Below are 56,121 nucleotides of genomic sequence, written 5' to 3' on the forward strand. Positions count from 1 at the left end.
AAAATAAGTATTTTAGAATAAACTTGTTTTTTCGTGTCTTGTTCATTGCCAATCCATTTTAGTGCAGTTTGAATCATGGCATCTGGAAGTCCTGTTTTGGAAAGGGAAATAGCGAAACCGCCAAGCATTGCATAACTTAAAGCGATTGGAGCACTGTTTCCAAGGCCGATTGTAAAAGTGTTAATAGTTTCTGAAATACCGAGTCCACCGATAATTCCGCCTGTTAAAGCTCCAACAATGATGGCGACAATGACCTGGACACGTAACAAACTAAGCAATAGCATAACTGCTACTGCGACGAGTACAGCATTCATAATAAATGTAATCTCCCTAAAATTTTATTGTGCTAAGGCAAGTAAATATGAAGCACTTTGCTATATTTATACATAGTTGCGACATATTATTATAAATTGTTTTCTATGAAATGTAAAAGAGCCTTTTGTCACTAATGCTGAAAAGCTAGCTCTTGTTTAATTGATTGTAAAGAATTGGCGAATAATTCTGGTTCTTCTAAATCAGGAGAATGTGCTGAATTTGGGAACCAAATCATTTTTTTTATGGGGGCTTCTATCACATCACAATATTCCTGAACGAGAGCATAAGGAGTTTGATAATCATAGCGACCAGAACAAAAATAAACCGGAATAGATAAGCTTGAAATAGAAGAAAAGAAATCGATTGTCAACATTTCTTCCCATAAAACGCCAGATTTTAAATTTCCTGCGAGAAACTTGAACCAATCTAATAGCTTATATTCAGGAGAAAAGAAGCCTTTTCGTATGAAAGAAAAGGAAGATCCGTTTTGGATTGCTCCGCCGAATGTGCCAAGCCACTTTCTTTGAATAATAAGGCGTCTCGTATCTAAAAATGGTGGTTTGCCTAATTTTAAAAGGGACGCTAATGCTTTTTTATGATCATGTTTTTTTGCAGAACGAATTAAATGCTGATATAGCAATTCTTCGTTTTGTTTCATATGTACAATCTGCCCAATACCGATGTAAGCCTCGATATACTGTGGATATTGATGTGCTATGTTAAGCCCAATAATGCTTCCCCAAGAATGACCTGCGAGAAATAGTTTCTGTTTATTGAACTTTTTAAGTACATATTGAATCACTTCTTTTGCATCGGAAACGAATTGTTCGATTGTAAAATTTGCTCCGAAATCTTTCATTGAAAAGGATTTACCTGCCCCGCGCTGATCCCAATTAATAACGATGAAGTGTTTCTCCAATTCTTTTTGAAAATGACGAATAAATCCAATTTGTGCCATGCCAGGTCCGCCATGACAGCATAATAAAATTGGCTGCTCTATGTTTTGCCCGCGCATAAGGAGAGTTTGTTTTCGATTATGAATCATAACGCTTTCCATCGTAGCAATACTATTAGGAATGAGTTGTTTATTTTCATTATAAAACTGTGGGGTATAGCTACGAAAAAGCATATGGAAAACCTCCTTTTCTGAAATCGTATGAATCGCACAGGCTATTCGTTTTGCATATACTGTTAGAAAATCATTGTAACATACCATACTAGTGTCATTTCAACACGGGAGGAGGGAAATTGTGACGATTGGAGAAATTATAGATTGCTTAAATAGACGTGAATCCATCGCTATTATAGCAAAACGTCTTGAAATAAGCCCATATACATTATCAAAGAAATTACGATTGATTGGATACGAATATGATGGAGAACAGAAGAAACGTATTTTTGTAGGAGATGGAGAAGAACCGCGTCACTTACAACTCCAAGAAGCGACAGCCCTTCAATATGCGACAACGGATTATCAATTATTAATTTATGAGCAATTACAAAGTATTTATGAGTTATTAAGAAAGAGAGAAGAAGTAATTGTGCCTATTATGAGTATAAGTACAGAGAAAAAGAAACGTACCTTTTCTATTAATAAAGAAATATTAGCAAAACTAGACGTTATATCAGAAGCGAAAGGAATTCAAAAATCTAAACTTGTAGAAGAGGCGTTACAACAATTTTTACAACAATATGATTTTAACAAAACATCACATTTTGATAACTAAAGAAAAGGATACTATGTTCATTGTAAGAACGAGTATCCTTTTTAGGTTTTACTAATATTGTGGATTAAGTAAGTAATAAGTGCGTATCCTTTACAATAAAAATCTGGATCGCATATTAGGGAAATACTTAATTTACCTTTTGAATTCTTCCATCAATAACTGGCTGAATTGGTTCTTTTAATTGTTTTACGTAATCGACTAGCGCTTCAAAGTCGTTTGGACCAGTTTCTGAATTCTTCCCATTTTTAAATGACACGAATCCGTCACCGCCAGAAGCTAAGAAAGCATTCGCAACTACGTTATACGTTTTAGATGGAGATAACTCTTCCCCATTTGTTAAGCGTATATTCGTAACCTTTTCACCGTTTGGTTTATTTGCATCCCACGTATATTGAATACCTGAAATTTGAAGCATTCTTGTTGTTCCTTTTTGCCATTGCTGATTTAAAATGTCGCGAATATCTTGACCTGTTAAATCTACTTTAATCAATTGATTTCCAAAAGGCTGAATGCCATATAATTCGCCCCAAGTAATATCGCCAGCATCTAAGTCATTACGAATGCCACCAGGATTCATAAGTGCGATTTGAGCTTGCATCGTTTGACGCTGTGCGTCGGCAATTACATTCCCAAGAGTAGATTCACCAGCATCATTTTGTTTACGGTCGATAGGTGCTGTAGATTTTCCTACAACTTCATTTACAAGTGGTGCAATTTTTTCTTTATATTGATCTATTTTTTGTTTTACTTGTTTATCAGGTTCCACACCTTCATGATATGTTGTGATGACTTCAGCTTTTTTCTTTACAATATCTTTTGTTTTACGATCAATTGTTACATCTACGTCTGAGAAAGCTGTTCCATAAGAGTTCGCTTGGACGATTAGTTTATTATTTACAGTACCATTTACATACGTGTGACTATGCCCACCGAAAATAACATCAACTTCTGGATCCGTTTCATTTGCAATTCGAGTAAGGTCTCCATTTGTCACGCCAGACTCATCAGTTGTTCCGCCGACATGGGCAAGGACGACGATGGATTTAACACCGAGACGCTTTAATTGTTGCGTTGATTTATTAATTGCTTCTACTTCGTCAGTGATTTGTACATTTTTAAGCATAGTAGGCATCACGACATTTGGTGTATCAGTTGTAACAACGCCAATGAATCCTACAGGAACACCATCTACCATTTTTACAGTAAATGGTGGTAAAAATAAGCGACCAGTTGACTTGTTATAGAAGTTAGCAGCGACATAAGGGAAGTTAGCACCTTTGAAATTCCCTGTTTTCTCGTGATATCCACCGTAAATGAGGCGTTTCATTTCATCGATACCTTCATCAAATTCATGGTTTCCGATTGTACCAACATCAAACTTTAAGTCATTTAAAAATTCAATCGTCGGTTCGTCTTGTAACAATGCTGAAACTGGTGGACTAGCTCCGACAATATCGCCCGCATGTACGAGAAGTGTATTCGGGTTTTGCTTTTTCCGTTCTTTTAAATAAGTAGCTAAGTAATCAGCGCCACCGGCTTCTTTGTTATTAATTTTTTTAACCGTATCTAGTTGTCCATGGAAATCATTAATACCAAGCATTTGTACGTCTACGTAGCGATTTTGTTCAGCTGGAGTCTGGGATGGGGGAGCGGCAAATACGCTTGAAAAAGTTATGGTGCTTAAAACGGCAACAGCAGGAATGATTTTTTTCCACATAATTCATTTCTCCTTTTTTTATAATCTGACATCATACGACATAATTTTAATAGATTCATAGGATTATATCCATATAAAAATTTAGTTTTTTCGAAAAATTAACATATTTACAAAAAGTGAATAATAGAGTAATGAACCTTTTTTATTGTCGAGTTCATTGTGTATCTACTATAATGGAGAAAAAAGTAAAAGGTGAGTAGCATGAAGAAAAAGAAACAAAGACAAGTGCAAAGACAATCGCAAGTGAATAATCCAGAGAAAGAGTTGCTTACATTAGGCGATCAATTAAATGATTCACTCATGCAGCAATTAAAGAATAAGAAGAAAGAATTGCAAGTGAGAGAAGAAGAAAAAGAGGCAGCTGAACTGGAAAGAAAGCGCCGAGAACAAAAAGAACGTGAAAAGAATAAATCATTTGAAGAACTTTTAAGTGAAAGTAGCCTTACTTGGAAAGACTTTAAATAATATAAAAAATGATCAGTGCATACCGCTGATCATTTTTTTGACGAGCTTGTAAGAAAAGGGGAGTTTTAATGAGAAAAATTGTAGTCGTTCCGCATGAAAATCATTGGAATGAAAAATTTCAAATAGAGGCCGAACGATTAAAATCGGCGATGCCAGAAATGGTGAAAGTCCATCATATTGGAAGTACATCAGTACCAGGACTGGCAGCTAAACCAATTATAGATATGATTATGGAAGTAGAGAGTATCGACAGAGTAGATCATTGGAATGAACGTTTTGAAGAGCTTGGTTATATCGTAAAAGGGGAAAATGGTATTTCAAGACGTCGTTATTTTATTCATGGAACGGAGGAAAAACGCTCGTATCACTTACACGTTTTTGAAAAAGGAAATCCTGAGATAGTAAGGCATTTAGCGTTTCGTGATTATATGATGGCTCATTGTGAAGAAGCAGAGGCATATGCAACCTTAAAAAAAGAATTAGCCGAAAAATATACATATGATGGCACGTTATATACGGAAGGAAAAAATGAGTTCGTGCGTAGTGTTGATGAAAAAGCAAAAGAATGGAGAGAAGGAAATATGGATAATTGAGTTTGCGTTTTCGTGTATAAAATTATTATGTAAACTGTACATATGTTTTGACTTTTTGGTTGAATCTTGTTGAAATAAAGTGGTGGCTTATAAAAAATGTAAGAATGAAAGGGAGACGACTGTGCACATTCCAACAACTACACTTCATAATGGCGTAAAAATGCCGATGATTGGTCTAGGCGTTTATAAAGCGAAAGAAGGCGACGAAGTAAAACAAGCAGTAAAAACAGCGTTAGAAGTTGGATACCGTTCGATTGATACAGCAACTGTATATGAAAATGAAAGCGGTGTCGGAGAAGCGGTTCGTGAATCAGGGATTCCGAGAGAAGACATATTTATTACAACAAAAGTTTGGAACGACGATCAAGGATACGAGGAAACACTTGAGGCGTTTGAAAAAAGCTTAAAGAAATTACAAATGGACTATGTAGATTTATATTTAATACATTGGCCAATAAGAGGAAAGTATGTCGACACGTACCGAGCGCTAGAAAAACTGTATGAAGAAGGTAAAGTGCGCGCGATTGGTGTTTCAAATTTTCATAAACATCATTTAGAACTGTTATTACCAAATTGTAAAGTGAAGCCGATGGTCAACCAAGTGGAACTTCATCCGATGTTAGCGCAATTTGAATTGCGTAATTTCTGTCAAGGTGAGCAAATTCAAATGGAAGCATGGAGCCCATTAATGAGAGGCGGGGAAGTATTCGAGAACCCAATTATTCAGGCCATTGCTACGAAATATGAAAAAACACCTGCACAAGTTATATTAAGATGGGATATTCAGAGCGGGGTAGTGACGATTCCTAAATCTGTTACACCATCACGTATTAAAAAGAATTTTTCTATCTTCGATTTTTCACTAACAGAAGAAGAGATGACTCAAATTAATACGTTAAATCGTAATTTACATGTAGGAACGAATCCGGATAAATATGATACGCTATAAAAAGACGCTACCATACTGGTAGCGTCTTTTTAACGATGTAAAGCGTAAGTATCACATTTAGCAATTTGCTGAAGTTGTATATATTGAGCTGTTGTTAACTGTGTTTGTTTACTAGCCTGGGCATTCTCTTTCAATTGTTGGATAGAGCTTGCACCAGGTATAACAGCTGCAACAGTTTCGTTATGTAAGCAATATTGAATAGCTGTTCCTGTTAAAGAGCTTTCTCCGATTATTTCTTTTACATTCGCGAGTGTCGCATATAATTCATCGTAAGAATAAGAAAGGTAATTCTTTTCTTTTACTCTTTCTATCTTTCTTGCATTATTGTCAGTTAAAATTCCTTTTGCAAGTGGCCCGCGAGCAATAATGCTAATTTGATGTTCATTTAGAAGCGGGAACCATTCTTCAGGGCGACGATTTAAAAGGCTATATTCCATTAGTACACTAACGATATTGGAACGTTTTACATACTCACGGATGACATTTGGACGTATAGAAGAAATACCGTAATGGCGAATGATACCTTCTTTTTTTAATTCTTCAAAGGCTTCAATTGTTTCATCTATTGGATCTTCAATTGTCCCGCCGTGAAGTTGATAAAGATCAATATAATCAGTTTGAAGTCTACGTAAACTTTCTTTCACTTCAGCCTTTATGTAATTTTTAGAAGGATCCCAAGACCACCCGTTTTTTTCTTCTGTCCATCGATTTCCAACTTTTGTTGTAAGAATAATTTGGTCTCGTTTCCCTTTTAATGTTTTTCCAACAAATTCTTCATTTAATCCATAATCATATAAATCCGCTGTATCAAAAAAATTGATTCCTAAATCGATTGCTTCATCGATAATACGCATAGCTTCTGTTTCAGATGTACCGAGAGACATACAGCCAAGTCCCATTTCTGTCACAAACAAATCTGAGTTTCCTAATTGACGTTTTTTCATAGGTCAACCTCCTTACCTTTATTGTACGCAAGGGAAAAGAGGTTGACAAACGTTTACTTTTTATTTGCTGTAATCCACTCTTGTACAGTTGTATACTCTTTGCCATATTGTTTTAGTTTATGGCGGATTTGCCATGCTTTTCCGACTAAAGTGACGCGATTTGGTAAAATATAAACTTTCATTTCTATCACGCTCCTTTCAATGTGGTAAAATGTATGAGGAAAGAATAGGAAATAGAACAGGGAGATGAAGTAGTATGAGTAATCTTGCAGAGAGAACAGTAAAAACTGAGCCGATTTTTGATGGTAGAGTTATAAAAGTTCGTGTTGATGATGTAGTATTACCAAATGGAGCAATGAGTAAACGTGAAATTGTAAATCACCCTGGTGCAGTTGCTATTATTGCTATTACTGATGAGGGGAAAATCGTGCTTGTTGAGCAGTATCGTAAAGCGCTTGAAAAGGCGATTATAGAAATTCCGGCTGGCAAGTTAGAACCTGGTGAAAAACCTGAGGTGACAGCAGTTCGTGAATTAGAAGAGGAAACAGGATATGTGTGTGAAAATATGGAGCTTATTACTTCTTTCTATACATCTCCAGGATTTGCAGATGAAATTTTATATGTATATAAAGCGACAGGTTTGACGAAAAAAGAAAATAAAGCCGAGTTAGATGAAGATGAATTTGTGGAATTGATGGAAGTATCGTTAGAAGAAGCGATTATTCTTATGAAAGATCTTCGTATTCATGATGCGAAGACGATGTTTGCAGTACAATATTTACAACTACAAAAATAAACACTCGCCAAAGGCGAGTGTTTTTTAATTGATTTTTGCGTATACGCGTGCATCACGTAAGCTACCATCTGGTGCTATGAAATCATTTTCCATTGTACCTTCTAGAATAAATTCTAAACGTTCTGCTAGGTTACATGCATTTGCATTTGTTGCATCAGTACGAATTTCAATTCTTCTAGCACTTAGCTTATCAAAGGCAAATTGAATGGCACCTTTAATGGCTTCAGTCATATAGCCTTGTTTTGTATAAGCGCTATGCAGCCAGAAGTGAAGTGAAAACTTTGGAATATCCCAGTTTTCAGGCTTGAGCGTTATAGCTCCGATGAATGTACCAGATACTTTATCGTATAAGTGAAAATCAAGTGTTTCACGAAGTAAAAACTGCCCGTGAGCGTTACGAACGATTTCTTCAGCACTTTCTTCTGTTTCAGCGTTAATTGGCATCCACGGTACTAAGTCTTCTAGAGAAGCTTGGATTGCTTCATACACTTCTGTACCATCACCTGGAAATGGCTTACGAACTTGTAAGCGTTCAGTTTGAAATAATGTTGGAAAATCTAATAATAATGGTTTCAAGAGAAATCCCTCCTATTCTCTACTTTTTAGTTTAGCAAAGTAGAGCGGAATTTCAATGTTAATTCGTCATACTTTTTTCTTTCTTTCATACATTTTTAGTAAGAGTGTGAACGGAGGGAAGAAAAATGTGGAGAAAAACTTGGCAAGACCGTGTAATGTCTCACATACAGGAAAACTCTTCATTATATATATTTAACGCTGTTTTATTATTGATGGGAGTAATATTTGGGGCTATTCTTGTAAATAGTTTACAATTAAATCAAAAACAAGATTTATCATTTTATTTACAACGTTTTTTTGGACAAGTTTCTAAAGGAGAATTTGCTATTGCGAGCGAAATGTTTCGAGAAAGTTACTTTTCGCAATTAAAATACATTGGATTTATTTGGATTTTGGGGATTTCGATTATTGGATTGCCACTTATTTTTATTTTATTATTTGTAAAAGGAGTAGTTGTCGGATTTACAGTAGGTTTTTTAGTCAGTCAGCATGGATGGAATGGATTATTATTAGCATTCGTTTCTGTATTGCCACAAAACCTCATTATTATTCCAGTATTTCTCGTTATGACAACAATTGCCGCAAGCTTTTCCTTACGCATGATTAGGCATCAATTTATCCGGAAAATAACCGAGCCATTATTACCATTATTAATTCGTTATACATGCTTCTTTCTTGTAATTGGAGCGGTGTTAGCTCTTGCTTCTAGTGTAGAAGCTTATGCATCACCAGTTTTAATGAAAGAAGTCGTTGAGGCTATTAATAAACAATAAATACTTTTTGAGAATAATTATCAATTTGTTTTTATTGTTTTTCTTTTGACAGAAGCCCTTCTTCTGATATAATGGTGTAAGAGTGGCGAGGAGGGAGTAGTACCGAATGGAAGAAAGAATTGAACGAATTAAGAAGCAATTACATGCAGCGAGCTACAAATTAACACCGCAACGTGAAGCAACAGTTCGTGTGCTGCTAGAAAATGAAGAAGATCATTTAAGCGCAGAAGATGTTTACCTCCTTGTAAAAGAAAAGTCGCCAGAGATCGGATTAGCAACCGTCTATCGAACTTTAGAACTATTATCTGAGTTAAAAGTTGTCGATAAGATTAACTTCGGAGACGGTGTTTCACGCTATGACTTACGCCAAGAAGGTGCGCAGCGTTTTCACCATCATTTGATTTGTACACAATGTGGTGCTGTACAAGAAATACAAGAAGATTTACTTGGTGAAGTGGAAAGGAAAGTAGAACGTGACTGGAGCTTTAAGGTGAAAGATCATCGTTTAACATTCCATGGGATTTGTAAAAATTGTCAAGAAAATGAAACGGATGAAAAATAACCTTTTCCTATTTATCTAGGAAGAGGTTTTTTATTTGAATAAGGTATAAATTGGTGAAAGCTTGGCATATGTTGTAATAACTTATATTTTGGAGGAGTTTACAATGCGCCGAGCTTTAAAATTAACTTTTGATGGGATAAAAGTATTTTTATTATTTACAAGTTGTACGATTTTGTTTTATTTCGCTATACTATGGATAAATGAAGAATATGAAAGCTATCATCGTTATGAAAAGCCAAAAGAAGAGACTGTAGAAAAAGTATCAGGGAATGAAGAGCCGGCAAAGGATGCTTTCGTAAATAGAATGATGTTTTTCTATGAAAATGGGGAGTAGTGTAGATTGGAAGATCAATTAAAAGATTTTATTCATTATATGGTTGTCGAAAAAGGGCTTGCGAAAAATACAGTAGTATCTTATGAACGTGATTTAAAAAGTTATGTAAAGTATTTGCAAAATGTAGAACAGGCGAAAAGCTTTCATGAAGTGACACGCTTGCACATTGTTAATTTTCTGCAGCACTTAAAAGAAAACGGAAAATCTTCGAAAACATTAGCACGTCATATTGCATCGATTCGTTCGTTTCATCAATTCTTACTTCGTGAACGAGCGGTAGAGCACGACCCATCCGTACATATTGAAACGCCGCAAGGAGAACGGAAATTACCGAAAGTACTATCAATCGATGAAGTAGAGGCGTTACTTCAGACGCCAAAAATGACGAGTGCTTTTGGGGTTCGTGACAAAGCGATGCTAGAGTTACTTTATGCAACAGGACTTCGTGTTTCGGAATTAATAGCCTTAAATTTAGAAGATGTACATTTAACGATGGGATTTGTTCGTTGCATAGGGAAAGGGAATAAAGAAAGAATTATTCCACTAGGAAGTTTAGCGACGGAAGCGATTCAAAAGTATATTGAAAAGGGAAGAAGAGAATTGATGGGTAAAAAAGTAGTAGATGCACTCTTTTTAAACCATCATGGAAATCGATTATCAAGACAAGGATTTTGGAAAATTTTAAAACGATTGGCGAAAGAAGCAAATATTGAAAAAGAGCTTACACCGCATACGTTGCGCCATTCTTTTGCTACGCATTTATTAGAAAATGGAGCAGACTTGCGTGCTGTGCAAGAAATGCTAGGACATGCAGATATTTCAACGACGCAAATTTATACGCATGTTTCAAAAGCTAGATTAAAAGATGTATATAAACAGTTTCATCCGAGAGCATAGTTACTATGCTCTTTTTTCATAGAATCAGAAGGGAAGACCGTTTCACAGAAACTTCACAAACATTTCGTATATTGTTTTCAGCAGAAGACTAGAATATTACAATGTATTTCCTCTATACTAAATAAGGAATGAAGGAGGAAATGATGATGAAAAAACTTATTATGATTTTATTTATCGCGATGCTAGCGTTGGCTGGCTGTAATACAAACAAAGAAGAACCGAAAAAAGAAAAGAAACTTGAAAGTATAAACGTAGCGATTCAAACGAATCCGAAAGAAATTAAACCTGGTGAAAAAACAGAAGTACAAGCACTTGTTACACAAGGTAAAGAAAGAGTAACGGATGCTGATGACGTAAAGTTTGAAATTTGGAAAGATGGCGACGAGAAACATGAGATGCTAGATGGTAAGCATAAAGGGAAAGGTGTTTATGCAGTAGAGAAAACATTTGAAACTGATGGAGTATATCATATTATTCCTCATACAAATGCACGCGATATGCACGTTATGCCAGCACACAAAGTTGCTGTAGGAAATGCGAAAGTAGAAGATGCGAAAAAAGAAAATAGTGATCACGGTGCAGGACATGGTGATCATAAAAGCGATACAATGATCCACCTTATGGCTGGTGATATAAAAGCAAATGCAGAATCAACAATGAAAGTTCATTTAAAACAAAAAGAAGAAGCGTTAACTGGTGCTGAAGTACAACTTGAGATTTGGAAAGATGGTGTTGAAAAACACGAATTTATTCCAGCGAAAGAAGGAAATAAAGGAGAGTATGAAACGAAACATACTTTCAAAGAAAACGGTGCTTACAAAGTGAAAGTTCATGTTAAAAAAGGCGAACTACATGAACATAAAGAAGAAACAGTAGAAGTAAAATAAAAAGTAGCTCTTTAGAGCTGCTTTTTATTTTTATCCCGCAAATGCCCGATTGATGAGGGCTAATAATCATTGGAGAAGAACGAAACTCCTACTAATCAAAGTTTCACTTTATATGAAGAAATAAATCATAAAATAATTAGCACTTATTTGTATAATGGATTACAATAGAAGTGTGAAGAAAATAAGAAATTCTACGAAAATGTATTAAAAAGAAAGCGTAAACATGTTATGATATCAGTATCAGATGTCTGACATCTGACTTAGAAAAAACTAGAAATGTTTTTGAGTCGTTTCAAAGTAAACGAAATAGGTTAGAGAATCAATTAAAGAAGTACTGTTTGACAATGAGAACGAAAGAGAATTCTTATGGAGAACAGTTTCACTTTATAGCGTTTTGAACATACTACAAGAAGTAGAACTGAACTTATAGGAGGTCGCAGTTATGAATAAATATAAACGTATATTCCTAGTCGTAATGGACTCTGTAGGAATCGGCGAAGCACCGGATGCTGAGCAATTTGGTGATTTAGGTTCTGACACAATTGGTCACATTGCTGAACATATGAATGGATTACAAATGCCAAATATGGTGAAGTTAGGTCTTGGTAACATTCGTGAAATGAAAGGTATCTCTAAAGTAGAAAAACCGCTTGGATATTATACAAAAATGCAAGAGAAATCTACTGGTAAAGATACAATGACAGGACACTGGGAAATCATGGGTCTTTACATTGATACACCATTCCAAGTGTTCCCTGAAGGATTCCCGAAAGAATTACTTGATGAATTAGAAGAAAAAACAGGTCGTAAAATTATCGGTAATAAACCAGCTTCTGGAACTGAGATTCTTGATGAACTTGGTCAAGAACAAATGGAAACAGGTTCTTTAATCGTTTACACTTCTGCTGATAGCGTATTACAAATCGCAGCACACGAAGAAGTAGTGCCACTTGAAGAGTTATATAAAATTTGTAAAATTGCACGTGAATTAACGTTAGATGAAAAGTACATGGTAGGTCGTGTTATCGCTCGTCCATTCGTTGGAGAACCAGGGAAATTCACACGTACACCAAACCGTCATGATTATGCGTTAAAACCATTTGGCCGCACGGTAATGAATGAATTAAAAGATAGTGACTACGATGTGATTGCTATCGGTAAAATCTCTGACATATATGATGGTGAAGGGGTAACTGAATCACTTCGTACGAAGTCTAACATGGATGGAATGGATAAGCTTGTAGATACATTAAACATGGACTTTACAGGTCTTAGCTTCTTAAACTTAGTTGACTTTGATGCATTATTCGGTCACCGCCGTGATCCACAAGGATACGGAGAAGCACTGCAAGACTATGATGCACGTCTTCCAGAAGTATTCGAAAAACTAAAAGAAGATGATTTATTATTAATTACAGCAGATCATGGTAATGATCCAGTACATCCTGGTACTGATCATACACGTGAATATGTACCGTTATTAGCATATAGCCCAAGCATGAAAGAAGGCGGACAAGAATTAGCACTTCGTCAAACATTTGCTGATATTGGTGCAACGGTAGCAGAAAACTTCGGCGTGAAAATGCCAGAACACGGAACAAGCTTCTTAAACGAGCTAAAGAAATAGGGGGATAAACAAATGAATCGTGAACTTATTACAAAATCAGCTTCATACTTAAAAGAGAAATTTCAAGAAACGCCACAAGTAGGACTAATCCTTGGATCTGGACTAGGTGTATTAGCAGATGAAATCGAGAACGCAGTAACAGTACCTTACAGTGAAATCCCTGAATTCCCAGTATCAACTGTAGAAGGTCATGCAGGTCAACTAGTATTCGGTACACTTCAAGGTGTAACAGTAGTAGCAATGCAAGGACGTTTCCACTTCTATGAAGGATACGATATGCAAAAAGTAACATTCCCAGTTCGTGTTATGAAAGAACTAGGTGTAGAAACAGTTGTTGTAACAAATGCAGCTGGTGGTGTAAATACATCATTTGAGCCAGGCGATCTTATGTTAATTTCAGACCACATTAACTTCATGGGTACAAATCCATTAATCGGACCGAATGATTCTGAAATGGGTGTACGTTTCCCTGATATGTCTACATCATATACACCAGAACTTCGTGAAATGGCGAAACAAGTTGCAGCGGACTTAAATATTAAAGTACAAGAAGGTGTATACGTTGGAATGACAGGTCCTGTATATGAAACACCTGCTGAAATTCGTATGCTTCGTACACTTGGCGGAGATGCAGTTGGTATGTCAACAGTACCAGAAGTAATTGTAGCGCGTCATGCTGGTATGAAAGTACTTGGTATTTCTTGTATTTCAAATATGGCAGCTGGTATTTTAGATCAGCCACTTCACCACGATGAAGTAATTGAAACGACAGAACGTGTTAAAGCTAACTTCTTAGCATTAGTAAAAGCAATCGTAAAACAAATGAAGGGGTGACCTCACAATGAGAATGGTGGACCTAATTGCAAAAAAACGTGACGGACATGCATTAACGACAGAAGAAATTAACTTTATTGTTGAAGGATATACGAATGGTGATATTCCTGATTATCAAGTAAGTTCACTTGCAATGGCAATTTTCTTCCAAGATATGAACGATCAAGAACGTGCTGATTTAACGATGGCAATGGTAAATAGCGGTGATACAATCGACTTATCAGCTATTGAAGGGGTAAAAGTAGATAAGCACTCAACAGGTGGTGTTGGTGATACAACAACACTTGTGTTAGGTCCATTAGTAGCCGCTTTAGGTGTACCGGTTGCAAAAATGTCTGGACGTGGTCTAGGACATACTGGTGGTACAATTGATAAATTAGAAGCAGTTCCAGGATTCCATGTTGAAATCGAAAATGATGAATTCATGCGACTTGTAAATGAAAACAAAATCGCAGTTATTGGTCAAAGTGGAAACTTAACACCTGCGGATAAAAAGTTATATGCACTTCGTGATGTAACGGCAACAGTAAACTCAATTCCGCTTATTGCAAGCTCAATTATGAGTAAAAAAATTGCTGCTGGTGCAGATGCAATTGTTCTTGATGTAAAAACTGGAGCAGGTGCATTTATGAAAACAGATGAAGATGCAAAACGTTTAGCAGAAGCAATGGTGCGCATTGGTAATAACGTTGGTCGTAATACGATGGCTGTTATTTCTGATATGAGTCAACCACTTGGTGAGGCGATTGGTAACGCACTTGAAGTACAAGAAGCAATTGATACATTACAAGGTAAAGGACCGAAAGATTTAGAAGAGTTATGTTTAACACTTGGAAGTCAAATGGTATACCTTGCTGGACAAGCTTCATCTTTAGAAGATGCACGTGAGAAATTAATTGAAGTAATGAACAACGGTAAAGCGCTAGAATCATTTAAAACGTTCTTATCAGCGCAAGGCGGCGATGCTTCTGTTGTTGATGATCCTTCTAAATTACCACAAGCACAGTTTAAAATTGAAGTAGAAGCGAAGGAAGACGGTTATGTATCAGAAATCGTTGCAGATGAAATCGGAACAGCAGCAATGCTTTTAGGAGCAGGCCGTGCGACGAAGGAATCTGAAATTGATTTAGCAGTTGGCTTAATGCTTCGCAAAAAAGTAGGGGACAGCGTGAAAAAAGGTGAATCCCTTGTTACAATTTACGCAAACCGTGAAAATGTGGAAGATGTAAAAGCAAAAATTTATGAGAACATGAAGATTGCTAACGAACATGTAGATGCACCAACATTAGTGCACGGCATCGTTACCGAATAATAAAAAAGGGCCAAGGAGTATTTCTCCTTGGCTTTTTTTGCTATTTTTTGTTTATAATAATAATGGGTGAAATTATGATTAGAATTTGTGCAATAACAAAAACAGATGAAGTATTATATGATGTTTCGCTAGAAGAAACAACGAAAGACCATATTGTATGGTATTGGCTAGATTTATATAAGCCAACAAAAGAAGAGTATACATACATTTTGCAAGATCATTTTAAGTTCCATCCCCTTGCAATTGAAGACTGTATAGAATATGTACAGAGGCCAAAAGTTGATTTTTATGATGGATATAACTTTTTAGTTCTTCATGCATTTGGTGAGGATGGATTAGAACCGCACGAGATCGATTTATTTATTAGTGATCGTTTTATTGTTTCTTTCCACTTTTCTCATAACAATGCAATCGAAAGAGTATGGAAAACACTTGGAGAAAAGAAGCGTATTAAAAATAGTCCTTTACACGTAGCTCATACAATTATCGACCAAATTGTAGATGACTATTTTGCGCCTGTATATTACATTGAGGATCATTTAAATGCAATTGATGATAATTTAACGGGTGAGACAGCAGGAAGTGTATTAGAAGAAGTATTTGATATACGTGCAGATTTATCGAAGCTAAGGCGCACAATCATTCCGATGCGTGATTTATTGTATCGTATTTTAAATTCGACTCGTTTTTACGGTATAAGTGATCATGAGATCTACTTTAAAGATATACATGACCATTTGCTGAAACTGACAGAAATGATTGAGGCAAGCCGGGAGTTAACGGCAGATATTCGAGATAGCTATTTTTCATTAAACTCACATCATATGAATAACATTATGAAAACATTAACTGTATTCTCGACTATTTTCATGCCATTAACATTTATTGCGGGAGTATACGGAATGAACTTTACGCATATGCCGGAGCTTGGTGGACAATATAGTTATTTTGTTTGTCTACTTCTAATGGCACTAATTGGCGGTGGCATGATGGCTTGGTTTTATAAAAAAGGATGGTTTAAGTAAAAAAACACCGAGGAAACTTCCTCGGTGTTTTTACTTAACCAATAGCATGTAATACAAACATGGCTAAGAATAAGCATGTAACGATATACATAGATGGTGCGACTTCTTTACGCTTTCCAAGAGCAACTTTTAAGATAGGATAAGCAATAAATCCGAACGCAATGCCATCAGCGATACTATATGTGAGCGGAATCATGACGATAATTAAGAACGCTGGAAATCCTTCAGAAAAATCGTTCAGAGGAATTTGCTGGATGCTTGTAATCATCAGGCCGCCAATAATAATTAAGATTGGTGCAATGGCACTATCAGGAATTAGTTTCACAAACGGAAGTGCAAACAGTGATGCAAAGAATAGCAACCCTGTAACGATAGACGTCAGACCTGTCTTCCCGCCCGCAGTAATACCTGCGGCACTCTCTACTGTTGATACGGTAGGGCTTGTGCCAAATAGACCACATGTCATTGCTGAAATCGCATTGGCTTGGTAAGCACGTGGGAATTTACGGTCATCTTCTAATAAACCGTGTAGAAGTCCCATGTTCTCAAAAATAAGCACCATGCTTAAGGAGAATGTTGCAATCCAAAATGGTAAGGAAGAAAGTTTGCCAAATGACATAGCTCCAAACACATCGCCGTAATTAGCGAATGAGAATGAACTATTTCCGATTTGACTTGTATCAACAAGACCAAATAGCCATGCAATACCAGTTCCTATTGCAATCGTCCATAAAAAGCTTCCACGTACGTTACGAATAAATAGTACAAGTGCAACGATAAGAGTAAGTAGTGTCGCAAGAACGACAGGGTTACTTAATTTACCCATTGCAACAGCAGTATTTGGATTCGAAACGACTAAACCACCTTTTTGCAATCCGATAAATGCTAAAAATAATCCGATGCCGACAGTAATAGCTTCCTTTAATGACTTTGGAATCGATACTGAAAGCACGCGAGCGATTGGTGTAAACGCAGCAATTGCAAAAATAATACCAGAGATGAAGACAGCTGCTAATGCTTCCTGCCAAGTTAATCCGAGCGTATGCACAGCAGTGTACGTGAAGAATGCATTTACGCCCATACCAGGGACAAGAATAGCAGGTGCATTTGCCCAAAATGCCATGAGCAGACATCCGACAAATGAACTGAAAACAGTTGCTAAAATTCCAGCTTCAAGAGGAATGCCAGCATCGGATAAAATTGATGCATTTACAATCATAATATATACGATTGTGAAAAATGACGTAACTCCAGCTAAAACTTCTTGTTTTGGTGATGTTTCGTGTAAACCTAATTTAAATGTTCTTTCAAGTATTCCTTTCATGTTAAACCTTCTTTTTCATATCCCTCTCCCACCCGTGATATCTCTTTCGTAAGAGCTCACCGTCCTTTATTATATCAGAACATCATGTTTTTACAACAAGGAAAATGATAACGTTTACTTATAAAAGAAATTATTTATAAATACGTAAAAATGGCTCGTATTGTTGAAATGATTTCTAATTCTCCTGATTGAATGGGCGGAGCTGCTTGCGCATGTAAAGTAGCATAGGACGTCACTTCCCGTGGTAATTGGGCAGATTCTTCAACGAATGAGAGTGGAACTGGATTAATGTTTAAATTGTATGTACTCGCAATAGCACGAGCTTTTTCTACCGCTTGTTGCAGAGCTTGAATGAGAGCTTGCTCATAATATTTATTTGGATGAGATATTCGAAAACGTAATCCTTTTGCTAAGTTTGCTCCATTTGAAACGGCTATATCATATACTTCCCCTGCTTTTTGTACATTTAAAACGGTAATTTCATACAAATGTTCCACACGATATCCTTGTAGTAATGCTTTATCATTTACATATTCGTACTGGGGCGTAATCGTATATGAAATGGTTTCTATATTTTTGTCGGCAATACCTAGTTGTTTAAGGGAATCTAGTAATTGTTTTGATTGCACTGCATTCTCTTCTTGTGCCTGTTTTACATTTTTATGATCTGTACGAATACCAATCGTTAATATAACAACATTTGGTTTTGCTTTTACAACGCCTTCACCTTGCACTGTAATGGTAGCTTCTTTACTAGTATTAGCTGTACGTACGTTGTGTAAATAGGGATTCATTCCACCTTGCATTTTCCATCACCATCCTTTTTATATGTATATGTGTGAACAAAAAAGAAATTTATATGAAAAAAGTTACATAAATGAGAATGTTGAGGGAAGAAAGCATATACAACATAGGTATTTATAGATTATAATATGTGTAAATATGATAAAAAAGGGACGAGGCTAGTGAACGAAAAAAGAGAAACACTGATTTTAGAGTTATCCGGATCATTTCGAAAGATGATACGTTTATTACAAAATGATATTAATACACGTTTTGCAGAACATATGCCATACAATGAATTTTCTGTATTACGCGCGTTATTTTTAAACAGTCCACAGATGGCTTCGCAAATTGCGAGTGAAGTAAACGTAACCTCTAGTCATATTACAGCTGTTACTGATCGTCTCGTACGAAAAGGGTTTGTAGAAAGAAAGCGTTCAAATTCAGACCGTCGTATCGTGTACCTAGAAATTACAGAACACGGAAGAGAAGTAACTGAAAAACTTGAAGCTGTGCGTAAAGAATATTATAAAGAGAGATTTAAAGGTTGGAGCGACCAAGAAATAGAAATGGTTTTAGATCTATTTGGCCGCGTATTATAATAAATGAGGATAGGGAGCGAAAGCTTTCCTATCCTTTTTCTTTTGAATAAAAACATTTTGAAACTCCAATACTTTAATTAAAAAGAATCGGAGTGAAAAATTATGAAACGTATTTGTACGCTTTTCATTATGATTGGAAGTTTTTTCTGTTTTAATCAATTCGCGGATGCCGCTACGCCTCTTCAAGTCGTTCAAAAAGAATTACAACATATTTCAAATAAGCAACCTGTTTTATATTCAAAACTATGGATTCGTTCAATGCAGAATGCTATTTTATTTCATCATAGTGATAACATTCGGCATGAAGATACGATCAGTAATGTAACAAAGTCTTCTCTTGTAAAAGTAAAACAACTTCCACTTCAGAAAGCATCACAGTATATCCCGAGATTATCGCAATATATTTCTAAGTTTGAGGCTGAGAATGTGCAAGTGTATTATGTTGCAGCTCGTTATGAAGTGAAAAAAGAAAATTCGTATCAGTTAAATGGCATGAATTATTTTATGCAAGTGTTTATTCAACAAGGGGGAGAATGGAGAATTGCTGAAAGCATAGTTGCTCCAACAGATCAAATCGTGGCAAATGGTGACGGGTTTGGAACGAAGCAAGAAAAAGAGTATGGGAAAAGAAGAGAGAATGTGAAATAACCTCCTCATCGAGAGGAGGTTATTTTATTTGAAATTCCAAGAGACTTTCCATTTTAATATTTTAGGTAGGAAGAAATACGTAATGAAACTAGTCACTAAAAATCCGATGTAAAAGCTGGACAATGACTGCGCACGACTTAGTATTAAACCTCCAACGATCCCACCAAAGAAAATCGCACAAGCTAAAACTACTTTTTGTAGTTTTGGATATAATAAGTAGTTACCATTTCGCTCATTGACTGAACGGGCATATAAATACATCCCGAGTGGTAACAAAATAATGATATGTGTAATAGGTGCAATCAATAATTTTGCCGAAGGGATTGTTGTAAAGTTTGGTTCATTATGACGTATTCCATCCTTATCAGTATAAGCGTTTTGAGGATCGTAATTAAAGCTAATAGTAAAATCTTCTGCTGGAATAGAAATACGTATGTTTTCCATCACATTATGTATAAGGCCATTGTCCTTATGAAATTCAGTGTTTGAGTGAACAGCAATGACTCCTGATATTAGAGATGGAAGTAACGCTGGGAAGATTAATATAGCTGCAGTAAGAAATCCTTGCGATATCACATTTCCAGCGATTGTTCCTATACATAAGGCAAGTGTATAAATAGCAATTAATACAATTAACATGTATATAAAGTAACTATGAAAGGGGGAGAATACTTGATATTTATTATGAAAAGTCAACTTTTTCATAATAGCAAATAGTCCCCAGTTTAAAACGACAACAGCGGCGATATTACAGATTCCAAACAACCACTTTGTTATATAAAGGTGCGAACGTTTAAATGGCATAGACCATAACAAGTCGCTAGCGTTATTTTGTCTTTCCCATCCAATTAACGTACAAGCTAGAACGATCAGTACGCTACCTAACAGCATGATAGAATCTAGAAGTGTTAAATCAAAACTGTAATGATATATAGCTTTCCATTTTTTATTCATATTTAGAAAATATTGCTGTTGAATAGAAGTCATATAGTATTTATATGACAAAGTATAGAAGCTGGTGAGCCAAAATAACCATACAACATATTTACTTTGTTGATACGTTCTTAGCCATAGTGCTTTTTGAAACATAGGATCTCTCCTTTAAAAAACTTTATAATTTGTTAGGCGTGATAATACAATATAAGTAATGATTCCAGCGAGAAACAAACTAATATAGTAGTTTGGTAAGAAATAAAATTGGTTCATTTTATAGCCACCTAGTAATGCAAAGTAAATGGTTGTCCCCCATATCCATATTTTTAAATGCTTTTGGAAAATAAATATCTTTTGACTATTTTCATTTGGTGATCGCATATATAAATATGTTCCAAGTAGTAAGTAAAAAATTGTATAGAAAATAGGGACTAGCATTGATTTTGCTGAATAATATTTATGAGATACTGGATTTCTTAAAGTAGTTGGATCGTCTTTCTTCTCAAGGTGCTCTGGATGATAGTTATAATCAATTGAAAAGCGATATATTGGTGCAACTATATTTGTTTTTTGATTGATTTCATATAGTTGTTGATCTAATTTATTATTTTTAGTATTGGTAGTCTCTAAATGGTTTAGCGTAAAAGTGTACACTAGTGGAATAAATGTAAGTCCCATTAGTAGCCACGGAATACAAAAAACAACCTGGGAAACAATGCTTCCAGTAAAAGTACCGATACATAGAGCAGCTGTATATACTGCAACATAAGAAACTATCGCATAAAGAAAGTATCGATGAAACGGACTAAATGATTGATAATCAAAATGAATGGTTGTTCTATAAATAACATACATAAGGATCCAATTTATAAGTAACGAGCTTACAATACAAAAGGAACCGAAAGCCCATTTAGATAAGAAAACATGTTTTCTTTTAAACGGCATCGTCATAAGTAGTGTATTAGATTGGTTGCTACGTTCCAATCCTATCAATAAGCAGGCTAAAGCAATGATAAGAACAGTTAACAAAAAACTATTACCTTCTCCTGAAGAAAAAGTATAAAAATAATAATACTGTTTCCCTTTTTCTTGTAATTCGTAATATTTATCGAGTTCCATCTGAGCGCTTCTATAGTATCCTAAAGATAAAAGGTAAAGCGAACTAAAGAAGAATAGTAACACAGCATATTTCCCGCGCTTCCAATTCCACATCCACAACGCCTTATGAAACATACCCATCCTCCTCCAGTGTCGTAACGAAGACATCTTCAAGTGACATTGTTAATTCTTCAATGAGTATAGGTTGTTCTTTATAAAACTTCTCCAGTGTTGTAGCCACATTTCCCTCAATTAAGATTGTAAATACTTTACCTGTTTGATTTAATATTTTAATATTACTTAAGTTTTCTAGTTTTTGAGGTAATGAACGTTCGTAAGCTACTTGTATTTTTGCAAATCGTGATTTGGCATCGTCTAGTGATGTAATAGAAGCTATAGTATGGCCTTTTAATATAATAATTGTATCCGCAATTTGTTCCACTTCATCTAAATGGTGAGTTGAGATGAAAATGGTAATCTCTTTTTCTGCAACTTCTCCAACGAGAAATTGGAGGATCTGCCGTTTAACGATCGGATCAAGTCCGTTTGTCGGTTCATCTAAAATGATATATTCTGCCTTTGTAGAAACAGCTAAAATGATGGCAAGGAGTGCTTTCATTCCTTTTGAATAGCTACGAATTCGTTTGTTTGGTAAGTTAAAACGTTCTAACAGTTCATAGAAATATGCTTCATCAAATGCGGTATAAACTTCTTTATAAAACTTTACAATTTCTTTTACCGTATATCCGTTCAGTATGCTAGTGGAATCAGGGACATATACAATTTTTTGCTTTATTTCAGGACACTGATGAATGTTTGTATCTTCATATGTAACAGTCCCTGCATCAGGGTCTAAAATGCCGACCATCGTTCGTAATAAAGTTGTTTTCCCCGCACCGTTTCTTCCGAGTAATCCGATGATACTTCCTCTTTGTAATGTGAAAGAAACATCATCTAAAATCGTTTGATTATCAATTGTTTTCTTCAAGCTTGTCACTTTCAGCATCCGCATTTACTCCAATCTCTTTGTAGTATGAATCTATCCAATCATGAATTTTATCTTTCGTAACACCAAGATAAGAAGCTTCTAATAGTAATTGATGAAATTGCTTTTCAACCATAGCGATTTTCCTTTCGTCTAATGTTGGGGTAATCGATTTGGATACAAATGTTCCTTTTCCTCGTAATGTTTCAATAATCCCTTGTCGCTCTAACTCTTGGTACGCTTTACTCACTGTGTTTGGATTTATAACGAGTAAAGAAGCGAGTTCGCGTACAGAAGGTAGTTTGTCACTTGGAGCTAACATGTTCTTCAATACGAGTTCTTTTATATTTTGAACAATTTGTTCCCATATCGGAGTGTTGCTTCTTGGATCAAGTTGAATATGCAAGAGCAATGTCTCCTTTCTGGCGTGTATTAAGTGTACTACTGTGTGTAATACACTTAATACAATATAGGTGATGAATGTATTTGTCAACTGAAAATATTAGAAAAATATGGTATTAAAAAATAAGAAATTGGAAAAAATAGGTCTGATATAGAATGGAGGGTTAGTCATGAAGCGAGTTTTTGGAATACTTGTTTGTTTCATGTTATTGCTTTCTGGTACTTCAGTTAGTTTCGCACAATCTGAGAAGACGAAGCAGGAGAAAACAGAAGAAACAGCGCCGAAGTTAGCGGAACAAGCGTCGTCAGCAATTGTAATTGAACAAGATACAGGTAAAGTTTTGTTTGATAAAAATCCAAATGAGAAATTACCACCTGCTAGTATGACGAAGATTATGACAATGCTATTAATTATGGAACAAGTTGAAAAAGGAAAACTAAAACTGACCGATAAAGTTAGAGCAAGTGAGCATGCGGCTTCAATGGGTGGATCACAAATCTTTTTAGAGCCTGGGGAAGAGATGACTGTAAATGAAATGCTAAAAGGTATTGCAATTGCATCTGGAAATGATGCGTCTGTTGCAGTAGCGGAGCATATCGCTGGTTCAGAAGAAGGTTTTGTAAATATGATGAACAAAAAAGCGAAAGACTTAGGACTGAAAAACACTCATTTTCAAAATCCAACAGGTCTTCCGGCTAAAGACCATTATTCCACAGCAAACGATATGGCTATAATGGCAAAAGAATTAATGAAGTACCCACTTATTCGCAAATACACAGGTAAATACGAAGACTATTTACGTGAAGATACGGATAAGAAGTTTTGGCTCGTGAATACGAATAAGTTAGTACGTTTTTATCCTGGAGTAGATGGTGTGAAAACTGGTTTTACGACAGAAGCAAAATATTGTTTAACAGCATCGGCTGAAAAGAATGGGATGCGTGTTATTTCAGTTGTTATGGGTGCACCTACATCGAAAGAACGGAACAATCAAGTAACGAAGCTTCTTGACTACGCATTTGGTCAATATATGACAAAGAAATTGTATACACGAGGCGAAAAAATTAAGACTGTCCAAGTAGGAAAAGGGAAAAAAGAAAAAGTAGATTTAGTTGCGTCAGACAATGTGTCTCTTCTTATGAAGAAGGGCGAAAATATGGACAAAGTAAAGCAAGAAGTAGTTGCTGAAAAGAAAGTGAAAGCGCCGATTAAAAAAGGTGACGCACTTGGTACACTTGTTATTAAAAAAGATAAAGATGTTTTATTAAAGCAAACAATTGTAGCAAAAGAAGATGTTGCTGCAGCGAGCTGGTGGGAGTTATTTAAAAGAAGTTTTGGGATGTTTTCAACATCAAAATAGCGGCAAATATTTTGCCGCTTTTCTATTCGTATGAAAGTAAATAATTGCTGAATAGTTTCACTTTATGGCGAAATAGTTCTTCTTTTGTCAGTAGGAAGGATTCTTATGTTGTATCACGAAAATCTTTATGTATGTAAATGAGTAAAGTTTGAGCATAAGGAGGAAATCGTGTGAGTCTTTCCATGCAATTAGAAGTAAAACGTGACGTCCTATGTGTGAGACTAGCGGGTGAATTAGATCATCATACTGCTGAAGAGTTGCGAACGAAAGTAACAGATATGATTGAGACACATGGTGTTCATCATATTGTTTTGAGTCTAGAGAACTTATCGTTTATGGATAGTTCTGGTTTAGGTGTTATATTAGGCCGATATAAGCATGTAAAGGGATTAGGTGGAGAAATGGTTGTTTGTGCAATTTCACCGCCTGTTAAACGTTTATTTGAGATGTCGGGCTTATTTAAAATTGTTCGTTTAGAAGAAAGTGAAGCGCATGCGCTCGCGACGTTGGGGGTGGCATAAATGAGAAATGAAATGAACCTTCAATTTTCAGCATTAAGTCAAAATGAATCGTTCGCTCGCGTTACAGTAGCTGCTTTCATTGCGCAACTAGATCCAACGATGGAAGAACTTACGGAGATTAAAACAGTTGTGTCAGAAGCGGTTACAAATGCAATTATTCATGGGTACGAAGGAAATGCAGAAGGTGTTGTTTATATTTCTGTAATTTTGGAAGAAGCAATGGTGAAACTCACGATTCGAGATGAAGGGATTGGCATCTTTGATTTAGATGAAGCAAGACAACCCCTTTTTACAACTAAACCTGAATTAGAGCGTTCCGGAATGGGATTTACTATCATGGAAAATTTTATGGATGAAGTAGAAGTTATTTCAAACGAATCTTTCGGGACAACAATCCATTTGACAAAATACTTATCAAATAGTAACGCTCTATGCAATTAAGGAGAATAGCCTATGGACATAGAGGTCAAAAATGAGAAGAAGAAACCTCAGTTAAAGGACCACGAGCTAAAAGCGTTAATTAAACAAAGTCAAGATGGAGATCAGCAAGCGAGAGATACAATCGTTCAAAGCAATATGCGTCTCGTATGGTCGGTTGTGCAGCGTTTTCTTAATCGAGGATACGAACCAGACGATTTATTTCAAATTGGATGTATTGGGCTCTTGAAATCGGTAGATAAATTTGATTTATCTTTCGACGTGAAATTTTCAACATATGCAGTTCCAATGATTATTGGAGAAATACAACGATTTTTACGTGATGATGGATCAGTGAAAGTAAGTAGATCTTTAAAAGAAACAGGAAATAAAATTCGAAAGATGAGAGACGAGCTTTCGAAAGAATTCGGAAGGGCCCCAACGATTAATGAAGTAGCAGAAGCGTTAGAACTAACGCCAGAGGAAGTGGTTCTGGCGCAAGAAGCGAGTCGAGCTCCTTCATCTATACATGAAACGGTGTATGAAAACGACGGGGACCCAATTACTATTTTAGATCAAATTGCAGATCAATCTGAAACGAAATGGTTTGATAAAATTGCTTTAAAAGAAGCAATTAGAGAATTAGATGAGCGAGAACGTTTAATTGTGTATTTACGCTACTATAAAGACCAAACGCAATCGGAAGTAGCGGAGCGAATAGGTATTTCGCAAGTACAAGTTTCAAGACTCGAAAAGAAAATATTAAAACAGATGAAAGATCGAATAGATGAATAACTATCTATTCGATCTTTTTTTATGGCTTTAAATAGGAGTAGATTGTAAACTTTCGCAAAAGTTTACAGAATTTATTGATAATTTAGTGAATTTAAAATATAATCCGAGTATGAACTTGTCACAAAGGGGGAAGGAAATATGGAAACGAGGCAACAATGGGGAACGAGGGCTGGATTTATTTTCGCAGCGGTCGGCTCTGCCGTTGGATTAGGAAACATATGGCGTTTTCCTTATACAGCGTATGAAAATGGAGGAGGCGCATTCTTCTTACCGTACTTATTCGCATTATTAACGACTGGTATTTCATTATTGGCGTTTGAATTTGCTCTTGGGCATCGTCACCGTGGTTCAGCGCCACTTACGTTCTTCCGTATTCATCCGCGTGCTGAATTCATTGGATGGTGGCAAATGTGTGTAACGTTTATCGTTTCAACATATTATGCAGTAATTATTGCTTGGTCTATTTCATATACGTACTTTGCAATTACTGGAGCATGGGGGAAAGACACGCAATCATTTTTATTTAAAGAGTACTTACATGTTGCAGATAAGCCAGGGCAGTTTGGGGGGCTTGTGCCGGAAGTATTAATTCCATTAGCTCTCGTTTGGATTATTGTGCTTGGTGTTGCATTCAAAGGAGTTAAAAAAGGAATTGAAGTAGTTAACCGTATTTTCATCCCTTTACTAGTTGTTATGTTCCTTATTATCGTCGTTCGTGCAGTGACGATGGAAGGTGCGATGCAAGGATTAGATGCATTCTTCAAACCAGATTGGAGTCGTATTTTTGATGGAAAGGTATGGCTTGCTGCTTATGGTCAAATTTTCTTTAGCTTATCTTTAGCATTTGGAATTATGATTACGTATTCTAGTTATTTACCGAAAAACTCCGATACAACAAATAATGCCTTTATTACCGGTTTTGCAAATTCAGGCTTTGAATTATTAGCAGGGATTGGGGTCTTTGCAGCTCTTGGATTTATGGCAAACAATATGGGAGTGCCGGTTGATAAAGTAGCAAGTGCTGGTGTAGGACTTGCATTCGTAGTATTCCCGCAAATTATTAATGAATTACCGATGTCACCGCTATTTGGCGTATTATTTTTCTTATCATTAACGGTTGCCGGAATTACATCTCTCATTTCGCTTGCGGAAGTATGTTTTGCTGCCGTATCTGAAAAGTTCAGCTTAAGCCGCCAAAAAACAATTGGAATTATGGGGACGCTTCTCGTACTAGTTTCTCTTGTTTTTGCAACACGTGGCGGGCTTATGTTCCTAGATGTTGTTGATTATTTCGCTAATAACTTCGGATTAATTTCAATTGCATTAGCGGAAGTAGTTACGATAGGGCTCATTCTACGCCGTTTACCAGTTTATCAAAATCACGCAAACTTCGTATCTGATATTAAGTTAGGGACGTTTTGGAGAGTGAGTTTACTCGTTATTACCCCGCTTATGTTAGGGTACATGTTAATTGATGGTACAATCCAAAATATTAAAAAGAACTACGGAGATTATCCAACGGAGTTTGTCGTAACATATGGTTGGTCAATTGCAGCAGCATTCCTTATCGTTGCACTAATCATTAGTCTAAAGAAATGGAATGCACAAATACATTCAGATTCTGCTAAGCTTGAAAAAGAATGGAAAGATCGGGGTGTTTCATAATGAGCGGATCAGCGATTATGATGATGGTTATTGGTATAGTAGTCATTTGGGGAGGACTTGCATTAAGTATTGCAAATTTATTTAAGAAAAAGGCATAAACTAAAAAACATCTGTACCGAAACGGTACAGATGTTTTTTTATGAAAAAATTGTATTAGAAAAAAATTCAATAACCATACTACAACTACGAGGAAGAGTGAAGAGGTGAATGGAAATTGGAACAAACAATTTATATTAAAATGCGTAATCGATTAAAAGTTTCTCCTACGTATGAAGTGAAACTGAGTGATGTCGCTCAACTTGCTGGAGATGCTATGGTAGTTGAATCATTACAGAATGAGGTAGTTTACAAAATAACAGCGCATGATAAGACGCATGTTGTAATTGATGTTATGAAAATTATTGAGATTATTCAACAAAAAGCGGCTCATATACAAATTAATTTACTCGGTTCTGGACAAACTCTTGTTGAAATTATATATGAAAAAAAGAAAGTACATCCGATTTTCTTCGGACTTGTATGGTTGTTACTTTTTATTGGAGCGGCTCTTGCGATTATTTATTTCCATGAAGATGTGAGCATGCAACAAGTGCACCAGCGGTTATATTACATGATTACGGGAGAATTTAAGGCACAACCACTTCTATTTCAAATTCCTTATTCAGTAGGTCTTGGGTTAGGTATGGTCTTATTTTTTAATCATGTATTTCAAAAGCGAATTAATGAAGAGCCGAGTCCGTTAGAAGTGGAGATGTTCCAATACCAACAGTCACTTGACCAATATGTAATTGTTCATGAAAACAAGGACAATATGAAACAACTTGCCGATGATTGAGTCTGGGCTTGTTATTTTAATTGGTTTAGCGGGAGGGATTGCAGTAGGTAGCGGATATGTCGCATTTTTAGCTGTACTTGGTATAATCCCCCGTCTAGCTCAATTAACGAGAAGTGGAAAGCACATTCAATATTTTGAGTGGGCAGTTATTGCAGGTACGTTAACAGGAGCTTGGTGTAGTTTGAAAAACATTACATTTCAAACGTCGCAATATTGGCTTGTTATATTAGGAATATTTTGTGGCACATTCATTGGAATGCTTGCAGCCGCATTAACAGAAGTGTTAAATGTTTTACCTATTTTAGCGAAACGAGTAGGGGTAGAAGGGAAAATCGTTGTTTTACTCGTTGCTCTTGTACTTGGCAAAGTAATAGGCTCATTGTTTCACTGGATTTATTTCGTAAAGTAGGAGGCGATATATAAATGACAGGGCGAAAACTAAAGGATGATTACATAAATAAAGTGAAGGAGTACCATCCAAAACCAAACTATTTCCTAAATTGTGTTAAGGCATTTCTTGTAGGTGGATTCATTTGTACTGTCGGAGAAGTATTGATGAAATTTTATATACATTATTTTCATTTCAGTGAACAAGAGGCAGGAAATCCGACAGTTGCAACGCTTGTATTATTATCGGTGATTTTAACAGGTTGTGGTGTATACGATAAAATCGGTCAATTTGCTGGAGCGGGATCGGCCGTACCTGTTACGGGATTTGCAAATTCTATGGCGAGCGCTGCGCTAGAACATAAGAGTGAAGGAATTGTGCTTGGGGTTGCTACAAATATGTTTAAGCTAGCGGGAAGTGTTATCGTTTTTGGGGTCGTTGGTGCATACGTTATTGGATTAATAAGATATACTTTTAACATTTTTATGTCTTAAAGGAGGGCTAGTATGAGGTTGACCGGAAAACAATCGTGGGTATTTCAAAATGATATTTATGTGAATGCAACCGGTACTGCTGTTGGTCCAAAAGAAGCTGAAGGCCCTCTTGGGAAGGATTTTGATATTTCATACGATGATTTACATTGCGGAGAGGAAAACTGGGAACTTGCTGAACGAAGATTAATGTCAGATTCAATTCAACAAGTCTTGCAAAAAGGAAATGTAAAGACATCACAAATTGATTTCTTTTTAGCGGGTGATTTATTAAATCAAACAGTGACAGCAAATTATGTTGCGCGTAAGTGGGGGATTCCCTTTTTAGGGATGTTTAGCGCTTGTGCAACCTCGATGGAGACTTTAGCGGTTGGATCAGCCTTTATAGATGGTGGATTCGCAAATCGTGTTTTAGCGACGGTAAGTAGTCATAATGCAACGGCTGAAAGACAGTTCCGTTATCCAACAGAGTATGGGGGACAAAAACCAGGAACAGCAAATTCCACTGTTACAGGTGCGGGATCCATATTAATTAGTAAAGAAAAAAGTACCATTAAAATTACGGCAGCTACGATTGGAAAAGTGCAAGATTTAGGGATTGCGAATCCTTTAGATATGGGGTCGGCGATGGCACCTGCTGCTGCTCATACAATTCAACAACATTTTGAAGATTTGAAGAGGAGTGCAGCAGATTATGATTTGATTGTTACCGGTGATTTATCAGCTATTGGGACACCAATCGCAAAACAACTGTTACTGGAAGAAGGTTATGATCTTGGGCATATATATAATGATTGCGGATTAATGATTTATGATTCCGGTCAAGAAGAAGTATTTGCCGGTGGTAGTGGTTGTGCTTGTTCAGCTGTTGTCACATATGGTCATTTATTAAGTGAGATGCAAAAAGGGAAGTTACAACGAATTTTTGTCGTTGCTACTGGCGCGTTATTAAGTCCGATGATGATGCAGCAGAAAGAAACCATTCCAACAATTGCACATGGTGTCGTATTTGAGAGAGTGAAGGGAGAGTGAATTGTGGATTTTATATATGCATTTCTTGTAGGAGGCGCCATTTGTGTAATTGGACAGGTATTGTTAGATTTCGCAAAGTTAACACCAGCCCATTTAATGGCTACCTTTGTAGTTATAGGAGCAGTTTTAGATGGATTCGGATTGTACGATAAGCTTATAAAGTTTGCTGGTGCTGGTGCGACAGTTCCTATTACAAGTTTTGGACATTCACTATTACATGGGGCAATGCACGCGGCAGAAAAACACGGATATATTGGGATTGGTATGGGTATGTTTAGTTTAACGTCTGCAGGCATTTCTGCAGCGATATTATTTTCATTTTTTGTAGCACTTATATGTAAACCGAAAGGATAAATCAAATGAGACGAAGGGTTGTTTTGGTCACAGATGGAGATGAATATGCAAAGCGGACAATTGAGCTTTTAACGAAGGAATTTGGGGGAAGGTGTATTTCAGCATCACAAAGTAATCCAACCAAATTGACAGGGAAGAAAGTTGTTGAGCTTATTATGCAAACGCCATATGACCCTGTATTTGTCATGTTTGATGACAGTGGATTTATTGGAGAAGGATCTGGTGAAAAGGCTTTAAAATATGTAGCCACACATAAACAAATTGATGTACTGGGGATTTTGGCAGTAGCGTCTAATACACATCATTGGGAATGGGCACGTGTAGATGTCAGTGTAGATCGGAACGGGGATTTAACCGAATACGGTGTTGATAAATTTGGACTTCCAGATGGTGAAATTGGCAGAATTAGCGGAGATACAATTTATTGTTTAGATGATCTGAATGTTCCTGTCATTGTGGGAGTTGGTGATATTGGTAAGATGTGTGGAAACGATGAATGGGAGAGAGGATCACCTATTACTAGAAAAGCGATTCAATTAATTTTGGAAAGGAGTGGTTTTTATGACGAAACCTAAAAAAGTGGAAATCCCTATTTCATCTTTCATAAGTGATAATGAAAATTACTTAAAGCAAACAGCTGGACTAGGTGTTACATATGACGTTGGCATTCGTAAATTTCAAATTTTAAATAAAGAAATTAGTGTGTTATTTGTAAACGGACTTTGTGATACAAATTATATTATCCCTATTTTAGAAGAAGCGGTGGATACAAATGAGATAAGGGATGTAGAAGAAGATACAGTGAAGCTTTTAGAGAATCGATTAATCCATCAACAAGTAAGTAAAGTGAAAACGATGGATGAGGTAATGCTTCAAGTATTATCAGGACTCATCGTTATATTTGTGGAAGGTGAAACGGAAGCGTTCGCAATAGATGTTCGTAGTTATCCGGGCCGGACGCCGACAGAACCAGATACAGAAAAGGTAGTACGTGGTGCAAGGGATGGATTTGTTGAAAATATCGTTGTAAATACAGCGTTAATTCGTAGAAGGATACGTGACCCACGTCTTCGAAATGAAATGATTCGAGTAGGAGATAGATCACAAACGGATGTTTGTATCACATATGTACAAGATGTTGCAAATCCGGATTTAGTTAAGATTATAAAACAAGAATTAAATAACATTGAAGTAGACGGGATTACGATGGCGGATAAAACGATAGAGGAATTTGTAGTTAAACAAGGCTATAATCCCTTCCCGCTTATTCGATACACAGAAAGACCAGATGTAGCAGCAAATCATCTACTAGAAGGACATGTGTTAGTACTCGTTGACACATCACCAAGTGCTATGATTACACCGACAACATATTTTCATCATTTACAGCATGCAGAAGAGTTTAGGCAAAATCCAGCTGTAGGTACATTTTTACGTTGGGTACGTTTTTTAGGTGTTATATTTTCACTGTTCTTATTGCCATTTTGGTTAGTGTTTGTTTTTGATCCAACTCTTTTACCGGAAAGTCTTGCTTTCATTGGACCGAACAAGATGACACATTTACCAATCTTATTACAAATTTTGATGGCCGAAATCGGACTCGAATTTTTAAGGATGGCTGCCATTCATACACCGACATCATTGTCGTCTGCAGCAGGATTAATTTCTGCCATATTAATTGGTCAAATTGCCATTGATGTAGGTTTGTTTGTACCAGAAGTAATTTTATACGTAGCAGTTTCTATGATTGGAGCATATGCAACACCGAGTTATGAACTAGGGCTTGGGAATAAAGTCGGAAAGCTATTTGTTATTATTTTGACAGGTATATTTCATGAAATGGGATTTGTCGTTGGAATGACGATACTGATTTTATTTTTAACGTCTATAAAAAGTTTACAAACACCGTATTTATGGCCGTTTTTACCATTTGATTGGGGAGCGTTAACAAAAATTCTACTCCGTCCAACGATGTCTAGTTTAAAAGTGCGCCCAAGTATTGTAAAACCTCAAAATGTAAGAAGGCAAAAATAAGCAGGATTAATCTCCTGCTTATTTTTTATCGAAAATTTATTGTTTTTTAACAAAAATCAAACATTTTTTGTGTACACTTAGAGTAGATATTGTGTATGGAAGGGGAAGAGGACATGATTAAATTATTTGTAAGTGATTTAGATGATACGCTCGTTTACGATGTGAATCATATGCAAAAAGAAGATGAACGTGCACTTTGTTGGTTAGCTGAAAAAGGGACAAATATTTGTTTTGCCTCTGGCCGCTTTACTCATCGAATTAATGAAGTCGTAAATAGGTTTGCATTCCCGTATTACACAACTAGTTTAAATGGAGCAACGATGTTACTGCCGGATGGAAAAATATTTCATGAATCAAGTTTTGAAGATGGGATTGCCCAGGAAATATATCGATATATCCATAAAAAGGGACTAGCAGATATTGTTTGTGCAAATGAGCAACGGTATACAAAAAGAAAGAATGAACATCATCATACTTTTGAAACGTATATGGGCGTACATATTGCTGAGATAGAAGCATTAGAAGAGGAATTTGGTAAGACTGTACATCCTGCGAAATTGTTTGTTTTTGGGGAAGAAGAGACAATTGCAGCATTAGATCAAGAGTTACGAGATACATTTCAGAGCGAAGCGGAAGTTTTTATGTCTGGTAAACGCTATGTTGACATTATGCCAAGGGGAGTAAGTAAAGGGAGTGCTTTAAGGCGACTAATGGAACATTTACAAATTGAAGCAAATGAAGTTGCATGCATTGGAGATTCTTTCAATGATATTTCTATGTTTGAAGTAACTCCGCATTCATTTACTCTACATCATGCTCATCCATATGTGAAGGAGAAGGCAAATCATATTGTTCGTTCGGTCGAAGAAGCTGTTATGAAATTGCCATTACTTGTATAAAAAAAGAAGCTCGTCACTGACGAGCTTCTTTTTACTTGAATAACGATTTAACAAAATCAATGATACTTGAGAAGAAATCTTTAACTTTATCTAGGAAACCTTGCCCTTCTTCAGATCCTAAAAAGGCAGAAACGTGTTCTTTTGCTTTATTTAACTGACTGCCAACTTGATTCCAATCAATATTAAGATTTTTCATTTTATCAAATAGCGCAACTAAGTTATCTAACTGTTCATCCGTTAATGTAATACCAAGTTGATCCGCAATTTTTTGAATTAATGAACGTAAATCTTCAGTCGTTTTTGGCTGTTCTTTGGCAATTTCTTCTTTAATTTTTGCAACAAGTTGAACTGCTTTTTCTTCACCAATTTTATCGCCGAGCTGGGCTGTTTGCACCATTTCTTCATTGGCTACTTTTTTTACTTCCTCAGGAATTGCTTTGTTCGATGTTGTTTCATAGGCTTTCATTAAACCGGTTAAAGCAGCAGTTCCTGAAACTTTAAATGGTGCAGTAATTTGAATCTCTGCATCTTTCACACCTGCTGTAATAAGTGCGTTTGTGTACATTGCATCTGTTATCGAATTAATGTTTTTTGAACGTACAATGAGACCAGACCCTGGCTTTGTGTATGTAATCATAGAAGAGGAAATTGCTCTCGTACCAATTTGCGCTTTTGGAACAATCCCTTCTAGAAATTTATGTTCTTCCGCATTAGACACAGTAATGATTGTAGCATCTTTAGGTGCTTTCATTTCTTTTAACAGATCTTGTTTTTGTTGTTCAGACAAGTTTTCTCCTAGTGTAACAATTGATTCTCCTTCGATGATGTCTGCAAACGAAGCTGTTGGCATCATAAATACCGTTACAGCTAATAGCAGAGCTAGTAATTTCGTTTTCACGAAAAATCGCTCCCTTTCTCTTTCTAAAATTTTCGGGCAACACAGTTATTATAGTATATATTTTTTATTTGTCACCTAGCTTTTTCCACATTTCAAAAAAGAAGTATGTAGATTGTCGGATTCTTTTTGTTTCTAGTCATGAATGTGGTAATATAGTGCTGAGATAGTTGAAAGGAGACATATACGTATGAAAACTTTAGGATACATATTAATGGAAAATGGTGAAAAAATTGATTTGGAATTTTTCCCAGAAGAGGCACCAAAAACAGTAGAAAACTTTAAAAAACTAGCAGAGCAAGGATTTTATGATGGTGTGACATTCCACCGCGTTATTCCTGGCTTCGTAAGCCAAGGTGGAGACCCAACAGGAACAGGTGCAGGTGGCCCAGGCTACTCTATCCCATGTGAAACTGATGGAAATCCTCATAGACACCTTGTAGGTTCACTTTCTATGGCTCATGCTGGCCGTAACACAGGCGGTAGCCAATTCTTTGTTGTTCATGAGCCACAACCGCATTTAGATGGTGTACATACTGTATTCGGTAAAGCAACAAGCGGTATTGAAGCAGTATTAAACATGCGTCAAGGCGATGTAATGAAAGAAGTTAAAGTTTGGGAAGAATAAGTTAATGGGAAAAGAGAGCTATTGCTCTCTTTTTTGTTTTTAGTAGGAATGGGTATTTCGGTTACAGTACATGATACAAGTAGTAATGTTTTTGTAGTGAAAATATGTCGCTTATGAGAACAAAATTTTAACAAATTACATAGAATACATTAGATTACATGTTTCAATAAATATTTTTTATTACATTAATTTTGCTAGAATTCATTTGCTCTCGGGTGATGAATATTGCAGTGATAATGAGCGATGGACGTTTCTTTTCGCTTTCATATAACAACGTTTCTCCTTCTATCTACTTAGAAAAAATAGTACTGAAACATATATTTGACTTTCTTCTTTTCGCTTTGTATGATTATCAAGTTGTTTTAAGCCCTTCTCACTCTGTTGAAAATATTGTAAAATGAATGTGATATGAAAAGAGTGGTTGAGGGGATTAATAGTTTGTAACTTTTGTAAGAAGGGATAAGGGTTATGTTAATTCGTTTTAAAAAAAGTTATGAAAAGATTGCAATGGGGCTTCTTTCATTTATGCCAACCGAAAAAGATGTGAAAACATTACAATTGACTATGAAAGATTATGAAGCAAAAGATGATTGGCAATTGTATTTGTGGAAACAAAACGAAGATTTTGTTGGGATAATGGGGATTGTAAAAAAAGAGAATCAAGTGTTGGAAATTCAGCATTTGAGTGTGAACCCGTCTCACCGTCATATGGGTATTGGGACGAAGATGGTTCAAGAGTTAAAGAGTAAATTTCTTGAGTTTACAATTTGCGGAAATGAGCAAACAGCAAGTTTTTGCAAAAAGTGTAAAGGGCTAGAACAAAATATACATTCGTGAAAGCAGAGATAAGTAGTTTATTATCTCTGCTTTCTTTTTTGTAATTGTTCGTTTCGTTCAGCGATGACCTCTGTTCGATCACGTAATGTGTGCTTATGTATTATATATTCATTAGAAGTAGCATTCACGTCTTTCCAAGTAAGGTTTTGTTTCTGACATAATTCCATGCAGTACTTTTCTAATGCTGTATCTGATAATGGTAAAAATAACGGTGTAAAACTCTCTTCTTTCTGTATAGATTGCAATCTAGCCTGGAGTAAGCATAGAAGTTGTGTCTGATTTATTCCTAAACGTAGTAAAGATGCACTGTTTTTTTCTAAAATCTTTATGGCGCTTTTCATCATTTTCTCTGCGCCATTCCAGTTAGAGCGTCTTTGATGGTATAAAGAAACTGCAATTTGAATAAGACCGACTAAATAATTATCACGATTTTCTCTCGGTTTTATTTTCCAATATTCTTCCAGTATTTCGTGGCATTCAAAATAATCATAATCTCCGTGAAAATGAATTAAAAATTGGATGTATTCGGTAGGATACATTTTCTTCACCCCTGTTTAACGGTTATAAATACAAGTGTATCATAGAAATATAAACAATAAACGACTAGGGAATTTTCCCTAGCCGTTATTGTTCATATTAGCAGAAGCAAGCTGCCCCTACAATAATTAGTAAAATAAACAATACAACAAGTAATGCGAACCCACCGCTAAAACCGCAATCAACGTGACCCATAGTTTTTTGACCTCCTACATTGTTCTTACTACACTGTTATCATATGAAGCGGTGGGCATGATGACATAGGCATAGGTCTATTTTTAATTAAATTTCTTAAAAAGGTTGGATAGAACATGAGTATGCTCTATACTTATGTTGTTATAGAAAAAATGTGGTGGGATGCTTTGTGCAGTATAATTTTAAAGTAGAGGCTTTTGAAGGGCCTTTAGATTTATTGTTACATTTAATACATCGTTATGAAATTGACATTTATAATATTCCTGTAGCGGAAATTACAGAGCAATATTTATCTTATGTTCATACGATGAAAGAACTACAATTAGATGTTGCAAGTGAGTATTTAGTAATGGCTGCGACTTTATTACAAATTAAAAGTAAAATGTTGTTGCCGAAACATGAAGAAGATGTACTTGATAACGGTGATGACTTTATAGATGATCCTCGTCAAGAATTGATGGAGAGGTTAATTGAATATAAGAAATATAAGCAAGTTGCTACTGAGCTAAAAGAAAGAGAACAAGAAAGAGCACAGCTATATACACGTCCGCCAATTGATTTTACATCGTTACAACAAGAAGAGGAGACAAACTTGCCTCTTGATGTTACGTTATATGATATGCTAGCGGCATTTCAAAAATTAATGCGCCGTAAAAAAGCAAAGAAACCTGTAACAACACGTATTACTCGTCAAGAAATACCAATTGAAAAGCGCATGATTGATATTTTAAAACAGTTAGAAATACAAGGTGGTCGTCAAAGTTTTTATGATTTATTTGTTGATGATGAACGGGAAATAATGGTTGTAACATTTTTAGCGGTTCTTGAGCTTATGAAAAATCAACAAATCATAATTGAACAAGAACATAATTTTGATGAAATTTTCGTATCAAGCTCTACTAAATCTGCATAGGTTTAGTATGGAAAATGGGATGGAAATAATATATCTCATGCTAGGTTTGAATGTATCGTTTGGAACAAGAGAAAAAATATTGAACCGAACGCATTGATTGTGATTCGGTTTTTTGATGTGTATTTTTATGGAGAAAATTGGAGGAAGGAGCTCGTAAAATGGATAGAAAAGAACAGAAATCAATCATTGAAGGGCTTTTATTTGTTTCTGGTGATGAAGGGATTTATCCAGAACAAATAGCGAAAGTGCTTGAAATTGAAGGAAATGAAGTAATCGATATTTTAGAAGAAATGCAAAAAGAATGTGAAGGTGCACACCGCGGTTTGCAAATTGTACAGTATGCAAAAGTATATCGTTTTGCTACAAAGAAAGAACATGCTTCGTACTATCAAAAATTAATAGATATCCCAACAGCTGCTTCACTTTCTCAGGCTGCTTTAGAAACGTTAGCGATTGTGGCATATCGTCAACCTATTACAAGGACTGAAATGGAAGAGATTAGAGGGGTGAAAACCGATAAGGCGTTACAAACGTTAGTTTCACACTTACTTATAAAAGAAATGGGAAGAGCAGAAGGGCCAGGGCGTCCTATTTTATATGGAACAACGAAAGAATTTTTGGATACATTTGGATTGAAAACATTAGATGATTTACCGGCACTTTCTGAAGAGAATGAACAAATGAATGAAGCAGATTTATTCTTTGGTTCTTTACAGGAGATATCGAAATAAAAGCTTAGCATTTTGCTAAGCTTTTTTTGTATATCAATTATATACCGTGCCATACTAATTGAAAAAAGGAGACGAGTTATGAGAAGTATGCGAAGTATTTTATTGTTAGTTTCTGTTTTGTTATGCTTTTCTTTAAATAGTGCATCGGCCAAAAGATATATGATGTCTATTCATACCACGTCTCCTTTACATATGCAGCGGCAACATTTTGGTAAAATGAAAGTGAGTTTTTTAAAAGTTGGGCAAGGTGATGCGACACTTATTACATTGCCAAATGGACAAACGATGTTAATTGATGGGGGACCTTATGAAGCAGGTGAGGTTATCATTCAAAAACTAATCGAAAAAGGGATTAACCATTTAGATGCTATCGTCAGTACGCATCCTGATATGGATCACATTGGAGGACTCATTCCGATTGTAGAGCAAATGCCGGTATCACTTATATTAGATAGTGGAAAAACATATAGTTCTTTTACGTATCACACATACCGGAATCATATTAAAAAAAGAGGAATTCCCTTTGTTTCAGTAAAAGAGGGACAATACATACCGCTAGATCCGCATGTTTCCATACAAGTATTAAACAATGGGAAATCAAAAGATGAAAATAATGAATCTTCAATTGTGTTAAAGGTACGATACGGAAAAGCGGATTTTTTACTAATGGGTGATGCTGATGTGCGGACGGAAACTGAAATATTAAAGCAATTTGATGTACATGCAGATGTGTTAAAGGTGGGACATCATGGCTCCTATACTTCAACAAGTGAAATGTTTATAAAGAAAGTAGAACCACAGTTTGCGATTCTTTCATATGGAAGCAGAAATCCGTATGGACATCCGCATCAAAGTGTAGTGAGACGTTTAAAACAGCATGGTATAATGATATATGGAACAAATAAACGTACAGTAGAAATGGAAACAGACGGCGAGCATATTACAATAGGCTCTAGTGGATTAATGCCATTACTTAAGTGAGTAATATGATAGGGGATATTCTCCCTTTTTGGAAAACTGAATAACATATATTATAATTGCAAGAGACGTACTAAGTTTCCTTTTTGTTAAACAAAGAGGAAATTTTATTCGAATGTATAGACAACTACTCGTGCATATATTAAGATGGAATTAGGCGAATAAGGTAATAATAACAAGTAGGTATTTCATGGGAAAGGATCGATGAAAATGAAAACGCAAGTTGTCATCAATGCCAAAATTTATACAGGTCAAGAAGTAGTGGAAAACGGATTTATTCGTTACGCAGAAACAATTAAAGAAATTGGTTTGATGGCTCAATATGTATCACAAGAAAATGAAGCGGTTTTAGATGCGGCAGGGAAGATTGTGATTCCAGGTATGATTGATGTTCATATTCATGGTGGATACGATATTGATGCGATGGATGCAAATAGCGATGGATTAGTAACTCTAGGTAAAGAAATGTTAAAAGAAGGAGTTACAACTTACTTTCCAACAACAATGACACAAGCTCCAGAAGCAATCGAAGCGGCACTACATGCTGCGAAGGAAGCGAAAGAAAAAGGAGCACATTTCGAATATATTCACTTAGAAGGACCGTATGTTTCAAAAAAACGTGCAGGTGCACAACCACTTGAACATATTGTTCCTGCGAATATTGAACAATTTAAACAATGGCAGGAAGCAAGCGGGAATCTAATTAAATTAGTAACATATGCACCTGAAGAAGAAGGTGCGTTAGAGTTTGAGCAGTATCTTGCTGAAACTGGTGTTGTTGGCACAATGGGGCATACAGATGCAATTGATGCGCAACTAAAAAATAGAAACATTACACATGCAACGCATTTATACAATCAAATGCGTGGATTACATCACCGTGAACCAGGAGTTGTTGGTCATGTGTTATTAAATCCAGATGTAATGGTTGAAGTAATTACAGATGGTATTCATATTCACCCTGATATGGTGAAATTAGCATATAAATTAAAAGGACCGAAAAAAGTAAGTGTTATTACTGACGCAATGCGTGCAAAAGGTCTTGAAGATGGATTATATGAGCTTGGCGGACAGCCAGTACATGTAAAAGATGGTAGTGCTCGATTAGAAGATGGAACGTTAGCTGGTAGTATTCTAAAAATGGATCAAGCTTTCCGAAATGTAATTGAATTTACAGGTTGTTCAATCGAAGATGCAGTACTGATGACATCAGTAAACCAAGCAGAAGAGTTTGGATTGAATCATAAAGGTGCATTAGCGGTAGGAAAAGATGCAGACTTTGTTGTGATGAATGAAGATTTACATGTATATGATACGGTTCGTTTAGGAATTCATATGAAGGAAGGGAAGTAATTAAATGAATATTCTTGTTGTAAAAACTCCAGAAGAACTAGCTGAAGCAGGTTATAAATTAATTGAAGAAGTTGTAAACACAAAAGAAAATCCAACATTAGGAATGGCTACAGGAAGCTCTCCATTAGGTATTTATGCAGAAATGCGAAAAAATAAACTTGATACAAGCCGTGTAACCACTGTAAACTTAGATGAGTACGTAAATTTACCACATGAAGATAAAAACAGCTATCACTATTTCATGCAAGAACAGTTGTTTGATCATCTTCCATTTAAACAAACTTATGTACCAAACGGGATGGCAAGTGATTTAGAGGAAGAGTGCAAACGTTACGAGGGCATTCTAGCTGCTAACCCAGTTGACCTACAGATTCTTGGAATCGGTGAAAACGGTCACATCGGATTTAACGAACCAGGAACACTGTTTAATTCTCCAACAAACATTGTTGAATTAACAGAATCTACACGCCAAGCAAACCTTCGCTTCTTCGAAAAAGAAGAAGATGTGCCAACGCATGCGATTACAATGGGAATTGGAAGCATTATGAAAGCGAAACAAATTCTACTTGTTGCTATGGGTTCTAAAAAGGCAGAAGCTCTTAAAGAATTATTGCAAGGTGAATATAGCGAAGCGTGTCCTGCTACAGTTTTACAACGTCATCCGAATGTAACCGTAATCGCTGATCAAGAAGCTCTATCTTTATGCAGTGAGGCGATTGCTGATGAACATCGACAAGTATTCACCATTTCCGATCTATTATCAGATTCAAGAGTGGGTGAAACAGCTAATTGAGGACGGCGAATGGAAGCCGGGAGATAAAATCCCATCTGAGAATGAACTTTGCGATAAGTTCGAAGTGAGTCGTATGACAATCAGACAGGCGATTAATAATTTAGTGGAACAAGGTTATTTATATCGGAAACGTGGAATCGGTACGTTTGTCCAACTTCCGAAAGTGGAACAAAAATTGCAAGGAATGACGGGATTCACAGAAGATATGATTTCTCGTGGGATGAACCCAAGTAGTCAATTACTTAGTTTCCGCCTAGTTCCAGCTACTGCGAAAATAGCAGACCGGTTGAGAATACAGGAGGGAGAGTCGGTTTATGAAGTGAGGCGTATACGCTTAGCTGATGATGAACCGATTGCTTTTGAGACGACATATTTGTCGCCAGCTCTTGTAAAAGATATTAACGAAGAAATATTGCAACAATCTTTATATGAACATTTAGAGAAAAAACTGGGCTTTAAACTCGTTAGCGCTACTCAATCAATTGAAGCTTCAATTGCAACGGATAATGAAGCTGAACATCTGCATATTCCTAAAAAGGCGCCAGTGCTTGTAATGCGTCAATGGTCATATTCAGAAGGTGAAGTACCGTTAGAGTATGTGAAATGTATTTATCGTGGGGATCGTTATAAGTTTATTACAAACATCGCACGTAACAAATAATATATTTCAGTTCGTGAAGTACAGTTAATGTCAAATTGTTTAACATGTAAAGAAAAAATACGACTCATCCTTATAAGGAGTGAGTCGTATTTTTATTATGAGCAATTACGTGGTTAACAGCATCTTTAACTGTATTTACAACATAGTGAGCGTGTTCTTTTACTGCTTCATCTGCTTGAGACATAGCAAAACTGTGAGGAGTTAAAGAAAACATCGGGATATCATTATAAGAATCCCCTATGCAAGCAACTTCCTCTGGTTGTAGTTGAAACTCTTTTAATAAAACAGAAATAGCAGCCCCTTTACTAATATTAGGTGGCATTACATCTAAACATTGTTCTGCTGAAATGAATGTACTAACTTTTCCGTGGAATTGTTCATCAATTTTTTTCTGAAGGAGTTGTAAGCTTTCCTTTGTTCCACCGACAGAGATTTTATTTGGAAAAATTGTATCATCAATTTTCTGTAATAGATGCGGTTCTTCAACAGAAGTCATCGTTACTTGTTGTTCAAGTTCATGAATAAATGGTGTTTTCTCTTCAATGTAATAATTATGCTCATCACTTACATAACGAAAATAAGGATCTTCATTTGTCATTGCTAGCAGATCAGGTAGAATACTCGAATCGAATGTTGCAGATAATAGTTGCTTGTTTTCATGTGTGTACACGAAAACACCATTTACACTAATGCGATGGAAATTTGTATTTACAGCTTTCATTAAGTCTGCAATTTCATTATCTAGTCGGCCAGAAGCGAAACAAAGAATAACATTTTGCTCAGCAAGACTACGAAGTGCTACAAGATCCTGTTCGTCAATTAATCCTCCGTGTTGCATCATTGTACCATCGATATCACTTACAAACATTTTAATCATGTTGTTATCCCCTTTCTAAGTACAGTTGCTCTTACATTATACGCATCATATATAAACATGTCTAAAAAATGAATTTTTATGAAATGGTAGATGTTTTACATTGACGACAAAGAAGAATGTTCTGTAACATAAAAGCAGGCTATTTAAGTACGAGGGTGGTGTTATATGAGTAATTATCTAGAAATTAAAAAAGTTTTAAATAATAATGTCATCATTGCTAGCCATCCTGAACATGAGGAAGTAGTAGTGATCGGTAAAGGAATTGGATTTGGGAAAAAAGCGAAAGACATATTGGAGCAAGAACAAATTGAAAAAATGTTTGTCTTAAAAAATGAACGTGATCGTGAACAATACAAACTGTTAGTGCCGCATGTGAGTGAAAAATTAATTGAATTAATGAATGATATTATGTTCTACATTCAAGAAAAAGCAAAATCACCATTGAATGAACATATTCATATCGCTTTAACAGATCATATTTCTTTTGCGATTAAGCGGTTAAAACAAGGACTTACAATTGATAATCCTTTTTTAGTTGAAACGAAAATGCTCTATCCAGAGGAATATGAAATTGCTGAAGGAGTTGTAGACCTTTTAAATTCTCGTTTGCAAATTACATTGCCAGAAGGAGAAATTGGTTTTATTGCACTCCATATTTACAGTTCACTTACAAATTCAGATTTATCTTCAGTTAATCAAAACTCCCGTCTCATTGCACATCTTGTATCTTTAATTGAGACAAACTTACAAATTACATTAGACCAAGAAAGTATCCACTACTTACGCCTTATTCGTCATTTACAATATGCTATTGAACGGGTGAAAAAAGGGGAGAAAGTAGAGGAATCACAAAGTTTTGCTGATTTATTAAAGGCGGAATATCCCGTCTGTTATAATTTAGCTTGGAAGCTAGTTAAGGTCATGCAAAAAGAATTGCAACTTCCTGTGTATGAAGCAGAGAGCATATATTTAACGATGCACCTGCAGCGCTTAGTGAAAGCAGAGCATGTGTAAAAAGACATATATTTTTGTCTAAAATGAAAACGTTAAAAAAAATCATTGAATCGCTTACAATAGTTATGTATAATAACTATTGCAAAGTTATACAAATTTCGACAAACACATTAAGGTAAGTAACGAAAACGTTTGCCTTAATTATAGTGAACTTATACGTAAACCTATTTTTGACACGTGTTACTGATTCGATCAGGCATGAGTGGAGAAAAGTAAGGAATGTAAGCTAGAGAAAGGGATATACTACCCTTTGTATAGCTATCGTTCTATCTTTTTTTCCTCATGTCTTTTTGGCGTTTGTCGGAAGGTATCAATATAGATAAGAGAGGAAGGGTTTCCATGTTTAAGAAGATCTTTGGTGTTCTTCAAAAAGTCGGAAAAGCGTTAATGCTTCCAGTAGCGATTTTACCGGCAGCAGGTATTTTACTTGGATTTGGTAATGCATTTCAAAATCCACAGTTAACAAATGTTATTCCTGCTTTAAAAGCAGATTGGTTCGTAATGGTAGCAAAAATTATGGAACAATCTGGTGATATTATTTTCGCTAACCTTGCATTATTATTCGCAGTTGGGGTGGCAATTGGTTTAGCTGGTGGAGACGGAGTAGCTGGATTAGCAGCGTTCGTCGGCTACTTAATTATGAACAAAACGATGAGTGTGTTCTTAGAAGTAGATAAGCTAGTAAAAGTAACAAGTTCTGGAGCAGACCCAGTAAAAATTGGATTTACAGATCCAGCATATGCAAACGTATTAGGAATCCCAACGCTACAAACGGGAGTGTTTGGTGGTATAATCGTCGGGATAGTAGCGGCATATTGCTACAATAAATACTTCAACATTGAATTACCATCATACTTAGGTTTCTTTGCAGGTAAGCGTTTCGTACCGATTGCAACTGCAACATTCTCTTTAGTAGTAGGTATTATCATGTGCTTCGTTTGGCCATACATTCAAGGTGGCTTAAACACGTTCTCACATCAAATGATTGATGCAAATAGAACGATAGCAGCATTTATTTTCGGTTTAATTGAACGTTCATTAATTCCATTTGGATTACATCACATTTTCTATTCACCATTCTGGTTCGAATTCGGTCAGTATACAAATGCAGCTGGCGAATTAATCCGTGGTGACCAAAAAATCTTTATGGCACAGTTAAAAGACGGTGTAGAATTAACAGCAGGTACATTTACAACTGGTAAGTATCCGTTCATGATGTTCGGTCTTCCAGCAGCAGCATTAGCAATGTACCATGAAGCACGTCCAGAAAATAAAAAATTAGCAGCTGGTATTTTAGGTTCTGCTGCATTAACATCTTTCTTAACAGGTATTACAGAACCACTTGAATTTTCATTCTTATTCGTAGCACCAGTACTATTCGGAATTCACGCAGTATTCGCTGGTCTATCATTTATGACAATGCAAATTTTAGGTGTTAAAATTGGTATGACATTCTCTGGTGGTTTAATCGACTTTATCTTATTCGGTGTACTACCAGGCCGTACAGCATGGTGGTGGGTAATTATTGTTGGGCTTGTACTAGCAGTTATTTACTACTTCGGATTCCGCTTTGCAATCCGTAAATGGGATTTAAAAACACCTGGTCGTGAAGTAGCAAATGCGAATGACGGCGCAGGTAAAACAGAAGCAGGAGAACTTCCACGTGAAGTATTAGTAGCACTTGGTGGTAAAGAAAACATTGCTTCTTTAGACGCTTGTATTACTCGTTTACGTGTTCAAGTTAACGAACAAAAGAATGTAAACAAAGATCGCTTAAAAGAGCTTGGAGCAGCTGGTGTACTTGAAGTTGGAAATAACATTCAAGCTATTTTTGGACCGAAATCTGACACATTAAAATCACAAATTCATGATATTATGTCAGGTCGTACACCTCATGTTGAAAAAGAAGAGCCTGTAAAGGTAGAAGAAGCTCCTAAACAAGTTGATGAAAACGAAACAATCGTATCACCAATTGAAGGGAAAATCTTACCGATTACAGAAGTACCTGATCAAGTATTCTCAGGAAAAATGATGGGAGACGGATTTGCAATCGAGCCAACAGAAGGAACAGTAGTTTCTCCAGTTAACGGTGAGATCGTCAACGTATTCCCTACAAAGCATGCGATTGGTATTCAATCTGAAGGCGGAAAAGAAATTTTAATCCACTTCGGTATTGATACTGTAAAATTAAATGGTGAAGGTTTTGAAGCACTTGTAGCACAAGGCGACAAAGTGAAACAAGGACAACCATTATTAAAAGTAGATCTTGCATTTGTAAAAGAAAATGCACCATCTATCATTACACCAATTGTCTTTACGAATTTACAACAAGGACAACAAGTCGAATTGAAAAAAGATGGAAATGTTAAGAAGGGCGAAAACGCTATTATTGACATTCAGTAGGAATTTGACGCAAAATGTTTATAATTATAATAGGCGATGTGGTTGACCGAACATCGCCTATTATATACAATAGATGATGTAGTACTCACGTCTATACAACTAAAAAATACTGTAATTTAAAGGAGATAAATTATCATGGAAAAAATCTTTAAAGTAACTAGCGACTCAGGAATTCATGCTCGTCCAGCAACTCTACTTGTAAACACTGCAAGCAAATTTGGTTCTGACATTAACTTAGAGTATAACGGAAAAAACGTTAACTTAAAATCAATCATGGGCGTTATGTCTTTAGGCATTCAACAAAACGCAGAAATTAAAATCACTGCAAATGGTGATGATGCAGCTCAAGCACTAGCAGCTATCGAAGAAACTATGAAAAACGAAGGATTAGGAGAATAATGACTCTTAACATTCAAGGGATCGCTGCATCAAGTGGGATTGCTATTGCAAAGGCTTTCAGACTTGAGAATCCTGAATTTAACATTGAAAAGAAATCAATTACAAACGAAGCTGCTGAAATTGCACGCTTAGACGCTGCGCTTGAGAAAGCAAAAACTGAATTAGAAGCTATTAAAGACCATGCTTTTGCTGAGCTAGGTGCTGATAAAGCTGCGATCTTTGAAGCACATTTATTAGTGTTAAATGATCCAGAACTAGTAAACCCAGTAAAAGATAAAGTAAATAGCGAAAAAGTAAATGCTGAATTTGCAATGGATGAAGTTGCATCAATGTTTATTTCTATGTTTGAAAACATGGATAACGAATATATGAAAGAACGTGCTGCGGACATTCGTGACGTAACAAAACGTGTTCTTGCACATTTACTAGGAATTAACTTCTCAAACCCTGGTACAATTTCTGAAGAAGTAATCATCATTGCTGAAGATTTAACACCATCTGATACAGCTCAGTTAAACCGTAAGTATGCAAAAGGTTTTACAACTGATATCGGTGGACGTACATCTCACTCTGCAATTATGGCTCGTTCTATGGAAATTCCTGCAGTTGTTGGTACGAAAGTTGTTATGGAGAAAATCCAAAACGGCGATATCGTAATCATCGACGGTTTAGATGGAGAAGTAATTGTAAATCCATCAGAAGAAACTCTTCGTTCTTTTGAAGAAAAGAAAGCGAAATTTGAAGAGCAAAAAACTGAATGGGCAAAATTAAAAGACCAAGCTACTGTAACAAGTGATGGACATCACGTTGAGCTTGTTGCAAATATCGGAACACCAAATGATGTACAAGGTATTATCGATAATGGCGGAGAAGGCGTTGGTTTATACCGTACAGAATTCTTATACATGGGCCGTGACAATCTTCCAACAGAAGAAGAGCAGTTCGAAGCGTATAAAGCAGTTCTTGAAGGTGTAAAAGAAGGTCAACCTGTTGTTGTTCGTACACTTGACATCGGTGGAGATAAAGAACTTCCATACTTACATTTACCAAAAGAAATGAACCCATTCTTAGGATACCGTGCAATTCGCTTATGTCTTGATGAGCAAGATGTGTTCCGTACACAACTTCGTGCATTACTTCGTGCTAGCGTATATGGTAACTTAAAAATTATGTTCCCAATGATTGCAACTCTTGATGAGTTCCGTCAAGCGAAAGCAATCTTATTAGAAGAGAAATCGAAACTTGTAGAAGCGGGTACAACTGTTTCTGATTCTATTGAAGTGGGTATGATGGTTGAAATCCCAGCTTCAGCAGTATTAGCAGATCAATTCGCAAAAGAAGTTGATTTCTTCTCTATCGGAACAAATGACTTAATCCAATACACAATGGCTGCAGACCGTATGAACGAACAAGTAGCTTACTTATACCAACCGTATAACCCATCTATTTTACGTCTTGTAAAAATGGTTATTGATGCGGCTCATAAAGAAGGCAAATGGGCTGGTATGTGTGGTGAGATGGCGGGAGATTCACTTGCTATCCCATTATTATTAGGATTAGGTTTAGATGAGTTCAGTATGAGTGCAACATCTATTCTTCCTGCAAGAACACAACTAAGCAAGTTGTCAAAAGCAGAAATGGAAACATTAGCAGAAAAAGCATTAATGATGTCAACTGCTGAAGAAGTTGTTGAACTAGTTAAAAGCATATAATCAATAAAAAAACCTGAGTCGATTTGAAATCGGTCTCAGGTTTTTTCTATGAGAAAAGTAAATCTTATTTTTTACTATAGAGGATAAGGAACAGAATTAGATAGCGATTGCAACGATATCAGTTGGGCATACACGTAAAATACCAGTAAAAGTATTTCGGTTTTGATTGTTCTTATCATCTTTATTATTATTGTTATCTTTGTTATCTTTGTTATTACGAGCTAAAGCAGAGAAAAGAGCAACACCATTAGCAAAACCTTCAAAAATTACATTGTTGAATGTGCCGTTACCTCTAATGCTTAAAAGAGAAAGCTCTGTTCCAACTGAAATGTTAGCAAGTACGTTACATACAGCAGGTCGTTGTGGTCTAACTTCTTCTCTCTCTTTCTCGCGATGTTCGCGATGGTCACACTCTCTTTCACGATGATGACAGTCTCTAAAGTTATCACAGCATCCAAATGATCCAAACATAATCCTCATCACCCCCTTCACACTTATAATCTATGTAAGTTCGGTAATGAGTGACTGGACAGAGAGTGGAATTTTTTCTGGGGGATTTTCTCATTTTAAAAGACTAGCTGGGTGTTTAGTACGGAATGATGTTTAAAATAGGGGAAATATCACAAAAAAGTGTAAAGACCACCGAAATGAATGAAATAGGTAGGCTTTACACTTTTTTACTTTTATATAAAACGATGATATATACAGGGAGAGCTAAGAGTAGTGGTGCAATGGATCTTGCAGTATGTTTTTCTGCGTCTAATTGGAAAGTTTCTTCTTTTGGGAATTGTAACACTGATATGTTTGTAGCATCACCAATAAAATATAACAGCAGTACAGTTACTATGTAACTTAAAAGTGCGATAAAGCTTCCGTATGAACTCAATGAAAATCCCTCTCTTGTTATCTATTTGTTATCATTGTATCATAATTGTAACAAAAACACACGGTTATATTTCGATGCTTTAACAAAATTCGACACGAAACGCCATTTATGTGTATGGGAATAGCATGAAATTTACTATTTTTTTATGTATAGATGTCGAATAATACATTGTAATATTACGGATGTGTGACAGGATAAAAAAGAAACGAAGGCAATGAAATTGCCTTCGTTTCTTTTTTGTCCCGTATTAACGCAGTAAGCCCCTAATATTGATTAAAGGTTCACTTTGTTATTTTGCCCATTCACTCACTTGCTCTACGCTCATTCGTGGTGCAGGGTGGCCTTTTAAAGTTGATTCACCAATTGTAATAAGCATAATTGGTACGTAACGAGATGAAACATTGAATTCTTCTGTAAGTGCTTGTGGGTTGAAACCACCAATAGCACAAGTATCCCAGCCAGTTGCTTTAGCCGCAAGCATAAGTTGCATTGCTGCTAAAGATGCATTTGAAAAGGCTGCATCTCTTGGGAATTGCTCACGAGCATATGCAGACTCAATATTTTTAGCTAAGCGCTCTTTTGCTTCTTCTTTCATAAATCCTTGTTCTACAATTGGACCATAAACTGGTTCAACGTTTTTATAAGCTTCTAAATCACCTAAAATAGCGACTACAGCAGAAGCATCAAGTATTTGTTGCTGGTTATAAGCAATTGGATGCAATCGTTTCTGTACATCTTCACCTTGGAATACAAGGAATTTCCAGTGCTGCAAGTTCCAAGCAGAAGGTGCTTGAGCAGCTCCCTTTAAAATCTCGTGTAACTCTGTAGATGAAATTTCTTTCTCTGGGTTGAATGCACGTGTAGATGTGCGTTCGTATAGAACATTAAAAAAGTTGTCGTTTGTCATTATATATCCTCCAAGTAACATATCAAATTATAAAAAATACATGTAATATATTCTACTTACATTTTGTAAGTTGTTGAATTTAAGAATATAATATCTTTATTTTAATTGTCAAGTTTTAAAAAGGAAGCTAGGGCATTCATACAAACGATACAATTCCTATAATCATACACTAAAAAAGGAATTTATAGAGAAAAAGCGAAGAGAGCATTCTCAATTAGCTTGTTAATATGTATCCCTCACTCATTAAAGTATTTAGAGAACAGTCTTTTTATAAAATATTTGTGAGGAATGCAGTAGAACAAGATATATGAAGTGAGTGAAGACTAGTGATGAACATACTACATTTTTTATTAGAGAATACGGTTTTCCAAAATGTATTACAAGATCTTCAGTTAAATGTCCTTTATATAGAAAATGGATGCACACATCAACAAACGATAGAAAATATTCATCCAAAATGTATGTTTATAGCAAATAGTTTTGAAGAAGGAGAATTATTGTATCAGAGGACTAAACCACATATTGTAATTATGTATGTAACAGATTTTTCTCAAATAAAATATATAAAGAATATGTATAATCCACAGAGTACATTTATTGTCATTTGGGATCAACAGATAACAAGCGAGTTTGCAGAGGTGCTTACGTTAGGAATACGTAATATTGTGATAGCCCCTGTGACCCCACAAATGGTGTTAGAGGAAGTGAATAAGAGTTTGTATCAGCTTTCTTTAGTGCGGCAAGTAAGTTTGCAACAAGAACTACTTCAAACGATGTTTGATTTTCAAAATGATCTATTATTTATAGTAGAAGACGATGAGATTGTTGATTGTAATACAAACTTTTTAGAGTTTTTCGGATATGAAAATTTATTTGCCTATCGTGAGCAACATTTAGTATTTGCTGAACATTTTATTAGAGAAAACGGATACTATTCAACAACCCATGATATAACATGGTTAGATGATACATTATCATATGATAGAAGAATTAAGATGTCCAATTATGAAGGGGAAGTTTCAACTTTTTTATTGCGTGCGACACCACTGCCAGAAGATTTATCAAGATTTATTGTGAAGTGTACAGAGATTACAGAATTAGATGAAATCTATCAAGAACAAGAAAGGCTTGCTATGATAGATTCGTTAACAGAGATTTATAATCGTTTGAAGTTCCAACAAATACTAGAGGCAGAATGGGATAATGCAATGCGTAACGATGAAAAAATAGCACTTATTTTATTTGACATAGATAATTTTAAAACAGTAAATGACACGTATGGCCATGATTTTGGTGACTTAGCATTAATTCAGCTTGCAGAGCTTATGAAATCTAAAGTGGAGCAGCAACATGTATTTGCAAGGTGGGGAGGAGAAGAATTTATCATATTAGTAACTAATACAGTAGAAAAAGAAGCATTTCAGGTTGCGGAATCATTACGATTTTTCATTGAAACAAAGCATTTCTCCGGAATTTCGAAATTAACAGCGAGTTTTGGAGTCGCGTTATATGAACAAGGGATTACAAGAGAAGAATTAATGCAACGAGCGGATATTGCATTATATGAAGCGAAAAAAAATGGGAAAAATCAAGTGTGTGTATATAGAAAAGAAAAAAAGTGATTTTTCGCAACAAATTGTTGCGATTTTTTTTTATTGTTCGATAATAGAATGTGGGGGGGATTTTGGACGAAGGAATTATGGAGGAACAACATGATAAAAAAAATAATGACGATGGCTTCGCTGTCTGCTGTAGTTTGTGGTGGAGTATACTATTTTCTCTATAATCCCAATATAAAGGAAAGCACTGTATTAACAACTAAGGTGAATCCTACTATTGAATCAGAAGTACAAGAGAATATAGAAGAAAAAGAAGAACAACAAATTGATTATGCTAGTATATCTCAAAAGTTAGATCAATATTTAATAGGAAAGCAATTTAATGGAACAGTTTTAGTAACAGATAAAGAGCATGTTATATTGAATAAAGGATATGGGTATGCTGATGTTCAAAATAAGATAGAAAATACGCCTCAAACAAAATATCGTATCGGTTCTATTACGAAAACAGTCGTGGCCACATCTATTTTACAGCTACAGGAACAAGGGAAGCTAAATATTCAAGATAATGTAAATAAATATATTCCCTCTTTTCCGGTAGATAAAAATATCACTTTATATCATTTGTTAACACACACATCAGGTTTGCCAGAAAGTGGAAAGGGGAAAGTGAATGCCGCTTCTCGTATAAACTTAGTAAATTGGATTGGAAGTCAAAAATTAGAATTTCCACCAGGCGCAGGCTGGAGATATACAGATTATAATTATATGGTACTTGCCTATATTATAGAAAGCATATCAAAAAAACCTTTAGGAGATTACATAAAAGAAAATATATTTACTAAAGCAGAAATGCATGAATCTGGTATGGGAAATATGGCTCAGGGAGATCAGCATGTTGCTAAAGGATATGTAAAGAAAGAGAATGTACTTGAACCTGCACAAAAATTGTTAATGGAGTGGTTATACGGATGCGGTGAGATGTATACGACAGTTGGCGATATGAAGAAATTAGACGAAGCGATTATAAATGGGAAACTTCTTTCTGAACAAAGTATACAATCGATGTTTTCACCTTCAACAGAAAGAAAATATGCATTTAGTTTTTACATATATCCGGATTATTTTCATAATCATGGTGTACTATCTGGTTGGAACACGTTCAATAATTTTAATAAAGAAAAAGGCACTTTTGTTATTTTATTTTCAAATGTGAAAAATAGTATAGATGATGATTTTAATAATGAGTTTCGAAAGATGGTAAGTGATTTATTAGAACGAAGGGGATGAGAAAATGGAACGTAAAAATGTATCAATAGGTTTCATCGGTATTGGTGTAATGGGAAAAAGTATGGTGCGTCATTTAATGCAAGACGGCTATCAAGTATATGTATATAATAGAACGAAAACGAAGACAGACTCTTTAGTGCAAGATGGTGCGAATTGGTGTGATACACCGAAAGAGTTAGTGAAGCAAGTTGATGTTGTAATGACTATGGTTGGATATCCACATGATGTAGAAGAAGTGTACTTTGGGATAGATGGGATTTTGGAGAATGCAAATGAAGATACGATAGCAATTGATTTCACGACATCTACACCAACATTGGCAAAACGTATTAATGAAACCGGTAAAAGTAAGAATGTATATACGTTAGATGCGCCTGTATCTGGAGGAGACGTTGGTGCGAAAGAAGCAAGGCTCGCAATTATGGTCGGTGGTGAAAAAGAAATATATGAAAAATGTTTACCGTTATTTGAAAAACTAGGAACAAACATTCAGTTGCAAGGACCAGCTGGAAGTGGACAACATACAAAAATGTGCAATCAAATTGCGATTGCTTCTAACATGATTGGAGTATGTGAAGCTGTTGCTTATGCAAAAAAAGCTGGACTAGATCCGGATAAAGTATTAGAAAGTATTTCAACGGGAGCAGCAGGTAGTTGGTCATTGAGTAACTTAGCTCCTCGAATGTTAAAGGGAGATTTTGAACCAGGGTTTTATGTAAAGCACTTTATGAAAGATATGAACATAGCTTTAGATGAGGCTGAAAAATTACAATTACCAGTACCAGGTTTAAGTTTGGCGAAGGAATTGTATGAAGAGTTAATAAAAGATGGGGAAGAGAATAGCGGAACACAAGTGTTATACAAAAAATACATAAAGGGGTAAATGAGATGGATCTTCAAAAATTTGATGAGATGATTGATGCTGTACAACGAGCAACTTGTATACAAATCAATGAAAAACAAAAAGAAGCTTTTAAACAAAAGTATGATTTTGAGCCGGAATTCGAATATGGAAGAGATGAGAAGGAGCATTATGTTATTCGAACTTCAAAAAAGATGTTAGAAGAAATGGAGTTTTATTTGGCATTGAAATATGATCAAGATGGAGTTGACCTTTATATGCAAGCAGAGATTGACGATATATGTCACGTATCTGTTAGCTATAGTGAAGATGTCCTACATTTACAGGAATTGTTTCAATTTCTAGAAGAAAATAAATAAAAGTCCTCATTTGAGGACTTTTATTTATTTTTAATTTTATAATTATAAGCTAGAAGCCCGGCGGCATCGTTCGATTGGGAATGGAATAACTTGTGCGATGTGATTAGGACCGAATTGTTTTGCACGAGCATGGCGTACTATATAAAATGCACACAGAATTGAAACAGGAATAGCACCGAATAAGCCAAAAAATAAAGCGCTTACACAAGATGCGACAAAACCTAAAACACCAACTTCCAACTCTTCCATAATAGCTCCTAGAATAACAGGAAGTGCTCCACACGTAACCCCTAGTATAAGTGCGATAAGTAAACTCATGATTATCCCCCTCTGTTTGCGATATTCTTTTCCTTTTATTTAATTTTAGTATATCATACACAAAACAGAATTTTCAGAAAAAATTCAAAAAAAGTTCAATAAATGTTCAAAAAGTGTTAAAAAATTTGCTTAAAAAATAGAAGGGGAGATTGTTTTGGAATAGAAGGACTCATATGTTTGAGAAAATAAAAAATCAGGCTTATTTCATTTTTTGAAATAAGCCTGTTCCATAGGAGGATGTATATATGTAGAGTGAATAAAAGGTTGGAAAAGGGGATCCAAGTCCTTTTATTCAACTAACTACCTTAATAAATTGGAACCCAGCCTTCAGTTGTAACAAAAATACGAATAGCTACAACTTGACGATCATCTTGCAAGGTAAAATAATGTCTTGCATTTTCAGGAACAGATATGAGATCGCCTGGCTCAAGTTCAACGTCAAAGAATTTCCCATCTTTTCCTTCAATAGCAAAGATGCCATGACCACTAATAATAAAGCGAACTTCATCATCGGTATGATGGTGTTCTTTTTGGAAATTAATTAATAATTCGTCAAGGTTAGGTGTGCTATTTGAAAGTGAAATTACATCATGTGCTTTATAACCTCGGCGCGCTGAAACATCAGCGATTTCTTTTGAAAACGCAGCTAATATTTCAGCCTTGTTTTCATCTGTTAACGAATAATTTTCATTTAAATGAGTAGGAAGCTTAGAAATATTCCATTTCTCATATAAAACGCCTTCCTCTTGTAGAAATTTAGATACTTCCACTTCATTTTCGATGCGAGTATTTACTTCATGAATACGAATTTGCGCCATTAGAAACGCCTCCTTGAATTGATAATAGTTTTATATGAAATTGGAATAAAAACTCATAAGCTTCTAACCTTTTCTTTGCATCAAAGCTATCTCGGCCCCATACGGTAATACCGTGGTTACGGATTAATACTGCTCCCGAATCTCCTTGTATATGCTTTCGGAAGTTTTCTCCAAGCGTTGGGATATGGGCATGGTTTTCGATAATAGGAATGTGAATTGTTGCACCTTCTTCCCAAATATCGAGAGCCTTAATAATTTCTTGATTTTGAAGGGTGACTGCATCACTATATAAATTT

Annotated in this window: 69 protein-coding genes (2 of these 69 cut by a window edge); 47 read left to right on the top strand and 22 right to left on the bottom strand. The window is 35.7% G+C overall.

Features of this window, described 5'->3' with window-relative positions; all coding sequences use genetic code 11:
- A protein-coding gene (locus MKO96_RS10325; protein WP_240587440.1) for a Na+/H+ antiporter family protein crosses the window boundary here: on the bottom strand, positions 1-314 show its 5' portion. It extends 1,006 nt beyond the left edge of the window; the window shows 314 of its 1,320 coding nt (coding positions 1-314); it begins with the start codon at positions 312-314; its stop codon lies off the left edge, out of view.
- Between the two features lie 131 nt (positions 315-445).
- Positions 446-1,444 carry an alpha/beta fold hydrolase gene (locus MKO96_RS10330; protein WP_240587441.1) on the bottom strand — a complete coding sequence of 333 codons (999 nt, stop codon included), beginning with the start codon at positions 1,442-1,444 and terminating at the stop codon, positions 446-448.
- A 121-nt stretch (positions 1,445-1,565) separates the two neighbouring features.
- Between MKO96_RS10330 and MKO96_RS10335 the strand changes: the two genes are divergently transcribed.
- Complete coding sequence (locus MKO96_RS10335; protein WP_060488345.1) at positions 1,566-2,042, top strand: ribbon-helix-helix domain-containing protein; 477 nt, start codon at positions 1,566-1,568, stop codon at positions 2,040-2,042.
- A gap of 127 nt (positions 2,043-2,169) precedes the next feature.
- Here MKO96_RS10335 and MKO96_RS10340 read toward each other — a convergent pair whose 3' ends face one another.
- Positions 2,170-3,759: a bifunctional metallophosphatase/5'-nucleotidase gene (locus MKO96_RS10340; RefSeq protein WP_240587442.1), complete on the bottom strand. Its 1,590-nt coding sequence runs from the start codon at positions 3,757-3,759 to the stop codon at positions 2,170-2,172.
- A gap of 201 nt (positions 3,760-3,960) precedes the next feature.
- Here MKO96_RS10340 and MKO96_RS10345 point away from each other — a divergent pair, with 201 nt between their 5' ends.
- The 3 genes from MKO96_RS10345 (at position 3,961) to MKO96_RS10355 (ending at position 5,766) form a co-directional block, all read left to right on the top strand.
- On the top strand, positions 3,961-4,224 hold the full coding sequence (locus MKO96_RS10345; RefSeq protein ID WP_087981791.1) for a YqkE family protein: 264 nt from the start codon (positions 3,961-3,963) through the stop codon (positions 4,222-4,224).
- A gap of 68 nt (positions 4,225-4,292) precedes the next feature.
- Positions 4,293-4,817, top strand: coding sequence for a GrpB family protein (locus MKO96_RS10350; protein ID WP_087981790.1), 525 nt, complete (start codon positions 4,293-4,295; stop codon positions 4,815-4,817).
- A 121-nt stretch (positions 4,818-4,938) separates the two neighbouring features.
- Positions 4,939-5,766: an aldo/keto reductase gene (locus MKO96_RS10355; RefSeq protein WP_240587443.1), complete on the top strand. Its 828-nt coding sequence runs from the start codon at positions 4,939-4,941 to the stop codon at positions 5,764-5,766.
- Positions 5,767-5,795: 29 nt separating this feature from the next.
- Here MKO96_RS10355 and lolS read toward each other — a convergent pair whose 3' ends face one another.
- Together lolS and mciZ are read right to left on the bottom strand one after the other, a co-directional pair.
- Positions 5,796-6,710, bottom strand: a complete 915-nt coding sequence (lolS, locus tag MKO96_RS10360; RefSeq protein WP_240587444.1) for an aldo/keto reductase — start codon at positions 6,708-6,710, stop codon at positions 5,796-5,798.
- A 53-nt stretch (positions 6,711-6,763) separates the two neighbouring features.
- A complete protein-coding gene (mciZ, locus tag MKO96_RS10365; protein WP_000870295.1) occupies positions 6,764-6,892 on the bottom strand; it encodes a Z-ring formation inhibitor MciZ in 129 nt (42 codons plus the stop codon).
- 74 nt (positions 6,893-6,966) lie between these two features.
- On the opposite strand from mciZ, the gene MKO96_RS10370 reads away from it, so the two are divergent.
- Positions 6,967-7,506: an NUDIX domain-containing protein gene (locus tag MKO96_RS10370; RefSeq protein WP_000067040.1), complete on the top strand. Its 540-nt coding sequence runs from the start codon at positions 6,967-6,969 to the stop codon at positions 7,504-7,506.
- 24 nt (positions 7,507-7,530) lie between these two features.
- Here MKO96_RS10370 and MKO96_RS10375 read toward each other — a convergent pair whose 3' ends face one another.
- The gene (locus MKO96_RS10375; protein ID WP_240587445.1) at positions 7,531-8,082 is read right to left on the bottom strand and encodes a GNAT family N-acetyltransferase; all 552 of its coding nucleotides are present in this window, start codon (positions 8,080-8,082) and stop codon (positions 7,531-7,533) included.
- A gap of 155 nt (positions 8,083-8,237) precedes the next feature.
- On the opposite strand from MKO96_RS10375, the gene spoIIM reads away from it, so the two are divergent.
- The 9 genes from spoIIM (at position 8,238) to corA (ending at position 16,333) form a co-directional block, all read left to right on the top strand.
- Entirely contained in the window at positions 8,238-8,855 is a 618-nt protein-coding gene (spoIIM, locus tag MKO96_RS10380) for a stage II sporulation protein M (RefSeq protein ID WP_226544967.1), read from the top strand.
- A gap of 106 nt (positions 8,856-8,961) precedes the next feature.
- Positions 8,962-9,417 (top strand): ferric iron uptake transcriptional regulator, encoded by a 456-nt coding sequence (fur, locus tag MKO96_RS10385; RefSeq protein WP_000392657.1) that lies wholly within the window; start codon positions 8,962-8,964, stop codon positions 9,415-9,417.
- A 103-nt stretch (positions 9,418-9,520) separates the two neighbouring features.
- Positions 9,521-9,751 (top strand): YqzK family protein, encoded by a 231-nt coding sequence (locus MKO96_RS10390; RefSeq protein WP_001250432.1) that lies wholly within the window; start codon positions 9,521-9,523, stop codon positions 9,749-9,751.
- 6 nt (positions 9,752-9,757) lie between these two features.
- Positions 9,758-10,648, top strand: a complete 891-nt coding sequence (xerD, locus tag MKO96_RS10395) for a site-specific tyrosine recombinase XerD (RefSeq protein ID WP_000390083.1) — start codon at positions 9,758-9,760, stop codon at positions 10,646-10,648.
- Positions 10,649-10,791: 143 nt separating this feature from the next.
- Positions 10,792-11,535, top strand: coding sequence for a FixH family protein (locus MKO96_RS10400; protein ID WP_140392540.1), 744 nt, complete (start codon positions 10,792-10,794; stop codon positions 11,533-11,535).
- Positions 11,536-11,977: 442 nt separating this feature from the next.
- Complete coding sequence (gene deoB / locus MKO96_RS10405; protein ID WP_001046086.1) at positions 11,978-13,162, top strand: phosphopentomutase; 1,185 nt, start codon at positions 11,978-11,980, stop codon at positions 13,160-13,162.
- A gap of 12 nt (positions 13,163-13,174) precedes the next feature.
- On the top strand, positions 13,175-13,996 hold the full coding sequence (locus MKO96_RS10410; RefSeq protein WP_001078443.1) for a purine-nucleoside phosphorylase: 822 nt from the start codon (positions 13,175-13,177) through the stop codon (positions 13,994-13,996).
- A 7-nt stretch (positions 13,997-14,003) separates the two neighbouring features.
- Positions 14,004-15,308, top strand: a complete 1,305-nt coding sequence (locus MKO96_RS10415) for a pyrimidine-nucleoside phosphorylase (RefSeq protein ID WP_001243077.1) — start codon at positions 14,004-14,006, stop codon at positions 15,306-15,308.
- A 62-nt stretch (positions 15,309-15,370) separates the two neighbouring features.
- The gene (gene corA, locus MKO96_RS10420; RefSeq protein WP_064475085.1) at positions 15,371-16,333 is read left to right on the top strand and encodes a magnesium/cobalt transporter CorA; all 963 of its coding nucleotides are present in this window, start codon (positions 15,371-15,373) and stop codon (positions 16,331-16,333) included.
- A 34-nt stretch (positions 16,334-16,367) separates the two neighbouring features.
- Here the strand turns inward: corA and MKO96_RS10425 are convergent, their stop codons facing one another.
- Together MKO96_RS10425 and MKO96_RS10430 are read right to left on the bottom strand one after the other, a co-directional pair.
- Complete coding sequence (locus MKO96_RS10425) at positions 16,368-17,657, bottom strand: NCS2 family permease (protein ID WP_087981785.1); 1,290 nt, start codon at positions 17,655-17,657, stop codon at positions 16,368-16,370.
- A 134-nt stretch (positions 17,658-17,791) separates the two neighbouring features.
- Positions 17,792-18,463, bottom strand: a complete 672-nt coding sequence (locus MKO96_RS10430; RefSeq protein ID WP_087981784.1) for an SIMPL domain-containing protein — start codon at positions 18,461-18,463, stop codon at positions 17,792-17,794.
- A 159-nt stretch (positions 18,464-18,622) separates the two neighbouring features.
- On the opposite strand from MKO96_RS10430, the gene MKO96_RS10435 reads away from it, so the two are divergent.
- Together MKO96_RS10435 and MKO96_RS10440 are read left to right on the top strand one after the other, a co-directional pair.
- The gene (locus MKO96_RS10435; protein WP_001003312.1) at positions 18,623-19,042 is read left to right on the top strand and encodes a MarR family winged helix-turn-helix transcriptional regulator; all 420 of its coding nucleotides are present in this window, start codon (positions 18,623-18,625) and stop codon (positions 19,040-19,042) included.
- 102 nt (positions 19,043-19,144) lie between these two features.
- Positions 19,145-19,690 (top strand): hypothetical protein, encoded by a 546-nt coding sequence (locus MKO96_RS10440; protein WP_098815579.1) that lies wholly within the window; start codon positions 19,145-19,147, stop codon positions 19,688-19,690.
- A gap of 24 nt (positions 19,691-19,714) precedes the next feature.
- On the opposite strand, the gene MKO96_RS10445 is transcribed toward MKO96_RS10440, so the two are convergent.
- From MKO96_RS10445 to MKO96_RS10460, 4 genes are read right to left on the bottom strand one after another with little or no spacing between them, the layout of a single operon-like run.
- Positions 19,715-20,779 carry an ABC-2 transporter permease gene (locus tag MKO96_RS10445; RefSeq protein ID WP_240587446.1) on the bottom strand — a complete coding sequence of 355 codons (1,065 nt, stop codon included), beginning with the start codon at positions 20,777-20,779 and terminating at the stop codon, positions 19,715-19,717.
- Positions 20,780-20,791: 12 nt separating this feature from the next.
- Positions 20,792-21,856 carry an ABC transporter permease gene (locus MKO96_RS10450; protein ID WP_240587447.1) on the bottom strand — a complete coding sequence of 355 codons (1,065 nt, stop codon included), beginning with the start codon at positions 21,854-21,856 and terminating at the stop codon, positions 20,792-20,794.
- Positions 21,846-22,727, bottom strand: coding sequence for an ABC transporter ATP-binding protein (locus tag MKO96_RS10455; RefSeq protein WP_240587448.1), 882 nt, complete (start codon positions 22,725-22,727; stop codon positions 21,846-21,848). Before MKO96_RS10455 ends, MKO96_RS10450 begins: the two co-directional genes overlap by 11 nt.
- The gene (locus MKO96_RS10460) at positions 22,693-23,112 is read right to left on the bottom strand and encodes a GntR family transcriptional regulator (protein WP_087981779.1); all 420 of its coding nucleotides are present in this window, start codon (positions 23,110-23,112) and stop codon (positions 22,693-22,695) included. The genes MKO96_RS10455 and MKO96_RS10460 overlap by 35 nt, the downstream gene beginning before the upstream one ends.
- A gap of 166 nt (positions 23,113-23,278) precedes the next feature.
- On the opposite strand from MKO96_RS10460, the gene dacF reads away from it, so the two are divergent.
- The 14 genes from dacF (at position 23,279) to MKO96_RS10530 (ending at position 33,900) form a co-directional block, all read left to right on the top strand.
- Entirely contained in the window at positions 23,279-24,469 is a 1,191-nt protein-coding gene (gene dacF, locus MKO96_RS10465) for a serine-type D-Ala-D-Ala carboxypeptidase DacF (RefSeq protein WP_098274586.1), read from the top strand.
- Between the two features lie 170 nt (positions 24,470-24,639).
- On the top strand, positions 24,640-24,990 hold the full coding sequence (gene spoIIAA, locus MKO96_RS10470) for an anti-sigma F factor antagonist (RefSeq protein WP_000059133.1): 351 nt from the start codon (positions 24,640-24,642) through the stop codon (positions 24,988-24,990).
- On the top strand, positions 24,991-25,431 hold the full coding sequence (gene spoIIAB, locus MKO96_RS10475) for an anti-sigma F factor (RefSeq protein WP_001243399.1): 441 nt from the start codon (positions 24,991-24,993) through the stop codon (positions 25,429-25,431). It begins immediately after the preceding gene.
- A 12-nt stretch (positions 25,432-25,443) separates the two neighbouring features.
- Positions 25,444-26,202, top strand: a complete 759-nt coding sequence (sigF, locus tag MKO96_RS10480) for an RNA polymerase sporulation sigma factor SigF (protein ID WP_240587449.1) — start codon at positions 25,444-25,446, stop codon at positions 26,200-26,202.
- Positions 26,203-26,340: 138 nt separating this feature from the next.
- A complete protein-coding gene (locus MKO96_RS10485; RefSeq protein WP_240587450.1) occupies positions 26,341-27,867 on the top strand; it encodes a sodium-dependent transporter in 1,527 nt (508 codons plus the stop codon).
- Entirely contained in the window at positions 27,867-27,965 is a 99-nt protein-coding gene (locus tag MKO96_RS10490) for a methionine/alanine import family NSS transporter small subunit (RefSeq protein ID WP_000016826.1), read from the top strand. Before MKO96_RS10485 ends, MKO96_RS10490 begins: the two co-directional genes overlap by 1 nt.
- Positions 27,966-28,081: 116 nt before the next feature.
- The gene (gene spoVAA, locus MKO96_RS10495) at positions 28,082-28,702 is read left to right on the top strand and encodes a stage V sporulation protein SpoVAA (protein WP_276314153.1); all 621 of its coding nucleotides are present in this window, start codon (positions 28,082-28,084) and stop codon (positions 28,700-28,702) included.
- Positions 28,695-29,111, top strand: coding sequence for a stage V sporulation protein SpoVAB (gene spoVAB, locus MKO96_RS10500; RefSeq protein ID WP_000572948.1), 417 nt, complete (start codon positions 28,695-28,697; stop codon positions 29,109-29,111). Before spoVAA ends, spoVAB begins: the two co-directional genes overlap by 8 nt.
- A gap of 14 nt (positions 29,112-29,125) precedes the next feature.
- The gene (spoVAC, locus tag MKO96_RS10505; protein WP_000147731.1) at positions 29,126-29,584 is read left to right on the top strand and encodes a stage V sporulation protein AC; all 459 of its coding nucleotides are present in this window, start codon (positions 29,126-29,128) and stop codon (positions 29,582-29,584) included.
- A gap of 12 nt (positions 29,585-29,596) precedes the next feature.
- Complete coding sequence (gene spoVAD / locus MKO96_RS10510; protein WP_240587451.1) at positions 29,597-30,613, top strand: stage V sporulation protein AD; 1,017 nt, start codon at positions 29,597-29,599, stop codon at positions 30,611-30,613.
- Between the two features lie 3 nt (positions 30,614-30,616).
- Positions 30,617-30,967, top strand: coding sequence for a stage V sporulation protein AE (gene spoVAE, locus MKO96_RS10515; protein ID WP_000345909.1), 351 nt, complete (start codon positions 30,617-30,619; stop codon positions 30,965-30,967).
- Between the two features lie 5 nt (positions 30,968-30,972).
- Positions 30,973-31,542, top strand: a complete 570-nt coding sequence (spoVAEA, locus tag MKO96_RS10520; protein ID WP_087981775.1) for a stage V sporulation protein SpoVABEA — start codon at positions 30,973-30,975, stop codon at positions 31,540-31,542.
- Positions 31,529-33,001 carry a spore germination protein SpoVAF gene (spoVAF, locus tag MKO96_RS10525; protein WP_240587452.1) on the top strand — a complete coding sequence of 491 codons (1,473 nt, stop codon included), beginning with the start codon at positions 31,529-31,531 and terminating at the stop codon, positions 32,999-33,001. The genes spoVAEA and spoVAF overlap by 14 nt, the downstream gene beginning before the upstream one ends.
- A gap of 95 nt (positions 33,002-33,096) precedes the next feature.
- The gene (locus tag MKO96_RS10530; RefSeq protein WP_240587453.1) at positions 33,097-33,900 is read left to right on the top strand and encodes a Cof-type HAD-IIB family hydrolase; all 804 of its coding nucleotides are present in this window, start codon (positions 33,097-33,099) and stop codon (positions 33,898-33,900) included.
- A 31-nt stretch (positions 33,901-33,931) separates the two neighbouring features.
- Here the strand turns inward: MKO96_RS10530 and MKO96_RS10535 are convergent, their stop codons facing one another.
- Positions 33,932-34,798 (bottom strand): DUF1002 domain-containing protein, encoded by an 867-nt coding sequence (locus MKO96_RS10535; protein WP_000850512.1) that lies wholly within the window; start codon positions 34,796-34,798, stop codon positions 33,932-33,934.
- Between the two features lie 187 nt (positions 34,799-34,985).
- On the opposite strand from MKO96_RS10535, the gene MKO96_RS10540 reads away from it, so the two are divergent.
- The 3 genes from MKO96_RS10540 to ribT all read left to right on the top strand — a co-directional run bounded on the left by MKO96_RS10540 (position 34,986) and on the right by ribT (position 36,260).
- A complete protein-coding gene (locus MKO96_RS10540) occupies positions 34,986-35,423 on the top strand; it encodes a peptidylprolyl isomerase (RefSeq protein ID WP_098274592.1) in 438 nt (145 codons plus the stop codon).
- Positions 35,424-35,641: 218 nt separating this feature from the next.
- The gene (locus MKO96_RS10545) at positions 35,642-35,824 is read left to right on the top strand and encodes a hypothetical protein (protein ID WP_240587454.1); all 183 of its coding nucleotides are present in this window, start codon (positions 35,642-35,644) and stop codon (positions 35,822-35,824) included.
- A 67-nt stretch (positions 35,825-35,891) separates the two neighbouring features.
- Positions 35,892-36,260 carry a GNAT family N-acetyltransferase RibT gene (ribT, locus tag MKO96_RS10550; RefSeq protein ID WP_000908397.1) on the top strand — a complete coding sequence of 123 codons (369 nt, stop codon included), beginning with the start codon at positions 35,892-35,894 and terminating at the stop codon, positions 36,258-36,260.
- Between the two features lie 20 nt (positions 36,261-36,280).
- Here the strand turns inward: ribT and MKO96_RS10555 are convergent, their stop codons facing one another.
- The gene (locus MKO96_RS10555) at positions 36,281-36,799 is read right to left on the bottom strand and encodes a DUF309 domain-containing protein (protein ID WP_087981771.1); all 519 of its coding nucleotides are present in this window, start codon (positions 36,797-36,799) and stop codon (positions 36,281-36,283) included.
- 97 nt (positions 36,800-36,896) lie between these two features.
- Positions 36,897-36,992: a YjcZ family sporulation protein gene (locus MKO96_RS10560; protein WP_000510194.1), complete on the bottom strand. Its 96-nt coding sequence runs from the start codon at positions 36,990-36,992 to the stop codon at positions 36,897-36,899.
- 169 nt (positions 36,993-37,161) lie between these two features.
- Here MKO96_RS10560 and scpA point away from each other — a divergent pair, with 169 nt between their 5' ends.
- The 6 genes from scpA (at position 37,162) to phnF (ending at position 42,421) form a co-directional block, all read left to right on the top strand.
- Entirely contained in the window at positions 37,162-37,905 is a 744-nt protein-coding gene (gene scpA / locus MKO96_RS10565; protein ID WP_001199757.1) for a segregation/condensation protein A, read from the top strand.
- 158 nt (positions 37,906-38,063) lie between these two features.
- Positions 38,064-38,636 (top strand): segregation/condensation protein ScpB, encoded by a 573-nt coding sequence (scpB, locus tag MKO96_RS10570; protein ID WP_000375162.1) that lies wholly within the window; start codon positions 38,064-38,066, stop codon positions 38,634-38,636.
- A 78-nt stretch (positions 38,637-38,714) separates the two neighbouring features.
- Positions 38,715-39,617 (top strand): ComEC/Rec2 family competence protein, encoded by a 903-nt coding sequence (locus MKO96_RS10575; protein WP_240587455.1) that lies wholly within the window; start codon positions 38,715-38,717, stop codon positions 39,615-39,617.
- 207 nt (positions 39,618-39,824) lie between these two features.
- A complete protein-coding gene (gene nagA, locus MKO96_RS10580; RefSeq protein ID WP_002107769.1) occupies positions 39,825-40,967 on the top strand; it encodes an N-acetylglucosamine-6-phosphate deacetylase in 1,143 nt (380 codons plus the stop codon).
- 4 nt (positions 40,968-40,971) lie between these two features.
- Entirely contained in the window at positions 40,972-41,760 is a 789-nt protein-coding gene (nagB, locus tag MKO96_RS10585; RefSeq protein WP_087981770.1) for a glucosamine-6-phosphate deaminase, read from the top strand.
- Positions 41,690-42,421: a phosphonate metabolism transcriptional regulator PhnF gene (phnF, locus tag MKO96_RS10590; protein ID WP_002194085.1), complete on the top strand. Its 732-nt coding sequence runs from the start codon at positions 41,690-41,692 to the stop codon at positions 42,419-42,421. Before nagB ends, phnF begins: the two co-directional genes overlap by 71 nt.
- Positions 42,422-42,491: 70 nt before the next feature.
- Here phnF and MKO96_RS10595 read toward each other — a convergent pair whose 3' ends face one another.
- Positions 42,492-43,298, bottom strand: coding sequence for a Cof-type HAD-IIB family hydrolase (locus tag MKO96_RS10595; protein WP_087981769.1), 807 nt, complete (start codon positions 43,296-43,298; stop codon positions 42,492-42,494).
- Between the two features lie 165 nt (positions 43,299-43,463).
- Between MKO96_RS10595 and glcT the strand changes: the two genes are divergently transcribed.
- The 4 genes from glcT (at position 43,464) to ptsP (ending at position 48,826) form a co-directional block, all read left to right on the top strand.
- Positions 43,464-44,312, top strand: a complete 849-nt coding sequence (glcT, locus tag MKO96_RS10600; RefSeq protein ID WP_048546230.1) for a glucose PTS transporter transcription antiterminator GlcT — start codon at positions 43,464-43,466, stop codon at positions 44,310-44,312.
- Between the two features lie 339 nt (positions 44,313-44,651).
- The gene (ptsG, locus tag MKO96_RS10605) at positions 44,652-46,715 is read left to right on the top strand and encodes a PTS glucose transporter subunit IIABC (protein ID WP_240587456.1); all 2,064 of its coding nucleotides are present in this window, start codon (positions 44,652-44,654) and stop codon (positions 46,713-46,715) included.
- A gap of 135 nt (positions 46,716-46,850) precedes the next feature.
- Positions 46,851-47,114 (top strand): phosphocarrier protein HPr, encoded by a 264-nt coding sequence (gene ptsH / locus MKO96_RS10610; protein WP_000411080.1) that lies wholly within the window; start codon positions 46,851-46,853, stop codon positions 47,112-47,114.
- The gene (gene ptsP, locus MKO96_RS10615) at positions 47,114-48,826 is read left to right on the top strand and encodes a phosphoenolpyruvate--protein phosphotransferase (protein WP_240587457.1); all 1,713 of its coding nucleotides are present in this window, start codon (positions 47,114-47,116) and stop codon (positions 48,824-48,826) included. The genes ptsH and ptsP overlap by 1 nt, the downstream gene beginning before the upstream one ends.
- Before the next feature lie 96 nt (positions 48,827-48,922).
- Here ptsP and MKO96_RS10620 read toward each other — a convergent pair whose 3' ends face one another.
- From MKO96_RS10620 to MKO96_RS10630, 3 genes are all read right to left on the bottom strand, one after another.
- Complete coding sequence (locus tag MKO96_RS10620) at positions 48,923-49,297, bottom strand: DUF3915 domain-containing protein (protein WP_240587458.1); 375 nt, start codon at positions 49,295-49,297, stop codon at positions 48,923-48,925.
- A gap of 196 nt (positions 49,298-49,493) precedes the next feature.
- Positions 49,494-49,712, bottom strand: coding sequence for a hypothetical protein (locus MKO96_RS10625; RefSeq protein ID WP_000100492.1), 219 nt, complete (start codon positions 49,710-49,712; stop codon positions 49,494-49,496).
- A 289-nt stretch (positions 49,713-50,001) separates the two neighbouring features.
- Entirely contained in the window at positions 50,002-50,619 is a 618-nt protein-coding gene (locus MKO96_RS10630) for a nitroreductase family protein (protein ID WP_000180385.1), read from the bottom strand.
- 329 nt (positions 50,620-50,948) lie between these two features.
- On the opposite strand from MKO96_RS10630, the gene MKO96_RS10635 reads away from it, so the two are divergent.
- The 4 genes from MKO96_RS10635 (at position 50,949) to MKO96_RS10650 (ending at position 54,689) form a co-directional block, all read left to right on the top strand.
- Positions 50,949-52,241: a GGDEF domain-containing protein gene (locus tag MKO96_RS10635; protein ID WP_048562406.1), complete on the top strand. Its 1,293-nt coding sequence runs from the start codon at positions 50,949-50,951 to the stop codon at positions 52,239-52,241.
- A gap of 90 nt (positions 52,242-52,331) precedes the next feature.
- Positions 52,332-53,468, top strand: a complete 1,137-nt coding sequence (locus MKO96_RS10640; RefSeq protein ID WP_240587459.1) for a serine hydrolase — start codon at positions 52,332-52,334, stop codon at positions 53,466-53,468.
- Between the two features lie 4 nt (positions 53,469-53,472).
- Positions 53,473-54,351 (top strand): NAD(P)-dependent oxidoreductase, encoded by an 879-nt coding sequence (locus tag MKO96_RS10645; RefSeq protein ID WP_240587460.1) that lies wholly within the window; start codon positions 53,473-53,475, stop codon positions 54,349-54,351.
- 5 nt (positions 54,352-54,356) lie between these two features.
- On the top strand, positions 54,357-54,689 hold the full coding sequence (locus MKO96_RS10650; RefSeq protein ID WP_240587461.1) for a DUF3909 family protein: 333 nt from the start codon (positions 54,357-54,359) through the stop codon (positions 54,687-54,689).
- Between the two features lie 42 nt (positions 54,690-54,731).
- On the opposite strand, the gene MKO96_RS10655 is transcribed toward MKO96_RS10650, so the two are convergent.
- From MKO96_RS10655 to MKO96_RS10665, 3 genes are all read right to left on the bottom strand, one after another.
- Positions 54,732-55,007 (bottom strand): hypothetical protein, encoded by a 276-nt coding sequence (locus MKO96_RS10655; RefSeq protein WP_000054671.1) that lies wholly within the window; start codon positions 55,005-55,007, stop codon positions 54,732-54,734.
- 305 nt (positions 55,008-55,312) lie between these two features.
- Positions 55,313-55,825 (bottom strand): 1,2-dihydroxy-3-keto-5-methylthiopentene dioxygenase, encoded by a 513-nt coding sequence (locus tag MKO96_RS10660; protein WP_087981763.1) that lies wholly within the window; start codon positions 55,823-55,825, stop codon positions 55,313-55,315.
- Positions 55,803-56,121 carry the end of a methylthioribulose 1-phosphate dehydratase gene (locus tag MKO96_RS10665; protein ID WP_000811321.1) on the bottom strand. It continues 320 nt past the right edge of the window, so only the last 319 of its 639 coding nucleotides appear in the window; the start codon falls outside the window, past its right edge — the gene reads right to left on this strand; the stop codon is at positions 55,803-55,805. Before MKO96_RS10665 ends, MKO96_RS10660 begins: the two co-directional genes overlap by 23 nt.

The organism is Bacillus sp. ES1-5, assembly GCF_022487605.1.
GTDB classification, from domain to species: domain Bacteria; phylum Bacillota; class Bacilli; order Bacillales; family Bacillaceae_G; genus Bacillus_A; species Bacillus_A wiedmannii.

Excerpts from the sequence above, each read along its gene's own strand:
- scpB (WP_000375162.1), top strand. The coding sequence starts at position 38,064 with ATGGATAGAAAAGAACAGAAATCAATCATTGAAGGGCTTTTATTTGTT.
- MKO96_RS10445 (WP_240587446.1), bottom strand. The coding sequence starts at position 20,779 with ATGTTTCAAAAAGCACTATGGCTAAGAACGTATCAACAAAGTAAATAT.
- MKO96_RS10490 (WP_000016826.1), top strand. The coding sequence starts at position 27,867 with ATGAGCGGATCAGCGATTATGATGATGGTTATTGGTATAGTAGTCATT.
- deoB (WP_001046086.1), top strand. The coding sequence starts at position 11,978 with ATGAATAAATATAAACGTATATTCCTAGTCGTAATGGACTCTGTAGGA.
- MKO96_RS10645 (WP_240587460.1), top strand. The coding sequence starts at position 53,473 with ATGGAACGTAAAAATGTATCAATAGGTTTCATCGGTATTGGTGTAATG.
- spoVAEA (WP_087981775.1), top strand. The coding sequence starts at position 30,973 with ATGAGACGAAGGGTTGTTTTGGTCACAGATGGAGATGAATATGCAAAG.
- fur (WP_000392657.1), top strand. The coding sequence starts at position 8,962 with ATGGAAGAAAGAATTGAACGAATTAAGAAGCAATTACATGCAGCGAGC.
- lolS (WP_240587444.1), bottom strand. The coding sequence starts at position 6,710 with ATGAAAAAACGTCAATTAGGAAACTCAGATTTGTTTGTGACAGAAATG.
- MKO96_RS10560 (WP_000510194.1), bottom strand. The coding sequence starts at position 36,992 with ATGGGTCACGTTGATTGCGGTTTTAGCGGTGGGTTCGCATTACTTGTT.
- MKO96_RS10595 (WP_087981769.1), bottom strand. The coding sequence starts at position 43,298 with ATGATTAAAATGTTTGTAAGTGATATCGATGGTACAATGATGCAACAC.
- MKO96_RS10655 (WP_000054671.1), bottom strand. The coding sequence starts at position 55,007 with ATGAGTTTACTTATCGCACTTATACTAGGGGTTACGTGTGGAGCACTT.
- MKO96_RS10330 (WP_240587441.1), bottom strand. The coding sequence starts at position 1,444 with ATGCTTTTTCGTAGCTATACCCCACAGTTTTATAATGAAAATAAACAA.
- MKO96_RS10485 (WP_240587450.1), top strand. The coding sequence starts at position 26,341 with ATGGAAACGAGGCAACAATGGGGAACGAGGGCTGGATTTATTTTCGCA.
- phnF (WP_002194085.1), top strand. The coding sequence starts at position 41,690 with ATGAACATCGACAAGTATTCACCATTTCCGATCTATTATCAGATTCAA.
- MKO96_RS10400 (WP_140392540.1), top strand. The coding sequence starts at position 10,792 with ATGATGAAAAAACTTATTATGATTTTATTTATCGCGATGCTAGCGTTG.
- ptsH (WP_000411080.1), top strand. The coding sequence starts at position 46,851 with ATGGAAAAAATCTTTAAAGTAACTAGCGACTCAGGAATTCATGCTCGT.
- spoIIAB (WP_001243399.1), top strand. The coding sequence starts at position 24,991 with ATGAGAAATGAAATGAACCTTCAATTTTCAGCATTAAGTCAAAATGAA.
- MKO96_RS10555 (WP_087981771.1), bottom strand. The coding sequence starts at position 36,799 with ATGTATCCTACCGAATACATCCAATTTTTAATTCATTTTCACGGAGAT.
- MKO96_RS10455 (WP_240587448.1), bottom strand. The coding sequence starts at position 22,727 with ATGCTGAAAGTGACAAGCTTGAAGAAAACAATTGATAATCAAACGATT.
- MKO96_RS10415 (WP_001243077.1), top strand. The coding sequence starts at position 14,004 with ATGAGAATGGTGGACCTAATTGCAAAAAAACGTGACGGACATGCATTA.
- mciZ (WP_000870295.1), bottom strand. The coding sequence starts at position 6,892 with ATGAAAGTTTATATTTTACCAAATCGCGTCACTTTAGTCGGAAAAGCA.
- MKO96_RS10440 (WP_098815579.1), top strand. The coding sequence starts at position 19,145 with ATGAAACGTATTTGTACGCTTTTCATTATGATTGGAAGTTTTTTCTGT.
- MKO96_RS10575 (WP_240587455.1), top strand. The coding sequence starts at position 38,715 with ATGAGAAGTATGCGAAGTATTTTATTGTTAGTTTCTGTTTTGTTATGC.
- MKO96_RS10545 (WP_240587454.1), top strand. The coding sequence starts at position 35,642 with ATGAATATTGCAGTGATAATGAGCGATGGACGTTTCTTTTCGCTTTCA.
- nagA (WP_002107769.1), top strand. The coding sequence starts at position 39,825 with ATGAAAACGCAAGTTGTCATCAATGCCAAAATTTATACAGGTCAAGAA.
- MKO96_RS10430 (WP_087981784.1), bottom strand. The coding sequence starts at position 18,463 with ATGCAAGGTGGAATGAATCCCTATTTACACAACGTACGTACAGCTAAT.
- ptsP (WP_240587457.1), top strand. The coding sequence starts at position 47,114 with ATGACTCTTAACATTCAAGGGATCGCTGCATCAAGTGGGATTGCTATT.
- nagB (WP_087981770.1), top strand. The coding sequence starts at position 40,972 with ATGAATATTCTTGTTGTAAAAACTCCAGAAGAACTAGCTGAAGCAGGT.
- MKO96_RS10345 (WP_087981791.1), top strand. The coding sequence starts at position 3,961 with ATGAAGAAAAAGAAACAAAGACAAGTGCAAAGACAATCGCAAGTGAAT.
- ptsG (WP_240587456.1), top strand. The coding sequence starts at position 44,652 with ATGTTTAAGAAGATCTTTGGTGTTCTTCAAAAAGTCGGAAAAGCGTTA.
- MKO96_RS10410 (WP_001078443.1), top strand. The coding sequence starts at position 13,175 with ATGAATCGTGAACTTATTACAAAATCAGCTTCATACTTAAAAGAGAAA.
- MKO96_RS10450 (WP_240587447.1), bottom strand. The coding sequence starts at position 21,856 with ATGTTTCATAAGGCGTTGTGGATGTGGAATTGGAAGCGCGGGAAATAT.
- spoVAB (WP_000572948.1), top strand. The coding sequence starts at position 28,695 with ATGATTGAGTCTGGGCTTGTTATTTTAATTGGTTTAGCGGGAGGGATT.
- glcT (WP_048546230.1), top strand. The coding sequence starts at position 43,464 with ATGAGTAATTATCTAGAAATTAAAAAAGTTTTAAATAATAATGTCATC.
- MKO96_RS10630 (WP_000180385.1), bottom strand. The coding sequence starts at position 50,619 with ATGACAAACGACAACTTTTTTAATGTTCTATACGAACGCACATCTACA.
- dacF (WP_098274586.1), top strand. The coding sequence starts at position 23,279 with ATGAAGCGAGTTTTTGGAATACTTGTTTGTTTCATGTTATTGCTTTCT.
- MKO96_RS10660 (WP_087981763.1), bottom strand. The coding sequence starts at position 55,825 with ATGGCGCAAATTCGTATTCATGAAGTAAATACTCGCATCGAAAATGAA.
- MKO96_RS10650 (WP_240587461.1), top strand. The coding sequence starts at position 54,357 with ATGGATCTTCAAAAATTTGATGAGATGATTGATGCTGTACAACGAGCA.
- MKO96_RS10340 (WP_240587442.1), bottom strand. The coding sequence starts at position 3,759 with ATGTGGAAAAAAATCATTCCTGCTGTTGCCGTTTTAAGCACCATAACT.
- MKO96_RS10640 (WP_240587459.1), top strand. The coding sequence starts at position 52,332 with ATGATAAAAAAAATAATGACGATGGCTTCGCTGTCTGCTGTAGTTTGT.
- ribT (WP_000908397.1), top strand. The coding sequence starts at position 35,892 with ATGTTAATTCGTTTTAAAAAAAGTTATGAAAAGATTGCAATGGGGCTT.
- spoVAD (WP_240587451.1), top strand. The coding sequence starts at position 29,597 with ATGAGGTTGACCGGAAAACAATCGTGGGTATTTCAAAATGATATTTAT.
- MKO96_RS10530 (WP_240587453.1), top strand. The coding sequence starts at position 33,097 with ATGGAAGGGGAAGAGGACATGATTAAATTATTTGTAAGTGATTTAGAT.
- MKO96_RS10370 (WP_000067040.1), top strand. The coding sequence starts at position 6,967 with ATGAGTAATCTTGCAGAGAGAACAGTAAAAACTGAGCCGATTTTTGAT.
- MKO96_RS10620 (WP_240587458.1), bottom strand. The coding sequence starts at position 49,297 with ATGTTTGGATCATTTGGATGCTGTGATAACTTTAGAGACTGTCATCAT.
- MKO96_RS10425 (WP_087981785.1), bottom strand. The coding sequence starts at position 17,657 with ATGAAAGGAATACTTGAAAGAACATTTAAATTAGGTTTACACGAAACA.
- sigF (WP_240587449.1), top strand. The coding sequence starts at position 25,444 with ATGGACATAGAGGTCAAAAATGAGAAGAAGAAACCTCAGTTAAAGGAC.
- spoVAC (WP_000147731.1), top strand. The coding sequence starts at position 29,126 with ATGACAGGGCGAAAACTAAAGGATGATTACATAAATAAAGTGAAGGAG.
- corA (WP_064475085.1), top strand. The coding sequence starts at position 15,371 with ATGGGTGAAATTATGATTAGAATTTGTGCAATAACAAAAACAGATGAA.
- MKO96_RS10635 (WP_048562406.1), top strand. The coding sequence starts at position 50,949 with ATGAACATACTACATTTTTTATTAGAGAATACGGTTTTCCAAAATGTA.
- spoVAF (WP_240587452.1), top strand. The coding sequence starts at position 31,529 with ATGACGAAACCTAAAAAAGTGGAAATCCCTATTTCATCTTTCATAAGT.
- MKO96_RS10390 (WP_001250432.1), top strand. The coding sequence starts at position 9,521 with ATGCGCCGAGCTTTAAAATTAACTTTTGATGGGATAAAAGTATTTTTA.
- MKO96_RS10350 (WP_087981790.1), top strand. The coding sequence starts at position 4,293 with ATGAGAAAAATTGTAGTCGTTCCGCATGAAAATCATTGGAATGAAAAA.
- spoIIM (WP_226544967.1), top strand. The coding sequence starts at position 8,238 with ATGTCTCACATACAGGAAAACTCTTCATTATATATATTTAACGCTGTT.
- MKO96_RS10540 (WP_098274592.1), top strand. The coding sequence starts at position 34,986 with ATGAAAACTTTAGGATACATATTAATGGAAAATGGTGAAAAAATTGAT.